The sequence below is a fragment of the Streptomyces sp. TN58 genome, from assembly GCF_001941845.1.
Classification (GTDB): domain Bacteria; phylum Actinomycetota; class Actinomycetes; order Streptomycetales; family Streptomycetaceae; genus Streptomyces.
Map to the genome: position 1 here is coordinate 5178726 of NZ_CP018870.1, position 55936 is coordinate 5234661.

A 55936-nucleotide genomic window follows, 5' to 3' on the forward strand; every position below is an offset into this window, starting at 1 on the left:
TTGATACGTTCGAGGGATGGGTGACTGGGACGCGCGGGCCGTCCGGGCGCGGTTGCGCGCGAAGACCTTCCGGTACGAGCTGAGGCCGCCGCTCCCGGAGGCGGACGTCCGGGGCTTCGAGGAGGAGCACGGCATCCGGCTGCCCGAGGAGTACCGGACGTTCGTCACGACGGTCGGCGACGGCCCGGCGGGCCCCCGGCACGGGCTGATGCCGCTGATCACCCCGCGCCCCGAGGCCGACGACGACTGGGCGGTGGACGACGAGTGGCGGGACGACCGCCGCCCGGGCCGGCTGGCCGCACCCTGCCCGATCCGCGCACCCCGTCCGTTCGACGAGAACCGCCGGTTCGACGAGGCCGACGGGCTGACCCTGGGCACGCTCATGCTGGTCGAGGGGGGTTGCGGCATATTCCTGAGACTGGTCCTCAACGGGCCCCTGACCGGCCAGGTCTGGCACGTGGACCAGGATTTCGGCTGCCACGCGCCGGAGAGCCCGGACTTCCGCACCTGGTACACCGACTGGCTGGAGCAGAGATGGACACGTTGACCGCGCACACCTCGCAACTGACCGCCGACGAGCTCCGCGCGATCCGGTCCCTCCTCGACGACGCCTTCGAAGGGGACTTCGCCGACGAGGACTTCGAGCACGCGCTCGGCGGGATGCACGTCGTGATCGGGGTGGACGGCCGGCTCGCCGCCCACGGCAGCGTGGTGCAGCGGCGGGTCGTGCACCGCGGCCGCGCCCTGCGCACCGGATACGTCGAGGCCGTGGCCGTACGGGCCGACCTGCGGCGCCGCGGCCTCGGACGGCAGGTGATGGCCCGGCTGGAGGAGGTCGTGGCGGGGGCCTACGAACTCGGCGCGCTCTCGGCGTCCGAGGAGGGGGCCGGGCTCTACCTCGCCCGAGGCTGGTCGGTGTGGCCCGGCCGGCTGGGGGTGCTCTCCCCGCAGGGACCGGTGCGCCTGCCCGAGGAGGAGGGCTCCACCTACGTGTGGGCGCCGCCCGGAGGCGTCCGGCTGGACCCCGCCGCGCCGCTCGACTTCGACTGGCGCGACGGGGACGTCCTCTGAGGGCCGTCCCGCCCGCCCGTCACCGGCGGTCACGGGATCAGTCGGCGATCCTGACCAGCATCTTGCCCACGTTGTCCCCGCGGAGCATGCCGCGGAAGGCGTCCACCGTGCGCTCGAACCCCTGCACGACGGTGGTGTCGGTGCCGATCCGGCCACTGCGCAGATGGGGGACGAGGAAGTCCTCCAACTCGTCCTGCAGACCGGTGTGGTGGCGGACCAGCACACCTTCCAGGCGCAGCGACTTGTGCACGACCTCGAAGAGGTTGCGGGGCGCGGCGGGGGAGCGGTCGCCGTTGTAGGTCGACACGGCGCCGACCCAGGCGATCCGTCCGAACTCGCGCAGTGCCCCGATCGCCCCCTCCAGGTGCTCCCCGCCCACGTTGTCCACGTACACGTCGATGCCCTCGGGGGCGGCCTTCGCGAGCTGCTCGCCCACGGGGCCGTCGTGATAGTCGAACGCCGCGTCGAAGCCGAGGACTTCGGTCAGGTGGCGGACCTTCGCCGCCGAGCCGGCGCTGCCGACGATCCGCCGGGCGCCCAGCAGCCGTGCGATGTGCCCGGTGGCGGTGCCCACCCCGCCCGCGGCGGCGGAGACGAACAGGTCCTCGCCCTCCCGCAGCGCCGCCGTCCGGGTCAGTGCGGCGTACGCCGTCAGGCCGGTGCCGCCCAGGATCGAGAGGTACGCCTCCAGCGGGACGCCCTCGTGGCCGCGCAGCCGGCGCGTACCGGCCTCGCCCAGGGTGACGAGGGCGTGCGTGCGCCAGCCCTCGCGGTGGAAGACCAGGTCGCCCTCGCGCAGCCCCGGGTCGCGGGAGGCGATCACCCGGCCCACCGAGCGGCCCTCCAGCGGGGTGTCCAGCTCGAAGCCGTCCTCGCCGCCGTCCATCAGGCCGCGGTGGTAGGGGTCCACGGAGAGCAGCAGGTTCTCCACCAGGGCGGTGCCGGGCCGCGGGTCGGGGACCGGGGAGGCGACGAAGGCGAAGTCGGAGGCGGCGGGGAAGCCGTCGGGGCGGGCGATCTGGTGGACGGCGTGAGCGGTGTGCGTGGTCATGGAGCTGACGCTAGGAAGGAATCCCCGAGCCGGGCAGGGGGTTGGGCTCATGGAAGCCACGCATCCATGAACAGCACTCATACAACGAGGTGGGGGCCCCGGTGTCCGATCTCCTCCCGCAGGAACTGCGGATCCTGGTCGCCGTCGCCGAAGCCGGCGGCTTCTCCGCCGCGGCCGCGGCGCTCGGCCTCACCCAGTCGGCCGTGTCGCACTCGGTGCGCGGCAGCGAGGCCAAGCTCGGCGCGGTGCTCTTCGAGCGCGGGCGCTCCGGGGCGTCGCCCACACCGGCGGGGGAGCGGGCGGTCGGCCACGCCCGCCGCATCCTGCGGCTGTACGAGGCCATGCGCCAGGAGACGCGCGGCGCGGGCGGGGACGGGGGCCGCGACACGCTTCAGGGCGTTCTGCGGATCGCGGCCTTCCGCAGCGCCGCCCTGCACCTGCTGCCCCCCGCCCTGGAACGGCTGACCGCCCGCCACCCCGGGATCCGCCCCGAGGTCCGCGTGGTGCGCGAGATCGGCGCGGGCACGGCCGGGGAAGTGGCGGCGGGCCGCGCGGACCTGGGCATCGCCACCCTCGGCGGTGCGCAGGACGCGGCGCCGCCCGGCCTGCTGACCGGGGTGCTCACGCAGGAGGCGTACCGCCTCGTCCACCCGGCCGGGCATCCGGACCCGAGGTCGCTGCCGCTCATGGACTGGGACGAGAACTGCGGCTCCTACACGCGCGCCTGGTGGCGGGCCCAGGACTGGATCCCGCGCGCCACGGTCAAGGCGGAGGACGACGCGATGGTGCTGACCATGGTCGGCCGCGGGCTCGGCATGGCGATCATGCCCGAACTGTCCCTGCGGGAGGCGACCGCGGCGGTGGAGATCACCGGTCTGGGGTCGCGGGGGCCGGTGAGGCAGGTGGGATACGTCACTACGGCGGAAGCCGCCGCAACCCGCGTCGTCAGGGCTCTGATCAGGGAACTCCGCTCCGACAAGGGCTGAAACGGAGCCCCGCGGCAAGCCTTTTCGAGGGGCTGCGCGTCTCAGATAGTAGGAAGTCCGAGTAATTGCCGAGACATACAGCGGGACCTGGCCTAGCGTTGTAGAAGCCGAACGTCTCGCCGATCAGGCGAATGGCGGTCGAGAGCGCGTGCCCCTGGCAGGCAACCCCTGCGGCGCGCCGCTCCCCGCCTCTTCCGGCGCCTTGAAGGAACCCCTCATCCGTGGCCTCGCCACGCCGTGATCTCAAGGAGTCGATCACCATGACCGCAACCGTCACCGCCCGCCGTGTCCGCCACGCCTCCGCCTCGGCCGACGAGCGCAAGAACGCAGCCGCTGCCCTGCAGCGCGCCCTCGACCGCCGCGACAACGGCGGCTCGACCGGCCACTGAGGCCCGGGAAAACGCAGCCAACGCCAGGCAACGCCGCCCAACGCAAGGCAACGCCGGGCCCCTCAGACATCTCTCGTCCATCATGTGGACGTGAAATGTCTGAGGGCTGGACACGGAGTACGGTTTCGCCATGTCGACCAGCATCAATCTCGCAGTGATCCCCGGTGATGGCATCGGCCAGGAAGTCGTGGCTCAGGGCCTCAAGGTCCTTACCGCGGTCCTGCCCCAGGACGTGAAGCTGGAGACCAGGCAATACGACCTCGGCGCCCAGCGCTGGCACCGCACCGGTGAGACCCTCCCGGACGCGGAGCTCGAAGCCCTCAAGCACCACGACGCGATCCTGCTGGGCGCCATCGGCGACCCCTCGGTCCCGTCCGGCGTGCTGGAGCGCGGGCTGCTGCTCAAGCTGCGCTTCGCCTTCGACCACTTCATCAACCTGCGCCCGTCGAAGCTGTTCCCCAACACCGCCACCCCGCTGGCCGGCCGCCCGGACATCGACTTCGTCGTCGTCCGCGAGGGCACCGAGGGCCCGTACACCGGCAACGGCGGCAGCCTGCGCACCGGCACCCCCGCCGAAGTGGCCACCGAGGTCAGCGTCAACACCGCGTACGGCGTCGAGCGGGTCGTCCGTGACGCGTACGAGCGGGCCAACTCCCGCCCCCGCAAGAAGCTGACGCTGGTCCACAAGAACAACGTCCTCGTGTACGCCGGCCACATGTGGAAGAACATCTTCGACAAGGTCGGCCAGGAGTACCCCGAGGTCACCACCGACTACCTGCACGTCGACGCGGCGACGATCTTCTTCGTCACCCAGCCGGAGCGCTTCGACGTCATCGTCACGGACAACCTCTTCGGTGACATCCTCACCGACCTGGCCGCGGCCGTGACCGGCGGAATCGGCCTGGCCGCCTCCGGGAACATCAACCCGACCGGCGCCTTCCCGTCCATGTTCGAGCCCGTCCACGGCTCGGCCCCGGACATCGCCGGCACCGGCAAGGCCGACCCGACCGCGACGATCCTCTCCGTCGCCCTCCTGCTGCGCCATCTGGGGTACGAGCCCGAGGCCGCCCGCATCGAGGACGCGGTCTCCGCCGACCTCGCGGAGCGCGACGGCACCTTCCGCTCCACCGACGCGATCGGCGACGCCCTCGCCGCGCGAGTAGCCGGCTGACCCGGCCGCTCCACCCCAGGAAGCCGCCGGGTCACAATGGGACCTGGCGGCTTTTCCTGTGCGGCCCCGGGTGCCACCATCTCCCCTGGGCCGCAATCCTCCGCTTCTCCGAAGCCTGCCCGCGCGCGATAATCGAACGCGAGGCCGCGGAATGCGGGGAAGCTCGGACGTCCTGGTACGCCGTGAGCGCGGTCCGCCATACACAACCGGTGAAGGACAAGCACTCATGACGATGCCCACGATCGAGCTCAAGCCCTCCTCGAACCCGCTGTCCGACGCGGAGCGCGAGGCGATCCTGGCCAGCCCCGGCTTCGGCCGCCACTTCACCGACCACATGGTGACGATCAAGTGGACCGAGGGCCGTGGCTGGCACGACGCCGAGCTGGTCCCGTACGCGCCGCTCTCGATCGACCCGGCGAACATGACCCTCCACTACGCGCAGACGATCTTCGAGGGCCTCAAGGCCTACCGCCAGCCCGACGGCACCATCGCCACCTTCCGCCCCGAGGCCAACGCCGAGCGCTTCCAGGCCTCGGCGCGCCGCATGGCGATGCCGGAACTGCCGGTCGAGCTCTTCATCGAGGCCTGCGACGCCCTGATCAAGCAGGATCGCGCCTGGGTCCCGGACTCCGGCGAGGCCTCCCTCTACCTGCGCCCCTTCATGTTCGCCTCCGAGGTCGGCCTCGGTGTCCGCCCCGCCAACGAGTTCCTCTTCATCGTCATCGCCTCGCCCGCGGGCGCGTACTTCCCCGGCGGCGTCAAGCCCGTCTCCGTCTGGCTCTCCGAGGACTACGTCCGCGCGGTCAAGGGCGGCACCGGCGCCGCCAAGACCGGCGGCAACTACGCGGCCTCGCTGGTCGCGCAGGCCCAGGCCGCCTCGCACGGCTGCGACCAGGTGGTCTGGCTCGACGCCGTCGAGCACCGCTGGATCGAGGAGATGGGCGGGATGAACCTGTACTTCGTGTACGGCGACCGCATCGTCACCCCCGAGCTCACCGGCTCGCTGCTCCCCGGCATCACCCGCGACTCCCTCCTCACCATCGCCCGCGACCTCGGCTACACCGCCGAGGAGGGCCGCCTGACCACCGAGGACTGGCAGCGCGACAACGCCAACGGCACCCTCACCGAGGTGTTCGCCTGCGGTACGGCCGCCGTCATCACCCCGGTCGGCTCGGTCAAGTCCGAGCGCGCCGACTGGACCCAGGGCGACGGCGAGCCGGGCCAGGTCACCATGCGCCTGCGCAAGGCCCTGCTGGAGCTCCAGACCGGCCACGCCGCCGACACCCACGGCTGGATGCACCCGCTGGGCTGAGCCCGCACACGCCGACGGGCCCGCACTCCGGATCTCCGGGGTGCGGGCCCGCTCGCGTACCGGGCGAGGCGGCTCAGGCGTTCGCGGGCTCCTCGGCCGTGGCCGCCGGCGCCGGAGCTGGGGCAGCGGCGCGGCGGACGGTGAGCGCCGCGTACACGAGCCCGCCGGTGAGGCCGGAGAGGACGAAGGAGCAGTCCACGCCGCCGGTGAGAGCGAGCAGCGGGCCCTCGTAGAAGGGAGTGGTCACGGCGAGCAGGCCGACGGCCGCGCCGACCGCCCAGGAGGCGGTGGCCGCGACGTTCCAGCCGGAGCGGTACCAGTAGACGCCGCCCACCGAGCGGCGGTTGAAGACCTGCAGCGCGTCGGCGTCGTAGACGCCCCGGCAGCGGACGTGGCCGATCAGGGTGATAACGGCCCACGGGGTGCCGATCGCGGTCAGCAGCAGCACGAAGGACGTCATCGCCGACTGCACGTCCCACTCGAAGGACCCGAAGAAGACGAAGGCGGTGGCGACGGCCGCCGCGATCACGGTGGCCGTGGTGCGGGTGGCGCGGGGGACGATCGCGTCGAGGTCCAGGCCCATGGAGTAGAGCATCAGCCCGGCGTTGCCGACCGAGCCGGCCGCGGCGGCCGCCAGCAGCGGGACCAGGTACCACAGCGGCGCCGCCTCGACGAGGGGACCGGCGTAGTCCAGGCCCGCCCGGGCGGCCAGGGCCGTGTAGGTGCCGAAGAGCTGCGGGACCAGCAGACCGATCAGCAGGCCGAAGGCGGTGGCCCACAGGACCTTGCGCGAGCCGTGGCGGCGCGGGGAGATGTAGCGCGTGTAGTCGCCCAGCAGGGTGATGAAGGCGACGGGCCCGCTGAGCCCGGCGGCGACGGCGGCCAGCAGCCACGTCGGCCAGAAGGAGCCGAGCAGGTACGGGGTCTCGGGCGGCGCGGCGGTGGTGAAGTCCGGGGCGTAGGCGGCGACGCCGGCCGCCAGCAGCACCACCATGGCGACGGACAGCACCTTGCTCATGCGCAGCAGCAGCCGGTAGCCGAAGACGGCCGCGACGACGGTGCACGCGGCGAGCAGGCCGTACATGACGGCCCGCGAGAGGCCGGTGTCCGGGAGCCCGGTGAGCCGCGCGAGGGTGCCGACCATGACATCGCCGCCGATCCACAGCGTGAGCGCCGTGTAGCCGAGCGACAGCAGCAGGCCCACCACCGACCCCACGAGCCGCCCGCGCACACCGAACTGTGCGCCGCTGGAGGTGGAGAGGTTGGTCGCGGTGCGCAGGGAGACGAGTGCCAGCGGCGCGGTGAAGGCGATGCCGACGAGGGTGCCGGTCACGATGGCCGTGACCGAGGGCCACAGGCCCAGTCCGAAGGACGGGGGCAGCCAGCCGAAGACGATCACACCGAGGCAGAGGTTGGAGCCGAGGAGGATCGAGATCAGGTCACGGGGCCCGCTCGTCCGCTCCTCCTCCGGAATGGTGTCGACTCCGCGCTGTTCGATGGGCATGGGGGACTCCCTTGGCAGGGCGGGGGGTGGTTGCGCTTGTTTTTGAGCGACACTCAATGTCGCTCAGGCCGTGCGTTCAGGTCAATGATTCCCGGCCACGAAATGAAGAGTTAGAGTGATGCTCTAACCAATCGACTCAAGAGGTGGTGGATCGGCGTGCGGCTGACCCCTACGGAGCGCGACCGGCTGCTGCTCCGCAGCGCTGCGGAACTGGCCAGGGCCCGGCGGGCCCGCGGACTCAAGCTCAACGTCCCGGAAGCCACCGCGCTGATCGCGGACACGGTCTGCGAGGCCGCGCGCGACGGCAAGCGGCTCGCCGAGGCCGTCGAGGAGGCTCGCGGCGTGCTGGGCCCCGACGACGTCCTGCCGGGCGTCGCCGACGTGGTCACCGAGGTGCACGTCGAAGCCGTCTTCGACGACGGATCCCGCCTGGCCGTGGTCTCCTCCCCCGTCCGGGGCGCGGTGCCGCTCGGCGACGACGCCCCGGGCGCCGTCGTCCCCGGCCCAGGCGTCCCCCAGCCGGAGCCGGTCCTGCACCTGCGCGTGCGCAACACCGCCGCCGTGCCGGTGAGCGTGACCTCGCACTTCCACTTCTTCGAGGCGAACCCGCGCCTGGACTTCGACCGCGCCGCCGCCTACGGGATGCGGCTGTGCGTGCCGGCGGGCTCCTCCGTACGGTTCGACCCGCACGGCGAGGGCGACGTCGGCCTCGTCCCCATCGGCGGCGACCGCATCGCGATCGGCTTCGCGGGCCTGGTGGACGGCCCGCTCGACGCCCCCGGAGCCCGGGAGGAGGCCCTGCGCCGCGCGGCGGCCTGCAGCTACCTCGGCGCCACCCCGGCCGGGGCCGGCCGGGCCGACACCACCGACCGCCCGGAAGGGACGACGGCATGAGCAGGCAGACGCCGCACACCGACCACAGCGCGCACTGCGCGCCGGGCAGCCGGCACATCGACCCCCACGAGTACGCGGCCGTGTTCGGCCCCCGGGTGGGCGACCGGGTGCGGCTGGGCGATTCCGGGCTGACCGTACGGGTTGAGTCGGACGCGCAGAAACCGGGGGACGAGTTCCTGGCGGGCTTCGGCAAGACCGCACGCGACGGCCTGCACCTGAAGGCAGCCGCGGTCCGCGAGACCTGCGACGTCGTGATCAGCAACGTCCTGGTCATCGACGCCGTCCTCGGCATCCGCAAGGTCTCCGTCGGCATCCGCGAGGGCCGCATCCACGCCATCGGCCGAGCCGGCAACCCCGACACCCTCGACGGCGTCGACGTCGTCGTCGGCACCGGAACCTCGATCGTCTCCGGCGAGGGCCTGATCGCCACCGCCGGCGCCGTGGACACCCACGTCCACCTGCTCTCCCCGCGCATCATGGAGGCCTCCCTCGCCGCAGGCGTCACCACCGTCATCGGCCAGGAGTTCGGACCCGTCTGGGGCGTCGGGGTCAACTCCCCGTGGGCCCTCAAGCACGCCTTCAACGCCTTCGACGCCTGGCCGGTGAACATCGGCTTCCTCGCCCGCGGCTCCTCCTCCGACGCCGCGCCCCTCGTCGAGGCCCTCGCCGAGGGCGGCGCAAGCGGCTTCAAGGTGCACGAGGACATGGGCGCCCACACCCGGGCCCTGGACACCGCGCTGCGGGTGGCCGAGGAGTACGACGTACAGGTCGCCCTGCACTCCGACGGCCTCAACGAATGCCTCTCCGTCGAGGACACCCTGCGGGTGCTGGAGGGCCGGACCATCCACGCCTTCCACATCGAGGGCTGCGGCGGCGGACACGTCCCGAACGTGCTGAAGATGGCGGGCGTGCCGAACGTCATCGGCTCCTCCACCAACCCGACGCTGCCCTTCGGCCGGGACGCGGTCGCCGAGCACTACGGCATGATCGTCTCCGTCCACGACCTCAAGCCCGACCTGCCGGGGGACGCCGCGATGGCCCGGGACCGTATCCGGGCCGGGACGATGGGCGCCGAGGACGTCCTGCACGACCTGGGCGCGATCGGTATCACCTCCTCCGACGCCCAGGGCATGGGCCGGGCCGGGGAGACGATCCGCCGGACCTTCGCGATGGCCGCGAAGATGAAGGGCGAACTCGGGCCGCTGGACGGCGACGGCGAGGGCGACGACAACGCCCGCGTGCTGCGCTACATGGCGAAGCTGACCATCAACCCGGCGATCGCGCACGGCCTCGCGCACGAGATCGGCTCGATCGAGGTCGGCAAGCTCGCCGACATCGTGCTCTGGCGGCCGCAGTTCTTCGGCGCCAAACCCCAGCTGGTCCTCAAGTCCGGCTTCCCCGCCTACGGCGTCACCGGCGACCCCAACGCCGCCACCGACACCTGCGAACCCCTCGTCCTCGGACCGCAGTTCGGATCGTACGGCGCCACCGCTGCCGACATCTCCGTCGCCTTCGTCTCGGCCGCCGCGGCGGCCCTCGGCGGCGACGCCATGCCGACCCGCCGCCGCCGGGTCGCCGTCCGCGGCACCCGCGGCATCGGACCCGGCGACCTGCTCCTCAACTCCCGGGTCGGCGCGGTCGACGTCGACGCCCGCACCGGACTGGTCTCCCTGGACGGCGAACCCCTGCGCTCCGAAGCCGCCGAATCGGTCTCCCTCAACCGCCTGTACTTCTTGTAAGCCAGCACAGCCTGTAGCCAGCACAGCCGTAAGGACCTGCCTGCCATGACCGCCAAGCCCGTGCACCACGGATTCCGGATGCCCGCCGAGTGGACGCCCCACGAGCGCACCTGGATGGCCTGGCCCAGCCCGAACCCGACCTTCACCACCGAGCAGGAGCTCACCGAGGCCCGCGAGGCGTGGGGCGCCGTCGCCCGCGCGGTCCGCGCGTACGAGCCCGTGACCCTCGTCGTCTCCCCGGGCGACGCCGGCACTGCCCGGGCGATCGCCGGCGCCGGCGCCGGCCACCCGCTCGACATCGTCGAGCGCGAGCTCGACGACGCCTGGATGCGCGACATCGGCCCCACCTTCGTCACCGACGACCGGGGCGGGCTCGCCGCGGTCGACTGGACCTTCAACGGGTGGGGCGCCCAGGAGTGGGCCCGCTGGGACCACGACTCGAAGATCGCCCAGGAGGTCTCGGACGTGCTCGGCACCCGCACGTTCAGCACCCCGCTGGTCAACGAGGGCGGCGCGATCCACGTCGACGGCGAGGGCACCGTACTGCTCACCGACACCGTCCAGCTGGGCAAGGGCCGCAACCCCGACTGGACCCGCGAACAGGTCGAGGCCGAGATCCACGCCCACCTCGGCACCACCAAGGCGATCTGGCTGCCGTACGGCCTGGCCGGCGACTACGGCACCTACGGCACCCAGGGCCACGTCGACATCGTCGCGGCCTTCGCCCGCCCGGGTGTGGTCATGGTGCACACCCAGCCCGACCCGTCCCACCCGGACCACGAGCGCTGCAAGACCATCGCGGCGATCCTCCGCGCGTCCACCGACGCCCGGGGCCGGCAGCTGGAGGTCGTGGAGATCCCGGCGCCGACCGTGCTGGAGGAGGACGGCGAGTGGGTGGACTACTCGTACATCAACCACTACCTGTGCAACGGCGGCGTCGTGCTGTGCTCCTTCGACGACCCGCGCGACGAGGAGGCCGCCGAGATCTTCCGCGGCCTGTTCCCCGATCGGACCGTGACACTCGTTGACGCACGTACGATTTTCGCCGGGGGTGGCGGCATCCACTGCATCACCCAGCAGCAGCCGAAGGCCTGACCTACGGCGAACCACGAAGGAGCGGCTCATGGCGGCGGCGGGCGGAGTACCGGTACGGGCGGCGCGCAAGAACGCGCCCCCGCGCGAGGACGTACTCGTCGCCGCCATGGCCACGATCGCCGAGCGCGGGCTGGACGGCCTGACCATGGCCGGCCTGGGCCGCGAGGTCGGCATGAGCAGCGGCCACCTCCTCTACTACTTCCGCAGCAAGGACGAGCTCCTGCTGCAGACCCTGGAGTGGAGCGAGGCCGAGCTGGGCAGCGCACGGCGGGCCCTGCTCGCCCGCCGCGGCCCGGTGGCCGAGCGCCTGCGGGCGTACGTCGACCTGTACGTGCCCACGCAACCCCGCGACCCGCACTGGACGCTGTGGCTGGAGGTGTGGAACCGCTCCCAGAACGCCGGCCCCTCGGAACGCGACCGGCAGGCGGCCATCGAGGGCGCCTGGCACCGCGACCTGGTGGCCCTGCTCGCCGAGGGCATCTCACGGGGGGAGTTCCGGCCGGTGGACGCCGACCGTGTGGCGACCCGCATCCGGGCCCTCCTCGACGGCTTCAGCATCCAGCTGGCGGTGGGCCTGCCGACCCTCGACCGGACCGCCATCCTGGCCCACGTGCGGGAGTTCCTCACCGACACCCTCGGCCCCGACGGCGCCCGCGGCACGGCCGCCACCGCGGACGGACCAGCCCTGCCCGCATCGTGAGATGGCTGTCCATCGGCAGTGAGCGGTGTGGCACACTGCCAGCGTGCCTGCTCAGCTCATGATTATCGCCAGCAGCGCGCCGGTCCCCAGTGGCCGCTGAGCCGTGGAAGAACTCCGCGGACGCGGCCACCGTGCCTCGGACCCGCGTGCAGACCTCTCGCTACCCGCGAGAGGTTTTTTCGTTTCCCGGCCCATCCCTGCCGGGGACGCACTGCGCGCGATGATGGGGGCAGTGACGGCGGCCTTCCCCATCGGCAGGTTTCCGGAACCACTCATCCGACAGGAGTCAGATCAGCATGACGACGACACCAGAGGCGACAGCAGCGGTCCTCGACGACAGCTTCCACGTCTTCGACACCACCCTGCGCGACGGCGCCCAGCGTGAGGGCATCAACCTCACGGTCGCCGACAAGCTGACGATCGCCCGTCATCTGGACGACTTCGGAGTGGGCTTCATCGAGGGCGGCTGGCCCGGCGCCAACCCCCGCGACACCGAGTTCTTCGCCCGCGCCCGCGCGGAGATCGACTTCAAGAACGCCCAGCTGGTCGCCTTCGGTGCCACCCGCCGGGCCGGCGGCTCAGCCGATCAGGACCCGCAGGTACGGGCCCTGCTGGAGTCCGGCGCCCCCGTGATCACCCTCGTCGCCAAGTCCCACGACCGCCACGTCGAACTGGCCCTGCGCACCACCCTCGACGAGAACCTGGAGATGGTCCGGGACACCGTCTCCCACCTCGTCGCCCAGGGCCGCCGGGTCTTCGTCGACTGCGAGCACTTCTTCGACGGCTACCGCGCCAACGCCGAGTACGCGAAGTCCGTCGTACGCACCGCCCACGAGGCCGGCGCCGACGTCGTCATCCTCTGCGACACCAACGGCGGCATGCTGCCCGCCCAGGTGTCCGCGACCGTCGCCACCGTCCTCGCCGACACCGGCGCCCGCCTCGGCATCCACGCCCAGGACGACACCGGCTGCGCCGTCGCCAACACCCTGGCCGCCGTCGACGCCGGCGCCACGCACGTCCAGTGCACCGCCAACGGCTACGGCGAGCGCGTCGGCAACGCCAACCTGTTCCCCGTCGTCGCCGCCCTGGAGATCAAGTACGGGCGCAAGGTGCTCCCCGACGGCGCGCTCGCCGAGATGACCCGGATCTCCCACGCCATCGCCGAGGTCGTCAACCTCACGCCCTCCACCCACCAGCCGTACGTCGGTGTCTCCGCCTTCGCGCACAAGGCCGGCCTGCACGCCTCGGCGATCAAGGTCGATCCGGACCTCTACCAGCACATCGACCCCGAGCGGGTCGGCAACACCATGCGCATGCTCGTCTCCGACATGGCCGGCCGCGCCTCCATCGAGCTCAAGGGCAAGGAGCTCGGCGTCGAGCTCGGCGGGGACCGCGCGCTGATCTCCCGGGTCGTGGAACGGGTCAAGGAGCGCGAACTGCAGGGCTACACCTACGAGGCGGCCGACGCCTCCTTCGAGCTGCTGCTGCGCGCCGAGGCCGAGGGGCGGGCCCGCAAGTACTTCCGCATCGAGTCCTGGCGGGCCATCGTCGAGGACCGCCCGGACGGCACCCACGCCAACGAGGCCACGGTCAAGCTGTGGGCGAAGGGCGAGCGGATCGTCGCCACGGCCGAGGGCAACGGCCCGGTCAACGCGCTGGACCGGGCGCTGCGGGTGGCGCTGGAGCGGTTCTACCCGCAGCTCGCCAAGTTCGAGCTGGTCGACTACAAGGTCCGCATCCTGGAGGGCACGCACGGCACGGAGTCCACGACCCGCGTGCTCGTCGCCACGACGGACGGCGTCCGGGAGTGGTCGACGGTGGGTGTGGCCCCGAACGTCATCGCCGCCTCCTGGCAGGCCCTGGAGGACGCGTTCACCTACGGCCTCCTCCACGCGGGCGTCGAACCGGCGGAGTAGGCAGGCCGCAGCCCCTCAGCCCGAGGCCTTATGTCCGTCTCACACGGGAAAGTGCCGGTTCGGGTAGCGTCGTGGATATGAGGACCAGGCTGATATCCACGCGTTGGGGATCGTTGCTGTCCGGTCTGCTGCTGGCCCTGTCCGCGACCGCCCTGGCGGCCGCTCCGCAGGCGGCGGCCGACACCGGAGTCGCCGCCGTGGGGGAGGCCCTCAAGGAAGGGCCCGTGTACGTCGACCCCCGGGCCGAGGCGCAGCTGCCGCAGGCCGAGGCCGACGCGCTCGCCGAGAAGATCAAGGACGCCGGGAAGCCGGTCTTCGTCGCCGTGCTCCCTGCCACGGACGAGTTCCCGCCGGAGAAGGTGCTCGCCGCCGTCCGGGCGCAGACCGGTATCACCGGGCTGTACGCGATCCGGCTCGGCGACGGCTTCAACGCCGGCGCCGACCGGGCGGTCATGCCGGCCAACGCCGTACGCAACCTCACCGAGGCGGTCAAGACCGGAGCCCCGGTCGACGCGGGCACCCAGCTCGACAACTTCGTGGAACAGGCCCTGACCCAGGCCAAGGGCAGCGCCCCCGCCTCCTGGGGAACCACCGGCGCCGACACCGGCGTCCCGGTCGGAGGCCTGATCACCCTCGGCGCGGTGGCCGCGATCGGCGGCGGCGGTGCGTACGCGCTGGTCCGCCGGAGCCGCAGGAAGAAGGAGGAGGCCAGGCGCGAGGCCGTCGAGCGGCTCGCAGTGGTCGTCGACGAGGACATCACGGCCTTCGGCGAGGAGCTGGAGCGTCTGGACTTCCACCCCGGCGAGCCCGGCGCCGACGACGCGATGCGCGCGGACTACGAGCGCGGGCTCGACTCGTACGAGAAGGCCAAGCAGATCATGGCTTCCGTGCGGTACCCGGAAGAGGTCACCGGGGTGACCCAGGCACTGGAGGACGGCCGGTACGCCCTGGCCTGTCTGGACGCGCGCCGGCAGGGCCGGCCGGTGCCGGAGCGCCGCGCGCCCTGCTTCTTCGACCCGCGCCACGGGCCGAGCACCGAGGACGCGACCTGGGCCCCGGCCGCCGGCGCGGCGCGTACCGTGCCCGTCTGCACGGCGGACGCGGTCCGGCTGCGCGACGGACTCGACCCGGCGGTCCGCACGGTCGACACCGAGCGCGGCCCGCGGCCGTACTACGACGCCGGCCCGGCGTACGGTCCCTGGGCCGGCGGCTACTTCGGGGGCGGCATCCTGCCCGGCCTGCTCATGGGCACGATGCTCGGTTCGATGATGTCCACACCCGCCTACGCCGCGGACTACGGCGGCGGATACGGCGCAGGCTTCGAGGGCGGGGACGTCTCCGGGGCCGACTTCAACCCGTCCGACTTCGGCGGCGGGGACTTCGGCGGCGGTGGCGGCTTCGACGGGGGCGGCTTCTAGGGTCTGTATCGAGTTGCCCCGTGGAGCAACTCGGTACAGACCCTAGAGCGGAGCTCTCGGTGCCTGCCGCCCCCGGGTCGCCGTGCGGCCGGTCAGGCCTGCTTGATGGCGGAGATGTCGAAGGTCAGCTTCACCTTGTCGCTGACCACGACGCCGCCGGTCTCCAGGGCCGCGTTCCAGGTCAGGCCCCAGTCCGAGCGCAGGATGTCGGCGCTGCCCTCGAAGCCGACGCGCTGGTTGCCGTACGGGTCGGTGGCGGAGCCGTTGAACTCCAGGTCGACGGAGAGCGGCCGCGTGACGTCCTTGATGGTGAGGTCGCCGGTGATCCGGTAGGTGTCGCCGCCGAGGAACGCCGCCTCGGTGGAGCGGAAGGTCATCAGCGGGAAGGCCTCGGCGTCGAAGAAGTCGGCGCTGCGCAGGTGGGCGTCGCGGTCGGCGATGCCGGTGTCCACGGAGGCGATCTTCACGTCGATGGACGCGGTGGAGCGGGCCGGGTCGGCGCCGTCCAGGTGCAGGGTGCCCTCGTGGTCCTCGAAGGCGCCGCGGACGTTGGTGACCATGGCGTGGCGGACGGTGAAGCCGATGCGGCTGTGGGCGGCGTCGATGACGTAGTCGCCCGTGAGGGCGGCGAGGGCCGGGTCCACGTCCAGGACGGCGACGGCGGCGGCGGTGTTCTCGGCGGTGCGGCGGTTGAAGAGGCCCATGACGTGCTCCTCGGTAGGGGGTCCGGTGTCGGGAAGCCGAAGCTGTTGAACGTTCAACGATTTCGACACCACCGACACTAGGACCATTCTGTTCAAATTTCAACCACCGTTCGCCGTGTCGGCGATTTCTGTCAGGGTCCTACAACCACCGATGACCCCATCTGGCGGAGTCCTTACTTCCACCGGTGGTTCTGTGCGGGCCGGACAGCGGAAGACTCCTGAGACTGTGCGGAATGAACGGAGGTTTTTCATCACGATCTTCGTAAGGTCGGTACATGACCGTTGTGGACCAGATCCCGAGCGAGCCGACGGACGCCCGTGGGCGCGTGGCCGAGCTGCACTCCCTGCGCGAGCAGGCGCGGCGTGGACCGAGTGACCGTGCGACCGAGGCCCAGCACGCGAAGGGCAAGCTGACCGCGCGCGAGCGCATCGCACTGCTCCTCGACGAGGGTTCCTTCAAGGAGGTCGAGCAGCTGCGCCGCCACCGCGCGACCGGCTTCGGCCTGGAGAGCAAGAAGCCGTACACCGACGGTGTCATCACCGGCTGGGGCACGGTCGAGGGCCGCACGGTCTTCGTCTACGCGCACGACTTCCGGATCTTCGGCGGCGCCCTGGGCGAGGCCCACGCCACGAAGATCCACAAGATCATGGACATGGCCATCGCGGCAGGTGCCCCGCTGGTCTCCCTCAACGACGGCGCCGGCGCCCGCATCCAGGAGGGCGTCTCCGCCCTCGCCGGTTACGGCGGCATCTTCCAGCGCAACACCAAGGCCTCGGGCGTCATCCCGCAGATCTCCGTGATGCTCGGCCCGTGCGCCGGCGGAGCCGCCTACTCCCCGGCCCTCACGGACTTCGTCTTCATGGTCCGCGACACCTCGCAGATGTTCATCACCGGGCCGGACGTGGTCCGCGCGGTGACGGGCGAGGAGATCACCCAGAACGGCCTCGGCGGCGCCGACGTGCACGCCGAGACCTCCGGCGTCGCGCACTTCGCGTACGACGACGAGGAGACCTGCATCTCCGAGGTGCGGTACCTCATCTCGATGCTGCCCTCCAACAACCGCGAGAACCCGCCCGTCCACGAGACGAGCGACCCGGCGGACCGCCGCAGCGAGGTCCTCCTGGACCTGGTCCCCGCGGACGGCAACCGCCCGTACGACATGCACAAGGTCATCGAGGAGCTCGTCGACGACGGCGACGTCCTGGAGATCCACGAGCGCTGGGCCCGCAACATCATCTGCGCCCTGGCGCGCATGGACGGACAGGTCGTCGGCATCGTCGCCAACCAGCCCGCCCACCTCGCCGGCGTCCTCGACATCGAGGCCTCCGAGAAGGCCGCGCGCTTCGTCCAGATGTGCGACGCCTTCAACATCCCGATCATCACGCTGCTGGACGTCCCCGGCTTCCTGCCGGGCGTCGACCAGGAGCACGGCGGCATCATCCGCCACGGTGCCAAGCTGCTGTACGCGTACTGCAACGCCACCGTCCCGCGGATCTCGCTGATCCTGCGCAAGGCCTACGGCGGCGCGTACATCGTCATGGACTCGCAGTCCATTGGCGCCGACCTCACCTACGCCTGGCCCACCAACGAGATCGCCGTGATGGGCGCCGAGGGCGCTGCCAACGTCATCTTCCGCAAGCAGATCGCGGACGCCGAGGACCCCGAGGCCATGCGCCTGCGCATGGTCAAGGAGTACAAGGCCGAGCTGATGCACCCGTACTACGCGGCCGAGCGCGGCCTCGTCGACGACGTCATCGACCCCGCCGAGACCCGCGAGGTGCTCGTCAGCGCCCTGGCGATGCTCCGCAACAAGCACGCCGATCTGCCGTCCCGCAAGCACGGCAACCCGCCGCAGTAACCGCGAAGGAGATCTGCCACCCCATGACCAACGCCTCTGACACCCTGCTCCGCGTCGAGAAGGGCACCGCAGCACCCGAGGAGCTGGCCGCGATCACCGCGATCCTGCTCGCCCGCGCCGCCGCCACCCCCGAGCAGCCGGCGGCCCGCCTGCCGCGCCAGGCCGGCTGGCGCCGCCTGGAGCGCACCCCGGGCTTCCGCGCCCCGCACAGCTGGCAGGGCTGAGCCCCGAGCTCACGTACGACCCGAAGGCCCCGCACCCGACCAGGGTGCGGGGCCTCGCGCGTACCGTCCCACGTACCGGCGCCGGCGGCGTCCGGCACCGCCCCGCACAAGGCGAAGGCCCCCGCGTCCTGGACACAGGGGCCTGTCTGTTGCGGCTGCGGCGCCGGTTCCTACCGCAGGCGCGCCATGAGGGCGTGCTCGACGAGCGTGATGAGCGCGCTCTTGGCGTCCGCGCGGTGGCGGGCGTCCGTGGTGATGATGGGAGCGTCCGGGCCGATCTGCAGGGCCTCGCGGACCTCCTCCGGCGTGTACGGCTGGTGCCCGTCGAAGCCGTTGAGGGCGATGACGAACGGCAGGCCGCTGTTCTCGAAGTAGTCGACGGCGGGGAAGCAGTCGGCGAGGCGGCGGGTGTCGACGAGCACGACGGCACCGATGGCGCCGCGGACGAGGTCGTCCCACATGAACCAGAAGCGGTCCTGGCCCGGCGTACCGAACAGGTACAGGATCAGGTCCTGGTCGAGGGTGATGCGGCCGAAGTCCATGGCGACCGTGGTGGTCGTCTTGTCACCGGTGTGGGTGAGGTCGTCGATGCCCGCGCTCGCGGACGTCATGACGGCTTCGGTGCGCAGCGGGTTGATCTCGGACACGGCTCCGACGAACGTGGTCTTGCCCACGCCGAAGCCGCCCGCCACCACGATCTTCGCGGAGGTGGTGGAGCGGGGAGCCGCTCCGCCGTTAGAGCTTGCGAAGTCCACTGAGCACCCTTTCGAGCAGTGTCACGTCTGGCTGGCCACCGGCAGACTCGTCGCCGCCGGGCTGGTGAATGGCGACAAGGCCCGCCTCCGCCAGGTCGGCGACGAGAATGCGGGCGACACCAAGAGGAATGGAGAGAAGTGCCGAGATCTCCGCGACGGATTTGATCTCCTGGCACAGGCGGCAGATGCGCTGGTGCTCGGGCAACTGCCCTTGCAGACGCGCGGGATCCGCCGTGGTACTGACCAGCGCCTCGATGGCGAGCTGGTAGCGCGGCCGAGTACGGCCGCCGGTCATCGCGTACGGGCGCACCAGCGGGTTGTGGGCCTTCGGGGCCGGCTGCCGCGCGGCGCGCGGAGGCGGCTGCGCGGGCATCTGGGGCTGCTGGGGCTGTCCGTACTGCTGGTAGTGGTTCTGCTCCGGCACAGGCCGGCTCGGCGCGGAGGGGAAGTTGAAGCGGTTCTGGTCGTGCCCACCCTGCGGCTGCTGCGCGCCGCCATAAGGATGTCCTCCGGGTGTTGTCACGTCTCCTCCTCCGACTCCAAGAACGCAGTACTCCCTGTGGAACCGCGCCACCGCACCCTACGGTGCGATGGCGCGAAACGCACTGCCTGTTTGCTAGTTGAGAAGGCTTCCCTGCAGTTCGGCGCGCAGGTCCGGGGTCAGGACACTGCCCGCACGATCCACCAGAAGAGCCATCTCGTAGCCCACGAGGCCGATGTCGCACTCCGGGTGCGCCAGCACCGCGAGGGACGAACCGTCCGAGACGGACATCAGGAACAGGAATCCCCGGTCCATCTCGACCACGGTCTGGTTGACGGCGCCGCCCTCGAAGATGCGGGAGGCACCGGCGGTCAGCGAGGTCAGACCGGAGGCCACGGCCGCCAGCTGATCGGCGCGGTCGCGCGGAAATCCGTCGGACATCGCCAGAAGAAGGCCGTCGGCGGAGACCACCACCGTGTGCGACACCCCGGGGGTGTTGTCCACGAAGTTGGTGATCAACCAGTTCAGGTTCTGTGCCGCCTGGCTCATCGGGCTCACACTAACGCTCCTGGTCATAGCTGTTACTTGACTGCTCAGTACCCGCGCTGCGTCCCTGCTGGACACCGCGCCGCAGGTTGCTCAACCTGCCGCGGACGTCCTCCGGAGCGCGGGAGACCTGGGGGCCGCCCTGCGGGGTCGTCTCCGCTGCGCCCTCGACCAGGTTGGCCTTGGGCACGCGCCGAGGGAGACCGGACGGGGTGACCCCGCCCGCCTTCGGCTCACGGAGTTTGGCGGCCTGCTGCCAGCGCTCGTCGTTGCCCGAGCGCCACGCCGTGCCACCGTCCTGGTCCTGCTCCGGCGCCGCGGCCTGCCGCTGACGCTGCGGCCGCTGCTCGAAGAGGGACCCGGGGGACTCCGCTTCCTGCTGTGCCGGCTGCCACTGCTGCTGGCTGCCGCGTCGCGGCAGGCCCGCTCCGGTCATTTCGTGACCGGTGTCGGCAGCGGCGCCCGGACGGTCGAAGCCTACGCGCTCCGCGGCCGGTTCGGGGACGGCCTGGGATTCCGATTCAGTCCCGTAATCCTGCTGGTAGGCAGCCGGATACGTGTTCTGCTCGGGCCACTCGGCCTGCCCCGACCGGGCTTCGTACCCGCTGTCGTAGCCCTGAGTGCTCGACTGCTGGTCCGGGTAGCCGTCTTCCGTATAGGCGTAGTCCTGCTGCGGGTACGCCTCGTACCCCTGCTCCGAGGGCTGTCCGTCGTACGCGGGTTCGTAACCCTGCTCGGACTGCTGCTCGTAGCCCTGGTACTGCTGGTAGCCGTGCTCAGGCTGAGGTTCCGGATAGTCCTGGCCGCCCTGGTCGGCGTAGCCCTGCTGCTCCTGCGGGAAGCCGACCTGGGCCTCCAGCGCCGCGCGGCGCTCGCCGCGGCCGAGGGAACGGCCGACCGGGTCCAGGCCGGGCCCGTCGCCGCCCTGCTCGTAGCGCGAGTCGTCGAAGCCGAGCTCCGCCGCCGTGCGCATCGGGGCGACCTGCTGGGCCTTCTGCTCCGGAATGATCTGGGAGACCGTGAAGTCGTCGTCCGGGATGCCCTCGCCACCGCCACCGTGCGTGATCGCGTCGGGCAGCATGATCAGCGACGTGGTACCGGCCGCCTCGCCCGACGGGCGGAGCTGGACGCGGATGTTGTGGCGGTCCGCAAGCCGGCCGACCACGAAGAGGCCCATGCGCTGCGAGATCGCGGCGTCCACGGTCGGCGGGTTGGCGAGCTTGTGGTTGATGTCCGCGAAGTCCTCGGCCGTCAGGCCGATGCCCTTGTCGTGGATCTCGACCATCACGCGGCCGTCGGGCAGACGCGTGGCGTTGACACGGACCTTGGTCTGCGGGGAGGAGAACGTGGTGGCGTTCTCCAGCAGCTCGGCGAGCAGGTGCACGAGGTCGGTCACGGCCTGGCCGTGGATCTCGGCCTCGGAGACGCCGGAGAGCTCGATGCGCTCGTACTGCTCCACCTCGGAGGAGGCGGCGCGGAGCACGTCCACGAGGGGCACGGGCTGGTCCCAGCGGCGGCCCGGCTCCTCACCCGCGAGGATGAGGAGGTTCTCGCCGTTGCGGCGCATACGGGTGGCCAGGTGGTCCAGGCGGAAGAGGTTCTCCAGCTGGTCCGGGTCGGCCTCGTTGTTCTCCAGGTCGGTGATGAGGGTCAGCTGGCCCTCGATCAGCGACTGGTTGCGCATGGAGAGGTTCGTGAAGATCGCGTTGACGTTCCCTCGCAGGAGCGCCTGCTCGGCGGCGAGCCGGACCGCTTCCCGGTGGACCTGGTCGAACGCGCGGGCGACCTCGCCGATCTCGTCCTGGGAGTCGATCGGGATCGGCTGGACACGGGTGTCGACCTTGCCCGGGTCCGTGCGCGAGAGCTGGTCGACGAGCGACGGCAGGCGCTGCTCGGCGATGTCGAAGGCGCCGGTCCGCAGGCGGCTCATCGCACGGCCCATCTGGCGGGCCATCATGCCGGCCAGGATGAAGGCGGCGAGCAGGGCCACGACCACGATGGCGCCGTTGGTGATGGCGTCGGTGCGGGCGTCGTCGGAGACCGCGACGGCGTCGTTGACGGCCTTCTCCAGGAGTTCCTTCTCGATCTCGTGGTAGCCGTCGAACTTCGAGGTGGCGGCGAACTGCCAGGCCGCCGGCGTCGTGCCGCCGTCGATGACCTTCTTCTTGGGATCGCCGCTGGCGATCGCCTCGGTCATACCGGTCAGGATCGACTTGTTGATCGGCGAGACCGGCGGGGACTTGAAGGGGGTGCCGGCCTGTTCGGCGGCGCCCTTGGCCTCGGCGAGCTTGGCGGCGCCCTCTTCGGCCTTCTTGCCCATGACCGTCTTCAGACGGGTCACGTCCTCCTCGGTGCCCGCCGCGACGTACTCGCCGATGGCGATTTCCTCCAGGTAGGCATAGGAGGAGAAGGCGACGAGCTGGGCCTTGCGGGTGTTCTCGTCGGCGCTCGGGCGCACCAGGAGGTGCGTGCCGACGGAGCGCTGGAGCGAGTTCGCCGCCTTGGCGAGCTGGATCGCGTAGACCATGCGGCCGTACGAGGTCACGTTGCCGGTGCCGAGACCGAGCTCGTTGGCGAACTGCATGAGGTAGTGCTGGACCGTTACGTAGCCCTCTTCGGTCGGGATGGGACCGAAGGAGGTCGGCGGGTTCTTCTTGGGGCTCTCGATCCCGGCCTGGTAAGCGGTCTGGCGGACGTCCGTCAGCTTGGGCTCCTCCGTGCGGAAGAGCTCCAGACGCCGTTCCATGCCCTGGTTCTCGGGCAGGTCCTGGACGACCTTGTCGAAGTTCTCCTTCGCCGCGGTGGTCGCGGCGTAGGCCGCGAGGACCTTCGCGTCCTTGGTCTGGCCGTTCAGGAGGGGCTCGGCCGTGAGGTCACGCTCGTTGAGCAGTGCCTGGCTGTATTCCGAGGCCGCCTGGACGACCCGGGCTATCTGCTCGGCGTCCTTGGCCTCGTTCCACGTGTCGACGGAGCCCTTGACCTGGAACCCGCCCATGACCAGGCCCACGAGGGCCGGCACGAGCAGGATGGCGTTCAGGCGGGTCGGCACGCGCCAGTTGCGCGGGGAGAACCGGCTGGTGCTCCCGCTCTTCACAGGCGGTTCCACGGGCACGTCGGCGGGCGACGTGGCCGCTCGCGGCGGCGGGGTGAAGTTGCCGCGCGCGGGTTCATCCGCGGGGCTTGCGTTGCTTCGCCTCACTCGACCAACAACCTCTCGGCGGTGCTACTAGCTAGTTCGTTGAATTCCAGCACGGTTGACGGCCCTGTTCCAAACAGTTGAAATCCGCCTGTCCTGGAGACTTATGCCTCACATAAATCGGACATAAAGAGCGTCCCCCTGCAAAAACCGGGGTGGTTGTGAGCACAGCGGTACCGACTGAACGCATCCCGTTGCCAACCGGCTTCAATTCTCTGTCGAAACGTTATGAACGACAGGGGCGGGCCGTGTCATACGACACAGCCCGCCCCTCCCGTGCGGCAGTTGAGCCACCGCGCTACTTGAGCCGCGCCATGAGGGCGTGCTCCACGAGCGTGATGAGCGCGCTCTTGGCGTCCGCGCGGTGGCGGGCGTCCGTGGTGATGATGGGAGCGCCCGGGCCGATCTGCAGGGCCTCGCGGACCTCCTCCGGCGTGTACGGCTGGTGCCCCTCGAAGCCGTTGAGCGCCACGACGAACGGCAGGCCGCTGTTCTCGAAGTAGTCGACGGCGGGGAAGCAGTCGGCGAGGCGGCGGGTGTCGACGAGCACGATCGCACCGATGGCGCCGCGGACGAGGTCGTCCCACATGAACCAGAAGCGGTCCTGGCCCGGCGTACCGAACAGGTACAGGATCAGGTCCTGGTCGAGGGTGATGCGGCCGAAGTCCATGGCGACCGTGGTGGTCGTCTTGTCACCGGTGTGGGTGAGGTCGTCGATGCCCGCGCTCGCGGACGTCATGACGGCTTCGGTGCGCAGCGGGTTGATCTCGGACACGGCTCCGACGAACGTGGTCTTGCCCACGCCGAAGCCGCCCGCCACCACGATCTTCGCGGAGGTGGTGGAGCGGGGAGCCGCTCCGCTAGATGTTCCGAAGGCCACTGAGCACCCTTTCGAGCAGCGTTACGTCCGGCGTGCCGCCGGCCTCTCCATTGCCCGGCTGGTGGATGGCCACCATGCCTGCCTCCGCCAGGTCGGCGACGAGGATGCGTGCCACGCCGAGCGGCATGGAGAGCAGCGCGGAGACCTCGGCGACCGACTTGACCTCGCGGCACAGGGTGCAGATGCGCTGGTGCTCCGGGAGCAGGCCGGACAGGTGCATCGGATCGGCGGTGGTGCTGACCAGGGCCTCTATGGCGAGCTGGTAGCGGGGCCGGGTCCGGCCGCCGGTCATCGCGTAAGGACGCACCAGCGGCTGATCGCCTTCCGAGTACGAGTCTCCGTACGCATCGGGATAGGCGGGGGGCGGGGTCATTGATCCTCCGGGCTGGACAGCAGTGGTCAGCGTGCCGTCTGACGGGGCGGCCGGTGGGGGGAACGGTATGACGGCCTGGCGGTGGTACTGGATTCCGGGGCGCGGGGGCCCCGGTCTCCCGGCCGGCAGTACCGTCCGGCCGGGAGCTGGGAAGTCAGCCGAGCAGGCTTCCCTGCAGTTCGGCGCGCAGGTCCGGGGTCAGGACACTGCCCGCGCGATCCACCAGAAGAGCCATCTCGTAGCCCACGAGGCCGATGTCGCACTCCGGGTGCGCCAGTACGGCCAGCGAGGATCCGTCCGAGACGGACATGAGGAAGAGGAACCCCCGGTCCATCTCGACCACGGTCTGGTTGACGGCGCCGCCCTCGAAGATGCGGGAGGCACCGGCGGTCAGCGAGGTCAGACCGGAGGCCACGGCCGCCAGCTGATCGGCGCGGTCGCGGGGGAACCCGTCGGACATCGCCAGAAGGAGGCCGTCGGCGGAGACCACCACCGTGTGCGACACCCCGGGGGTGTTGTCCACGAAGTTGGTGATCAACCAGTTCAGGTTCTGTGCCGCCTGGCTCATCGAACTCAACTATCGCTCCTGCTGGTAAGTGGGGTCGATGTGGTAACTGCCGGTCGTCTGGCTGTTGTTGCCAGCCTGACGGCCCTGCTGGATACCGCGTCGGAGGTTGGTCAGACGGCCGCGGACGTCGTCCGGCGCCCGCGAGACCTGCGGCCCCGTCTGCGCGTCGGCCTGCTGCTGCGCGGTGCCGGCCACGAGGTTCGCCCGCGGGACCCGGCGGGGCAGCCCCGACGTCGTGATGCCGCCGGCGGCGGGCTGGCGCACGCGTTCGGCCTGCCGCATCAGCTCGTCGTTCGGCGAGGACTTCCAGCTGACGGTCGGCATCGCGCCGGTCGTCGCCGCGGCGGGCTCGGCCGCCTGCTCCTGGCCGCGCTGCGGCAGCGGCTGCTGCTGCGGGGCGGACTGCTGCGGCTGCCGGGGTACGGCCGGGGTCTGCGCGGGGGGCTGCTGCCCCTCCTCGCGGAACCAGTTCGACTCCAGGGTGTCGAAGATCGGGCTGCGGGCGTCGCCCGAGCTCGGGGCCGGCGGCAGCGCCTCGGGCCGGTGGGCCTGCGGCAGCCGCGGGGCCTCGGGCCGTGCGGGCGGTACGGGTGCGTACTCGCCGCCCTGCTGCGGGGCCTGCGGCTGCATGTGCTGCGGCTGGGGCTGCTGCGGGGCCTGCGGCTGGCGGGCGAACCCGCCGACACCGGGGCCGCCGGGCCGCTGGGGCTGGTAGCCGGGGCGCTCGAACTGGCCGGTGGCGGACGGGTCGATGGGGCCCCGTACGTCCGGACGCTCGAACTGGCCGGTGGTGCTGCCCATGCCGTCGCCCTGGGGCATCGGCGCGTTGAAGTCGGGGCGCGCGAACTCGGCGGTCGAGCCGGGGCCCGAGAGCTCGTCGTGGCCGCGAGCCTGGTCCGAGCCCCAGCTGGGGGTCTGCGGGCCGGGCAGCTCGGGGCGGGCGCCGGCGCCGTCGCGCGGCGACGGCTGCGGCCGGGGACCGCCCTGGGCCGGGCCGGCGGGGCCGGGCTGCTGCTGGTGCTGAGCCTGCTGCGGCTGGGGCTGCTGCGGACGCTCGAAGCCGTTGCCCTGCGGGAACCCGGGCTGGCCGGACGCGGGACGGGACTGCTGGCCACCGCCGAAGCCGACGCTGGGGACCGGACCGCGGGTCGGCAGCGGGCCGCCGGCGCCGAAAGCGCCCTGACCCTGGCCCGCGGTGGTCGGACCGCCCTGCTGCGGACGGGCGCCGGGAGCCCCGGGGCCGGCCTGGGGCCGTCCGCCCTGCGGACGCTGCTGACCGGGCGCTCCGTCGCGTCCCGGCAGGGCGGCACGCTGGCCGCCTCCGGCGACCTGGCCGCGCTGCGGGCCCGCGCCCACGGAGGGACGTCCGCCCGGACCGGGCACCGAGGCCTGGGCACCGGGAGCGCCCTGGGCACCGCCCTGGCCACCCTGGCCGCCCTGGCCCGGTGTCGGACCCGGCTTCTTGCCGCCCTGGGCGACGTCCACCGGCAGCATGACGAGGGCCGTCGTACCACCCGAGTCGGAGGGGCGCAGCTGGATGCGGATGCCGTGTCGCAGGGACAGGCGGCCGACCACGAAGAGACCCATGCGGCGGGAGACGGAGACGTCCACGGTGGGCGGCGACGCGAGCCGCTCGTTGATCGCGGCGAGGTCCTCCGGGGAGAGGCCGATGCCGGTGTCGTGGATCTCGACGAGCACGCGGCCGTCGGGCAGCGCGTGACCGGTGACCTTGACCTTGGTCTGCGGGGAGGAGAACGAGGTGGCGTTCTCCAGCAGCTCGGCGAGGACGTGCACGAGGTCGTTGACGACGCGGCCGGCGACGTCGGTGCCGGGCACCGAGGCCAGCTCGACGCGCTCGTACTGCTCCACCTCGGACGCGGCGGCGCGGAGTACGTCGACCAGCGGGACGGGGCGGGTCCACCGGCGGCCCGGCTCCTCGCCCGCGAGGACGAGGAGGTTTTCGCCGTTGCGGCGCATGCGGGTCGCGAGGTGGTCGAGCTTGAAGAGGGAGGACAGCTGGTCCGGGTCGGCCTCGCGCGACTCCAGCTCGGAGATGAGCGAGAGCTGGCGCTGGATGAGGCCCTGCGAGCGGCGCGAGAGGTTGGTGAACATCGCGTTGACGTTGCCTCGCAGGAGGGCCTGCTCGGCGGCGAGGCGGACCGCCTCGCGGTGCACGTCGTCGAACGCCGCGGCCACCTGGCCGATCTCGTCGCGGGTGTGCACACCGACCGACTCCACGGACGTGTCGACGTCCTGCGGGTCGGACTCGGACAGCTGCTTGACGAGCTCGGGCAGGCGGTCCTGGGCGACGCGCGTCGCGGTGTCCTGCAGACGGCGCAGCGAGCGGATCATGGAGCGGGCCATGACGAAGGCGCCGACGAGGGAGACACCGAGGACGAGGAGGATCAGCGCACCGTTGATGATGGCGTCCTGCTGGGCCGCGCTCTTCAGCTCGCGGGCCTTCTGCTCCATCTCTTCGAGCAGGGTCAGCTCGATGACCTTCATGGCCTGGATCTTGGTGCCGTCCGCGTCGTACCAGTCCAGCCAGGACCGGTTCTTCTCGCGGAGGAAGGCGTCCTGGCTGGTCAGCACGCGGCGGGCGTAGTGGTCGGCGCTGGAGATCTCGGAGTTGCTGTCGCCCAGACCGGCGAGGAGTTCCTCGGTGCGGCCCTGGTAGACGAGCTCGAAGGTGGTCTTCGCCTGCTGCTCGCCCTTCTGCGCGGAGAGGGCGTAGAGCCGGTCGTTCTCCTTGAGCTGGCCCTGCTTCTCGTTGGTGTCGGGAAGCGAGGCGGCGATGATCGCGCGCTGGATGGAGGCGTACTCCTTGGCGGCGGAGAACGCGGCCAGGGCACGGGTACGCTTGATCATCTCCGGGTTGGACGTGGCCTGCGCCATGTCCTGGGAGAGCGAGAGCAGCGAGACGATCATCGCGTTGTACTCGCTGACCGTCTGCTGGGCGCCGGTGGAGTACGCCTTGCTGCGGATCGTGTCGAGGTTCGCGATCTGACGGCCGATCTGCAGCACGTTGTTGCGGATCGACTTGAGGGTGTCGTCCTTCTTGCCCGTGCTGTCGACCCGGTCGGTCGCGGCGGTGAAGGCCTTCTTGGCGACGTCGGTCTGCGCGCGGACGCTGTCGACCTGGCTGTTGCTCTTGCCCCCGGAGATCGTGAGCGGACCCGCGGAGAGGTCGCGCTCCTCCTGGAGCATGGCGGCCAGGTTGGTGGCCTGTCGCGTCATCGTCGTCAGCAGCTGCATGTGTTCAAGCTGCGCGATGTCGTTGAGCGAGTCGTTGATGCGGAAGCCACCGAGCGTGGTGGCGGCGACGACCGGCAGGGTCAGCAGCGACACCAGTCGCGTGCTGATGCGCCAGTTCTGCATGGCGAGGCGGGATCCGGGCCCACTGGGGGCCTTCGGTATCGCCGAGTCCTGCTCGGCGGGCCCGGCCTTGTCCTTGGACATGGCCTTCAGGCTCTTCGAGCGGCTCTTCGCCTTCACCGCGGCGGAGGCATCGGGGCCCGCGCCTTCGACAGCCGGCCCGCGGTTCTGGGCGTGCTGGGGCGAGGCGCCACGGTCGGTCCCGCCGCGCGGTTCCTGCTCCGCCGCAGCTTCCCCACGGCCCTGGCGGGCCTGGGGAGACCCCTTGCCATCCCTCTTGAATCGTCCCTGCACTAGCGTCGCAACCTCTGGACCAGGCGTCCCGCCGGGCGACCGGCGGAACGGTGTCGAGTCGTGGGGCGCTTTCGGCCCCATGGTGGTCGTCGGTGACCGGCGCGTCTCCCTTTCTTCCCGCCGCACGGCGCTGAGTCGCGCCACCTGCGCGCCGGACTGAGTCCCGCGGCGGTCCCGCGAATTCCAGCACAGTGGCGGATCTCCAACAAGGTGCGCGCGCCGTCCCGGAGAGTCGGTAACCGCTTGTCGCCGTCCAACTACGCGGTGTGTGACCGCATTCGGTTGAAATCGGACTTACGCCATCCAAACAACACGGCTGGCAAGGTGTCCCAGTCGCCATGATCAGGAGCGGAATGCCGCATTCAGTGGCGGAATGTCCGTTTCGGTAGGTCTGATCGACTGCCTGATTTGCGTGAAATGTCTGGTCACGGGTGAGCAAACTCACATACCCATGGCCATTACTTCCCGGTTCAGCGGGGGATTCGGATGTTTAGCCTTGCCCCTTGAAGGGTTGGGCGCCAGGGCTGGTGCGGGCGCCGGCCGACATCCGCAGACCGAACCGAGGGCCCCGAACTCCGATGAAGACGACGACGATGTTCCGCAACATAGCCAACCCCCGCCGCACCACCCTCGCGCACCTCAAGGACGCGGAGGAACTGCAGGCGGCCCCGGCCACCCCGGAGCACGCCGTCGAGCTGCCGACGCAGACCGCCAACCCCCGGCGCACGGTCCTGATGGACGCGCCGGTCGCCGCCGCCGCGCAGTAAGCCGCCCCGCACGGAACGTGAAGCGCCGCTGCCCGCCGCGTTAGCCTGGAGACCGCAGACTCCAGCCAGCGGAAATACAGAGGGGCAGACGCAACACGTGCGCATCGCCAGGTTCTCGATCGACGGCAATGTCGCGTTCGGCGCGGTCGAGGGCGACGCCGCCCCCGGCAACGAAGCGTCGCTCGTGCTCGACATCATCAAGGGCATCCCGTTCGCGGACTTCGAGCTCTCGGGTACGAAGGTCCCGCTCAGCAAGGTCCGGCTCCTGCCGCCCGTGCTCCCGAACAAGGTCGTGGCCATCGGCCGCAACTACGCGGAGCACGCGGCGGAGCTCGGCAACACCGTCTTCGACGACCAAGGCCGTCCGGAAGCCCCCATCACCTTCTTCAAGCCGTCCACCTCCGTGGTCGGCCCGGGCGACCCGATCACCTACCCCTCCTTCTCCCAGGACCTCCACCACGAGGCGGAACTCGCCGTGGTCATCGGCCGCATGTGCCGCGAGGTCCCCCGGGAGCGCGTCAAGGACGTCATCCTCGGCTACACCTGCGCCAACGACGTCACCGCGCGCGACGTCCAGCAGCGGGAGAAGCAGTGGGCCCGCGCCAAGGGCTTCGACAGCTCCTGCCCCCTCGGCCCCTGGATCGAGACCGACCTGGACCCGGGCGACCTGACCATCCAGTGCACGGTCAACGGCGTGCAGCGCCAGCTCGGCCGCACCAGTGACATGGTCCGCTCCATCGAGGACCTGGTCGTCCACATCACCGAGGCCATGACGCTGCTCCCCGGCGACGTCATCCTCACGGGGACCCCGGCCGGAGTCGGCCCCCTCAACGTCGGCGACGAGGTCGCCGTCACCATCGAAGGCATCGGCACTCTCACCAACAAGGTGATCAAGCGTGGTTAACGGACCTGTCCGCGTACGTTTCTGTCCCTCCCCGACCGGCAACCCCCACGTGGGCCTGGTCCGCACCGCCCTCTTCAACTGGGCGTTCGCGCGCCACCACGGCGGCACGTTCGTCTTCCGCATCGAGGACACCGACGCCGCCCGCGACTCCGAGGAGTCCTACGAGCAGCTGCTCGACTCGCTGCGCTGGCTCGGCTTCACCTGGGACGAGGGCCCCGAGGTCGGCGGTCCGCACGCCCCGTACCGCCAGTCCGAGCGCATGGACATCTACAAGGACGTCGCGCGGCGGCTGCTCGACGGCGGCTACGCCTACCACTGCTACTGCACCACCGAGGAGCTCGACGCGCGCCGTGCAGCCGCCCGCGCGGCCGGCAGGCCCTCCGGCTACGACGGCCACTGCCGCGAGCTCTCCACCGTGCAGATCGAGGCCTACCAGGGCGAGCACCGGCCCGCGATCGTCCGCTTCCGGATGCCCGACGAGCCCATCACCTTCACCGACCTGGTCCGCGGCGAGCTGACCTTCACCCCGGAGAACGTGCCGGACTTCGGCATCGTCCGGGCCAACGGCGCCCCGCTCTACACCCTGGTCAACCCGGTCGACGACGCGCTGATGGAGATCACCCACGTCCTGCGCGGCGAGGACCTGCTCTCCTCGACCCCCCGCCAGATCGCCCTCTACAAGGCGCTCGTCGAGCTGGGCGTCGCCAAGGGCACCCCCGCCTTCGGCCACCTGCCGTACGTGATGGGCGAGGGCAACAAGAAGCTCTCCAAGCGCGACCCCGAGGCCTCGCTCAACCTGTACCGCGAGCGCGGCTTCCTGCCCGAGGGCCTGCTGAACTACCTCTCGCTCCTCGGCTGGTCCTTCTCCAAGGACCAGGACGTCTTCTCGATCGAGGAGATGGTCCAGAAGTTCGACATCGACGGCGTGAACGCCAACCCGGCGCGCTTCGACCTGAAGAAAGCCGAGTCGATCAACGGCGACCACATCCGCCTGCTCGACCCCAAGGTCTTCGCGGACCGCTGCGCCCCGTGGCTCCAGGCCCCGCACGCCAACTGGGAGCCCGAGGACTTCGACCCCGAGGCCTGGGAGCGCATCGCGCCGTACGCCCAGACCCGCGTCGGCGTCCTGTCGGAGATCACCGCCAACGTCGACTTCCTGTTCCGCAAGGAGCCCGTCGAGGACCAGGCCTCCTGGGACAAGGCGATGAAGGGCGAGCCCGCGGCCCTGCTGACCACCGCCCGCGAGAAGCTCGCCGGTGCCGACTGGAGCGACCCCGAGTCCCTCAAGCAGGCCGTCCTGACCGCCGGCGAGGCCCACGGCCTCAAGCTCGGCAAGGCCCAGGCCCCGGTCCGCGTCGCCGTCACCGGCCGTACCGTCGGCCTGCCGCTCTTCGAGTCCCTGGAGATCCTGGGCAAGGAGCGCTCGCTGGCCCGCATCGACGCCGCCCTGGCCAAGCTGGCCGGCTGACCCGCGGCACCACCCGTACGTCCCGCAGGGGGCGGCGCCCGACCCGGGCCGCCGCCCCCTGCGGCGTTGCCGGCGGGGCCGGCCGGTACGGACTTCCCCGACGTGCCCACCCGGCGGCTGCCCGCGGCGTAGGCTCGGGCGTATGCCGATCCGCGCCGTGCTGTGGGACATCGACGACACCCTCTTCGACTACACGGGAGCCGACGCGGCGGGACTCGCGGCGCAACTGGAGGCCGTCCGGCTCGCGGAGCGGTACGGGACCCCCGTACAGGCCCTCGCGCGCTGGCGGGAGATCACCGACCGCCACTGGGCGCGCTTCGCCGCGGGTGTGGGCACCTTCCAGGGGCAGCGCCAGGATCGCGTACGGGAGTTCCTCGACGAGCCCCGCATGACCGCGGCCGAGGCCGACGCCTGGTTCGACAGCTACGTCGAGCACTACAAGGCCGCCTGGACCGTCTTCCCCGACGTGGTGCCGGCGCTCGACGCCCTCGCGGCCGACTACCGCCACGGGGTGCTCTCCAACTCCTCCACCGCCAACCAGGACCCCAAGCTGCGCCACCTCGGGCTGCGCGAGCGCTTCGAGGTGCTGGTCTGCGCCGTGGAGCTCGGCGTCAGCAAGCCCGAGGCGAAGGCGTTCCTCGCCGCGTGCGACGCGCTCGGACTGCCGCCAGGGGAGGTGGCGTACGTGGGGGACCAGCCCGAGATCGACGCCCGCGGCGCCCGCGACGCGGGGCTGCTGGCCGTCTGGATCGACCGGGACGGCCTCCGGGGGCCCGGCCCCGAGGGGGCGCACCGGATCGAAGGCCTTGACCGGCTGCCGGAGCTCCTGGCACTGGATACCCGTTTTGGAGCACGGTCAGGCATCCGGTAATGTTCTTTCTGCGCCGCCGGAGCGGGCCGAAAGGCCGGACGGAGGCGCCACTCGAAAGAAAGTCCCCCAGGGTCTTGACTTTCGGTGGGGTATAGTGTAATTGGCAACACGAGGGTTTCTGGTTCCCTTATTCTAGGTTCGAGTCCTGGTACCCCAGCGCAGTGCAGTAGTAACGCAGTGCTTTGCCCCCGTTGTGTAGCGGCCTAGCACGCCGCCCTCTCAAGGCGGTAGCGCCGGTTCGAATCCGGTCGGGGGTACAGATCCTTCCCGCAAGATCTCCATTGGGTAGCTCCCGGACGTCTTGATGCAGGATCGCTAGGGCCCCCGTTGTGTAGCGGCCTAGCACGCCGCCCTCTCAAGGCGGTAGCGCCGGTTCGAATCCGGTCGGGGGTACTGGTCTGGTATAGACCACATTGGGCTATGGTGTAATTGGCAACACGAAGGTTTCTGGTTCCTTTGTTCTAGGTTCGAGTCCTGGTAGCCCAGCGCAGTACAGAGCAAGCCCCCGTTGTGTAGCGGCCTAGCACGCCGCCCTCTCAAGGCGGTAGCGCCGGTTCGAATCCGGTCGGGGGTACGCATGGAGGAGGCCCCCCGCGTTCGTCGCGGGGGGCCTCTTCGCCGTGCGCCGACGGCCGCGCCGGCCCGGCCACAGCACTGGCGGCGTAAGTACGGGCCCGGCGGCGCGTGTTCGGACGTGTGCGGCGTCGAACGCGCCCCCGGGCCCGGGGGTGGGCGGATGGAGGTGGGGCGTCAGCCGGAACGGCGCAGCGCCTCCGTGAGCCGGGCGGCCGCGTCGATGACGGCCTGGGCGTGCATCCGGCCCGGGTGGCGGGTCAGCCGCTCGATCGGACCGGAGACCGAAACGGAGGCCACCACGCGGTTCGACGGTCCGCGTACCGGCGCCGAGACGGACGCCACGCCGGGCTCCCGCTCGCCGATCGACTGCGCCCAGCCGCGGCGCCGTACACCCGAGAGCGCCGTCGCCGTGAAGCGCGCGCCCTGGAGGCCGCGGTGGAGCCGCTCGGGCTCCTCCCAGGCCATGAGGATCTGCGCGGCCGAACCGGCCTTCATCGGCAGGGTCGAGCCCACCGGGACGGTGTCCCGCAGGCCCGACAGCCGCTCCGCGGCCGCCACGCAGATGCGCATGTCTCCCTGACGGCGGTAGAGCTGCGCGCTCTCGCCCGTCACGTCACGGAGGTGGGTGAGTACCGGTCCCGCCGTGGCCAGCAGGCGGTCCTCGCCGGCCGCGGCGGCGAGCTCCGCCAGCCGCGGACCGAGGATGAACCGGCCCTGCATGTCCCTCGCCACCATCCGGTGGTGTTCCAGTGCCACGGCAAGGCGATGTGCCGTGGGTCGTGCGAGCCCTGTCGCCGCGACCAGCCCGGCGAGGGTGGCCGGACCGGACTCCAGTGCGCTCAATACCAGAGCTGCCTTGTCGAGAACGCCGACGCCGCTAGAGTTGTCCATGAAACGATATTCGCGTCTCACACTGTGAAACGCAAGTTCAATTTTTCCAAGAACCAGCGAGTCTGTATGTGCGGGTCCACGAACCACTGGGTCCGAGCCGTCGTCCGGGACGTGGGGTACGGGCGACAGGCGCACGAATCTCTATGAAGCGCCGGCACAACCCGCCGGCCGGAGGGAAAGCGATGGGTAGGACACTCGCGGAGAAGGTCTGGGACGACCATGTCGTCCGGCGCGCCGAAGGCGAGCCCGACCTCCTCTTCATCGATCTGCACCTGCTGCACGAGGTGACCAGCCCGCAGGCCTTCGAAGGACTGCGCCAGGCCGGCCGCAAGGTCCGACGCCTCGACCTCACCATCGCGACCGAGGACCACAACACCCCCACCCTCGACATCGACAAGCCGATCGCCGACCCGGTCTCCCGTGCCCAGCTGGAGACGCTGCGGGCGAACTGCGCCGAGTTCGGCGTCCGCCTGCACTCGCTGGGCGACGTCGAGCAGGGCGTCGTCCACGTCGTGGGACCGCAGCTGGGCCTGACCCAGCCCGGCACCACCGTGGTCTGCGGCGACTCCCACACCTCCACCCACGGCGCCTTCGGCGCGCTGGCCTTCGGCATCGGCACGAGCCAGGTCGAGCACGTGCTGGCCACCCAGACGCTGCCGCTGGCCCGCCCGAAGACGATGGCGATCACCGTCACCGGGGAGCTGGCCGAGGGTGTCACCGCCAAGGACCTGATCCTGGCGATCATCGCCAAGATCGGCACAGGCGGCGGGCAGGGCTACATCCTGGAGTACCGCGGCGAGGCCGTCGAGCGGCTCTCCATGGAAGCCCGCATGACCATCTGCAACATGTCGATCGAGGCCGGCGCCCGGGCGGGCATGATCGCCCCCGACCAGACCACCTTCGACTACCTCAAGGGCCGCGACCACGCGCCCGTGGGCGAGGACTGGGACGCGGCCGTCGCGTACTGGAAGACCCTGCGCACCGACGAGGACGCGGTCTTCGACGCCGAGGTCGTCATCGACGGCTCCGCCCTGTCGCCGTTCGTCACCTGGGGCACCAACCCGGGCCAGGGCGCGCCGCTGTCCGCGGAGGTCCCCGACCCGGCTTCGTACGAGGACGCTTCGGAGCGCCTGGCGGCCGAAAAGGCCCTGGAGTACATGGGGTTGACCGCCGGGCAGCCGCTGCGCGACATCACGGTCGACACCGTCTTCGTAGGCTCCTGCACCAACGGCCGCATCGAGGACCTGCGCGCCGTCGCCGGGATCATCGAGGGCCGCAAAGTCGCCGACGGCGTACGGATGCTGGTCGTCCCGGGCTCCGTCCGCGTCGCCCTCCAGGCCGTGGAGGAGGGCCTGGACAAGGTCTTCAAGGAGGCCGGCGCCGAATGGCGGCACGCGGGCTGTTCGATGTGCCTGGGCATGAACCCCGACCAACTGGCGCCCGGTGAACGCTCCGCGTCCACCTCCAACCGCAACTTCGAGGGCCGGCAGGGCAAGGGCGGGCGCACCCACCTGGTCTCCCCGCAGGTGGCCGCCGCCACCGCGGTGCTGGGCCATCTGGCCTCGCCCGCCGACCTGTCCGCCGCCGACGCGACCGCCGGAGTCTGAACCATGGAAGCCTTCACCGTCCACACCGGCCGCGCCGTCCCGCTGCGCCGCAGCAACGTCGACACCGACCAGATCATCCCGGCCCACTGGCTCAAGAAGATCACCCGTGACGGGTTCGAGGACGGGCTCTTCGAGGCCTGGCGCAAGGACCCGGAGTTCGTCACCAACCGCCCCGAGCGCGCCGGCGCGACGGTGCTCGTCGCGGGACCCGACTTCGGCACCGGCTCCTCGCGCGAGCACGCCGTATGGGCCCTGCAGAACTTCGGCTTCAAGGCGGTCGTCTCCTCCCGCTTCGCCGACATCTTCCGCGGGAACTCGCTGAAGAACGGCCTGCTGACCGTGGTGCTCCCGCAGGAGACCGTCGAGCGGCTGTGGAAGCTCACCGAGGCCGACCCCACCGCCGAGATCACCGTCGACCTGGTCGACCGCCAGGTGCGCGCGGAAGGCGTCGTGGCCGAGTTCGAACTCGACGACAACGCCCGCTGGCGCCTGCTGGAAGGCCTGGACGACATCTCGCTCACCCTTCAGAACGAAGCGGACATCGCCACGTACGAAAGCGCCCGCCCGGCCTTCAAGCCGCGCACGATTCAGGCCTGATTCCTGCCTGATCAGCGCTTATTCACCCTCGGGTGATCACGTCGACAACACTGTGCCCCCCGCCGGAAGGCGGGGGGCACAGCCGTTTGTTGAGGCCCCGTGAGGCGACAACTCGCCCCAGATGGCACAATCTGTGCATGGAACGCGACAGTCAACTCGACCTCTACGAACTCGTCGCGGACCGGCTGAAAGAAGCACACACACGGGTGCGCTCACTGCAAGTCCCGGAGGGCGTAAGGATGGCGCTGTCCCGGAAGCTGTTGGTCGTCACGGCCGCGTCGAAGCATGATCTCGCCGATGCGGCAAGGCGCCTGGACAGGTTGATGAAGGACCTCGACGAGGGTCGATTCCCTGAAGGCGACTGATGCGAAGGAACTCCGTAACCGCCTCCGGCGTTGCGGCACTAGGGTGATTAGCCCGTTTCGTGTTTGATTTGCGGTATATATCCGCCTAACGTGCGAAATAAGCTTGAACACATTCGTTCTGGCGATGTCTCCGAAGGGGAAGACGTGAACAAGGCGCAGCTCGTAGAAGCGATTGCCGACAAGCTGGGCGGCCGCCAGCAGGCCGCGGACGCTGTCGACGCGGTACTGGACGCGATCGTCCGCGCTACCGTCGCGGGCGACCGGGTCTCGGTCACGGGCTTCGGCTCGTTCGAGAAGGTCGACCGCCCGGCCCGCTACGCCCGTAACCCGCAGACGGGTGAGCGCGTCCGGGTCAAGAAGACCTCCGTGCCCCGTTTCCGCGCCGGCCAGGGCTTCAAGGACCTGGTCAGCGGCACCAAGAAGCTCCCCAAGGGCGGCGAGGTGTCGGTGAAGAAGGCGCCGAAGGGCAGCCTCAGCGGCGGTGCCTCCGCGACGGTCAAGAAGGCCGCCGCGAAGAAGGCGACCACCGCCAAGAAGGCCGCGGCGAAGACCGCGGTCGCCAAGAAGACCACGGCGAAGAAGACCACCGCGACCGCCAAGAAGACGGCCGTGAAGAGCACGGCCACGGCGAAGAAGGCGACGTCCACCGCCAAGAAGGCCACCACCGCCAAGAAGGCCGCGCCCGCCGCGAAGAAGACCACCGCCGCCGCGAAGAAGACCGCCCCGGCGGCCAAGAAGGCCACCGCGGCGACGAAGGCCCCGGCCAAGAAGACGACGACCCGCAAGGCCACCGCGAAGAAGACCACCGCCCGCAAGAAGTAGGGGCACGAGTCACACACGCCGGGCCGGCTTCCCCCTTGGGGGAGGCCGGCCCGCGGTGCGTTCCGGGGCCGCCGGCCGCCTCGCGGGCGCCGCGGCCGCCCGGTTCAGAAGGTCTGCAGCGTGACCAGGGTGATCCGCAGGTCCGCGCCCTTGCCGGCGGTCTCGATCCGGACCCGCTGTCCGGGGCGCAGCAGCCGCAGGCCGCCCGCGTCGAACGCCGGGGCCTCGAAGGGCACCGGGGTGCCGTCGTCCAGCAGCACGCTGCCGCTGCGGGTCTGGGAGTCGTACGTGTACGCGGTCGCCTGCATACCCGCACTGTATCGGGCCGTGTGACGCCCCACACCGAGCGCGAGCGCCGTCCGCAGGTCGGCCGCGGTGTCCACGTCCCGGCGCACGCTGTCCACGTCCGCCAGTGCGATTTCCACCGCCCCCGACGCGGAATGCCTGGCCCGCGACGGCCCTCCGAAGGACGGGGCCAATTCCACGTGAGGCGCGGCGGAAAGCAAGGTCGTCCCGATTCCGGCCGCATCCGCCAGAAATGCCCGCGGAAATGCCGAGGCGTTTTCGAGCACGCGTAGCAATTCGTGGGGCCGCAGCGCCGGCAGGTCGGCGTTCATCGCCGCGACCGCCGCGGCGGGCCGCCCCTCGCGCGCCGCCCGCGCGCCGTGCGCCAGCGCCGCGTTGAGCCCGGCCGCCGGGGCGTCGGGCACGATCCGCGCACCCAGCCCGGCCAGTTCCGCACCGGCCCCCGCGTCGTCCGTGACGACCACCACATCCGCGACCGCGGCGCAGGCCAGCGCCCCCGCGACGGTGTCCTGGGCGAAGGCCAGGGCGAGCCCCGGACGGGAGGCCCCCACGGCCGGCGCGAGACGGCTCTTGGCCACCGACAGGGGCTTCAGCGGGACCACCAGGCTCCAGACGGCGTTCGTGACGGACCCCTCTCCTCCGGTTCCCACCGGCCCCTCCCCGGGCCAGGGCCGGGTCACGGCCCGGTCATGTGTGGCCCCATTGTCGCCCCCGCCCGGGCAGCCCGGGAGTCCGGCGGCCTGAGCGGGGCGTACGGTGTTCTCGACAGAGACCGGGCCCGGGGTGACACTTGTCCGGCCGACGACGAGGTGCCCCAGCCGCGCACCGGTCCTAGAGGAAGGTGTCCGAGTGTCCCGCCGCAGAATCGGCTTCTGGTACCGCCTGGCGGCGGTCATCGCAAAACCGCCGCTGGTAGTGCTGTTCAAGCGGGACTGGCGGGGAATGGAGCACATTCCGGCCGAGGGCGGATTCATCACCGCCGTCAATCACAACTCGTATCTGGACCCGCTCTCGTACGCGCACTTCCAGTACAACACCGGCCGCGTGCCCCGATTGCTCGCCAAGGCCGCCCTCTTCAAGGTCCCGTTCGTCGGCGCGATCCTCCGCGGCAGCGGGCAGATCCCCGTCTACCGGGAGAGCACCAACGCCCTGGACGCATTCCGGGCCGCCGTCGACGCCATCGAGCGCGGCGAATGCGTCGCCTTTTACCCGGAGGGCACCCTGACCCGGGATCCCGACATGTGGCCGATGGCCGGCAAGACCGGCGTCGCCCGCGTCGCGCTGATCACCAGGGCGCCCGTCATCCCGGTGGCCCAGTGGGGCGCCAACCTCGCGATGCCGCCGTACGCCAGGGAGAACAAGGTCCGGCTCTTCCCGCGCAAGACCCTCCAGGTGCTCGCCGGACCGCCCGTGGACCTCTCGGCCTACTACGACCGGGAACCCACCCCGGACGTCCTCAAGGAGGCCACCGAGGCGATCATGGCGGCCGTCACCGGCCTCCTGGAGGAGGTGCGGGGGGAGACCGCGCCCGAGCAGCCGTACGACCATCGCAACGCCAGGGCGGAACAGCGGCGCAAGGCCGCAGGGGAGGGCAAGAAGTGACACGTCCCGTGAAGGCGACCGTCTTCGGAACAGGCTCCTGGGGCACGGCCTTCGCCATCGTGCTCGCCGACGCCGGCTGCGAGGTGACCCTCTGGGGCCGCCGCAGCGAGGTCGTCGACGCCATCAACACGGGCCGGACCAACCCGGACTACTTCCCCGACGTCGAACTCCCCGCCACCATCCGCGCCACCGCCGACCCGGCCGAGGCCGCGGCGGGCGCCGACTTCACCGTCCTGGCCGTCCCCTCCCAGACCCTGCGCGACAACCTCGCCGCCTGGACCCCGCTGCTGGCCCCCGACACGGTGCTCGTCTCCCTCATGAAGGGCATCGAACTAGGCACCGCCAAGCGGATGAGCGAGGTCATCGAGGAGGTGGCCAAGGTCCCCGCCGAGCGCATCGCCGTCGTCACCGGCCCCAACCTGGCCGCCGAGATCGCCGCCCGCCAGCCCGCGGCCTCCGTCGTCGCCTGCGTGGACGAGGCCGTCGCCCAGCGCCTCCAGGCCGCCTGCCACACCGCGTACTTCCGCCCGTACACCAGCACCGACGTCATCGGGTGCGAGCTCGGCGGCGCCGTCAAGAACGTCATCGGCCTCGCCGTCGGCATCGCCGACGGCATGGGCCTCGGCGACAACACCAAGGGCTCGCTCATCACCCGCGGACTCGCCGAAGCGACCCGCCTGGGCGTGGCCATGGGCGCCGACCCCCTGACCTTCTCCGGCCTCGCGGGCCTCGGCGACCTCGTCGCCACCTGCTCCTCGCCGCTCTCCCGGAACCACACCTTCGGCACCAACCTCGGCCGCGGGATGACGCTGGAGGAGACCATCGCGGTCACCAGGCAGACCGCCGAGGGGGTCAAGTCCTGCCAGTCGGTGGCCGATCTCGCGGGCCGGCACGGGGTCGACATGCCGATCACCGAGACCGTCGTGGACATCGTCCACCACGGCAAGCCGACCCTCGTGGCCCTGAAGGAACTGATGGGCCGAAGCGCCAAACCGGAACGTCGCTGACTCCTTTCCGGACGCATGAGCGGGTACTCTCATGCCGATATGAGCAGCGAGAACCTCCCCCAGACCCCTGAGCAGCAGGGCCGCAAGCCCCGCGTGGCCGTCGTGTTCGGCGGCCGCAGCTCGGAACACGCCATCTCGGTCGTCACGGCGGGCGCCGTACTGCGCTCCATCGACCGGTCCAAGTACGAGGTGCTGCCCATCGGCATCACCACGGACGGCCGGTGGGCGCTGACCGCCGACGAGCCCGCGCGGATGGCCATCGCGGACCGCAGGCTCCCGAGCGTCGAGGAGCTCGCCGAGTCCGAGGACGGCGCCGTGGTGCTCTCGGTCGACCCGGCCAGCCGCCAGGTCGTCTACACCGAGCCGGGCGCCGTCCCGAAGGCCCTGGGCGAGGTCGACGTCGTCTTCCCCGTGCTGCACGGCCCCTACGGCGAGGACGGCACCCTCCAGGGCCTCCTGGAGCTCTCCGGCATCCCGTACGTCGGCTCGGGCGTCCTCGCCTCGGCCGTCGGGCAGGACAAGGACTACATGAAGCGGGTGTTCACGTCCTTCGGGCTGAGTGTCGGCCCGTACGTGACCATCCGCCCCCGCGAGTGGGAGGCCGACCGGGACGCCGCCACCGCCAGGATCCTGGACTTCGCCGCCGAGCACGGCTGGCCGCTCTTCGTGAAGCCCGCCCGGGCCGGCTCCTCGATCGGCATCACCAAGGTCGACGACGCCTCCGGCCTGGAGGCCGCCGTCAAGGAGGCCCGGCGCCACGACCCGAAGATCATCGTGGAGGCGCTGCTGCGCGGCCGCGAGATCGAGTGCGGCGTCCTGGAGTTCGAGGACGGGCCGCGGGCCAGCGTCCCCGCCGAGATCCCGCCGGTGTCCAGCCACGACTTCTACGACTTCGAGGCGAAGTACATCGACTCCGCCTCCGGGATCGTGCCGGCCCCCCTCACCCCGGAGCAGACCGCCGAGGTGCAGCGGCTCGCGGTCGAGGCCTTCGAGGCCGCGTCCTGCGAGGGCCTCGTGCGCGCCGACTTCTTCCTCACCGAGGACGGCGAGTTCGTCATCAACGAGATCAACACCATGCCCGGTTTCACGCCGATCTCGATGTACCCGCTCATGTGGGAGAAGACCGGCATCGCCTACCCGGAGCTGGTGGACCGGCTGATCCAGGCCGCCCTGCGCCGCTCCACCGGCCTGCGCTAGGCCGTGTCCGACACATCCCGCCTGGCGCGCGACGCCCGGCACGCACACTCGCTGCGTTGTCGGAGTCATCCGAGTACGTCCGGTACGAGGATGATCCTCCGCCTTGCGATTGCACGCACCGGACGCCGCGCGCCCCGCCCTGCGGGCGGGCGGCGCCATGTGTCGGACACGGCCTAGCACCACGTACGGCCGCCGCCCGCCGGCCGCCCTCCACGGGGGCGGCCGGCGGGCGGCGGTGTGCCGGAGCTCAGTAGGAGGAGATGCCCTCGGGCACGGTCGCGGCGACCGCCGCGGACAGGCCGACGAGCATCCCCGCGTCCGTGGCATGCTCCTTGTCGACCAGGACCTCCGTATAAGCCAGCCGCATACCGGTGGTGAAACGGAATCCGCCGTCGCCGGTCTTCTCCAGCAGCCAGGCCACGTCGTTCACGTGGACGCCCTCCTGCTTCTCGTCCAGCATCGCGGGGGGCTTGGGGATACCGCACCGCAGTACGATCGCCGAGCCGCCCCACGAGGCGGTCAGGTCGGACTCCGGTTCGGTCCGGGTCCGTGCCAGGCCGCCCACCGTCTCCGGGAGTTCCTTGTGCAGTGCCGCACAGAACCCCGCGACGTCGGCCGGCGGCGCGGGCGGCGGTTCCACCCGGGCCTCGGAACCGCCCGGGGAGCACGCCGCCAGGACGGCGGACGAGGCCAGGACGACGGGTACGGCCAGGACACGCAGGGGCCGGCGGTGGAGGGACATCACCGGCCAAGAGTAGACGGGGGCTACAGATGGACCACCGGGCAGGTCAGGGTGCGGGTGATCCCCTCCACCTGCTGGACCTTGGCGACGACCATGCGGCCGAGCTCGTCCACGGTGTCGGCCTGGGCGCGCACGATCACGTCGTACGGACCCGTCACGTCCTCGGCCTGGATCACCCCCGGGATCTGGCCGATGGACTCGGCGACGAACGACGCCTTGCCCACTTCGGTCTGGATGAGGATGTACGCCTGTACCACGGAACCTCCAGGGCGGCCACGAGGGTCATTTCCCCTAATCTTCGGGTGGACCCCACACGATGGATAGGGCCGGGGGAAGAAGGGACGCCACGGTACCGCGTCGCCGTGCGCCACGGGGAGACCTGCGGGCCCGGCGCCACGCACAGCGGGGCGTACGGAGAGCAGAAGTTGACGTATCTGTTGACGGTACCCAGAGCTGTGACGGCTCGCGACCGCAAGCGGACTGGGCAAGAAGGGGCACAGCGATGAAGGGCACTGTCGGCGAGCTGGGGGAGTTCGGGCTGATCAGGGAGCTCACCTCACGGCTCACCACCACCCCGGCGGTCCGGCTCGGACCCGGCGACGACGCCGCGGTGGTCTCGGCCCCCGACCGGCGGGTCGTGGCGAGCACCGACATCCTGCTGGAGGGGCGGCACTTCCGGCGCGACTGGTCCACGGCCTACGACGTAGGCCGCAAGGCCGCCGCGCAGAACCTCGCGGACATCGCCGCCATGGGAGCCGTGCCGACCGCGCTGCTCCTCGGCCTCGTCGTACCCGCCGAACTCCCGGTCACCTGGCCCACCGAGCTGATGGACGGCATCCGCGACGAGTGCCAGGTCGCCGGGGCCGCGGTGGTCGGCGGCGACGTGGTCCGCGGGGACACCATCACCGTGTCCATCACCGCCCTCGGCGACCTGCGCAACCACGAACCCGTCCTGCGCTCCGGAGCCCAGCCCGGCGACGTCGTCGCCGTCACCGGCTGGCTCGGCTGGTCCGCGGCCGGCTTCGCCGTGCTCTCACGCGGCTTCCGCTCCCCGCGGGCGTTCGTGGAGGCCCACCGGCGCCCCGAACCGCCGTACCACGCGGGTCCCGCGGCCGCCGGGCTGGGCGCCAGCGCCATGACCGACGTCAGCGACGGCCTGATCGCCGACCTCGGGCACATCGCCGAGGCCAGCAAGGTGCGGATCGACCTGCGCTCGGCGGCCGTGGACATCCCGACGCAGATGCACGACATCGGGCAGGCCGTCGGCGTGGACCCGCTCCAGTGGGTGCTCACCGGGGGAGAGGACCACGCGATCGTGGCGACCTTCCCGCCCGACGTGAAGCTGCCCGCCCGCTGGAAGGTCATCGGCGAGGTGCTCAACCGCTCCGCGCTGCCCCAGGTGACCGTGGACGGCGCGCCCTGGACCAGCACCAGCGGCTGGGACCACTTCGGAGCCGACCCGGCCGCCCAGGACGGCGCGCAGTGAACACCGCGCCGCCGCGCCCGGTGAACACCGCGCCGCCGCTGTGCCTGACCGTCGCCGGATCGGACTCCGGCGGCGGCGCGGGCATCCAGGCCGACCTCAAGACCATGCTGGCCCTCGGTGTGCACGGCATGAGCGTGGTGACCGCCGTGACCGCGCAGAACTCCCTCGGGGTACGGGGAGCCTGGGAACTGCCCCCCGAGGCCGTCACGGCCCAGTACCGGGCCGTCGTGGACGACATCGGCGTGCACGCGGTGAAGACCGGCATGCTGTCCTCCGCCGCACTGGTGGAGACCGTCGCCGCGCTGCTGGCCGACACCGCGGCCCCGGCCGTCGTCGACCCCGTCGGCGTCTCCAAGCACGGCGACGCGCTGCTCGCCGCCTCCGCACTGGACGCCGTACGCGGCGAACTCCTGCCGCGGGCCACCGTGGCCACGCCCAACCTGGACGAGGTCGCCCAGCTCACCGGCGTCGTCGTGGAGAACGAGGACGACATGCGCCGGGCCGCCGACGCGATCCTCGGCCACGGCCCCCGCTGGGCGCTGATCAAGGGCGGCCACCTGGCCGCGCACGGCGACGAGGCCGTGGACCTGCTCACCGACGGCACCGAGGAGCGGTGGCTGCGCGCCCCGCGCCACTCCAACCGGCACACCCACGGCACCGGCTGCACCCTCGCCAGCGCGATCGCGGCCGGACTGGCCAGGGGACTGGCCGTCCCGGAGGCCGTCACGGCCGCCAAGGAGTACGTGACGGGCGGCATCGCCGCCGGCTTCGCGCTCGGCGGGGGCATCGGCCCCGTGGACCACGCCTGGCGTCAGCGCTGACGCCGCCCCGGCCGCCGGGCGCCCCCGGACAAGGCAAAAGGCCGGCCCACCAGAGGTGGACCGGCCTTCTTGGCAACCGGAAGGGGCTGCGCTACGACGGGCGTCAGCGCGAGACCTTGCCGGCCTTGATGCACGAGGTGCAGGCGTTGAGGCGCTTCGGCGTCCCATTGACCACGGCACGGACGCGCTGGATGTTCGGGTTCCAGCGACGCGAGGTGCGGCGGTGCGAGTGGGAGATGTTGTTGCCGAAGCTCGGCCCCTTGGCGCAAACGTCGCAGTTGGCAGCCACAGGTCACTCCAAAGACTTCAGATGCAATTACAGTGAAACCGGCGCACCGGTTCAGAGGTCTGAAGTGGTTTGCCGGGGAAATGGCCCGACTTTCATCGGGCAACCGGAGCAGCATACAACGACTGCGCCCGTCCTAGAAAACTACCATGGCGGTCGGCGGCCCGGCCCCGCGGTCCCGGCCCCGGGGACGCGGTCCTTCGTTACCCTGCGGTGAACCCTGGCCCGCACAAGGAGGAACGCCCGGTGCCGCACGAGGCCCAGCCGCAGCCCGCCGACGAGCTCGACGCCGAAACCGTGCGCATCTGGAGCTCGCTCGCCCTCGCCGCGCTGGGCCGGGCCCGCGACGACATCGACGCGATCAACGTGTACCCCGTCGCCGACGCGGACACCGGCACCAACCTCTACCTCACCGCCGAGTCCGCCGACCGCGCACTCGCCGAAACCCTCGACGGCGCCGCCGCGGCACCGGCCTCCCTGCCCGAGGCGGTACGGGCCTGGGCGCACGGCGCGCTCCTCGGCGCCCGCGGGAACTCCGGGACGATCCTCGCGCAGCTGCTGCGCGGCGTGGCCGATGTGCTCGGCGCCGAGCCCGAAGGCCCGCAGGCCGGCCCCGGCGGGCTGCTGGCGCACGCCCTCACCCGGGCCGCGGAGGAGGCCTACGCGGCCGTCGCACACCCGGTGGAGGGCACCATGCTCACCGTCGCGGCCGCCGCCGCCCGTGCCGCGGCAGCGATCTCGGCGGACGCGGGCACCGCCGCCGACGTGGCCCGCGCCGCCCACGACGCCGCCCGCGCCGCACTCGCCGAGACCCCCGGGCAGCTGGCCGCGCTGGGCCGGGCCGGGGTGGTCGACGCCGGCGGCTGCGGGCTGGTCGCCGTACTCGGCGCCCTCCGGCAGACCCTGTCCGGCCAGGAGCCGCCCGCCGAACCGCCGGCAGGCGGGGCCGTGCCCCCCGCGCCACGGCCCGCCGACCCCTGTGAACAGCACGAGGAGGGCCCCGCGTACGAGGTGATCTACCTGCTGGAGGCCTCGGAGGCGGCGGTCGCGCAACTGCGCGGAACCCTCGACCCGATCGGCGACTCCCTGGTCGTGGTCGGCGGCGACGGGCTGTGGAACGTCCACGTCCACGTCGACGACCCCGGCGCCGCGGTGGAGGCGGGGGTCGTCGCCGGACGGCCCTACCGGATCCGGATCACGCACTTCGGCGACGAGCGCCGCCGGGGCCGCGGCGAACGCGCCCAGCGGGCCGTGGTCGCCGTGGTCCGCGGCGAGGGACTGGCCGGCCTGTGCGCCGAGGCCGGCGCGACCCCCGTGCTCGTACGCCCCGGCGAGGCCCCGGCCACCGCCGAACTCCTCGACGCCGTCCGCCGCGCCCACGCCCGCGAGGTGGTGCTCCTGCCGGGCGACACCGAGCTGCGCGCCGCCGCGGCCACCGCGGCCGAACAGGCCCGCGCCGAGGGCGTACGGGTGGCCGTGATCCCCACCCGGTCCGCGGTCCAGGGCCTGGCCGCCCTCGCAGTCCACGACCCGGACGGCAGCTTCGACGAGGACGTGGTGGCCATGACCGCCGCGGCCGGCGCCACCCGCTACGGGGAACTGGCCGTCGCCGAACGCCAGTCCTTCACCTCGGCCGGCATCTGCCAGGCCGGCGACGTGCTCGGCCTCATCGACGGCGACGTCGCCGTGATCGGCGCGGGCCTGCCCGAGACCGCCGAGGCCGTCCTGGACCGCATGCTGGGCTCCGGCGGCGAACTCGTCACCCTGGTCCTCGGACCGGACGTGCCGGACGCCGTCGCCGAACGGCTGGAGGCGTACGTCCAGTCCGGCCACCTGGCCGTGGACACCGTCACCTACCGGGGCGGCCGGTACTCGGCGCCGCTCCTCATCGGGGTGGAATAGCCGCCTTGTCAGCGCCATGGTGTGCAATGGAACACGTGCCCGCGCTCGACGAAGACCTCAAGAAGACGCTCGGACCCGCCACCGCCAAGGTGCTGGCCGAGCAGCTCGGCCTGCACACGGCCCTGGACCTGCTCCACCACTACCCCAGGCGGTACGCCGAGCGCGGCGAGCTGACCTCGCTGGCCGAGCTCGCCGACCAGATCGACGAGCACGTCACCGTCGTCGCACAGGTGGCCGACGCCCGCGTCCTGACCTTCAACGGAGGCCGGGGCAAGCGGCTGGAGGTGACCATCACCGACGGCAGCGGCCGCCTCCAGCTGGTCTTCTTCGGCGCCGGCGTCCACAAACCGCACAAGGAACTGCTCCCCGGCAGCCGCGCGATGTTCGCCGGCAAGGTCTCCCGGTTCAACCACAAGCTCCAGCTCGCCCACCCGGCGTACGAGCCGCTCGGCGCGGACGCCTCCGACCGGGACGCCGCCACCGCCTTCGCCAACCAGCTGATCCCGATCTACCCGGCCTGCGCGAAACTGGAGTCCTGGAAGATCGCCAAGTGCGTGGACGCCGTACTGCCCAGCGCCCAGGAGGCCGTGGACCCGCTGCCGCCCGCCCTGCGCGAGGGCCGCGGCCTGCTCCCGCTCACCGAGGCCCTGCTGAAGATCCACCGGCCGGCGACCAAGGCCGACATCGAGGACGCCCGCCAACGCCTGAAGTGGGACGAGGCCTTCGTCCTCCAGGTCGCCCTGGCCCGCCGCCGCCACGCCGACTCCCAGCTCCCGGCCGTCCCCCGCCGCCCCGCCCCCGGCGGCCTCCTCGACGCCTTCGACGCCAAGCTCCCCTTCACCCTCACCGACGGCCAGCAGAAGGTCTCGAAGGAGATCTTCGACGACCTCGCCACCAGCCACCCCATGCACCGCCTCCTCCAGGGCGAGGTCGGCAGCGGCAAGACGCTGGTGGCCCTGCGGGCCATGCTGGCCGTCGTCGACTCCGGCGGGCAGGCGGCGATGCTCGCCCCCACCGAAGTGCTCGCCCAGCAGCACCACCGCTCCGTCACCGAGATGATGGGCGAACTGGCCGAGGGCGGCATGCTCGGCGGATCCGACCAGGGCACCAAGGTCGTGCTGCTCACCGGCTCGATGGGGATGCCCGCACGCCGGCAGGCCCTGCTGGACCTGGTCACCGGGGAGGCCGGGATCGTCATCGGCACGCACGCCCTGATCGAGGACAAGGTGCAGTTCCACGACCTCGGCCTGGTCGTCGTCGACGAACAGCACCGCTTCGGCGTGGAGCAGCGCGACGCCCTGCGCTCCAAGGGCAGGCAGCCCCCGCACCTGCTGGTGATGACCGCCACCCCGATCCCGCGCACCGTCGCCATGACCGTCTTCGGCGACCTGGAGACCTCCGTCCTGGACCAGCTGCCCGCGGGCCGCTCGCCGATCGCCACCCACGTGGTGCCGGCCAAGGACAAGCCGCACTTCCTCGCCCGCGCCTGGGAGCGGGTCCGCGAGGAGGTGGAGAAGGGCCACCAGGCGTACGTGGTCTGCCCGCGCATCGGCGACGGGGAGGACGACCCCAAGAAGAAGCAGGCCGAGGAAGAGGCCGACAGACGGCCGCCGCTCGCCGTCCTGGAGATCGCCGAGCAGCTGGGCCGCGGACCGCTGGCCGGGCTGGGCGTCGAGGTGCTGCACGGCCGGATGGACCCGGCCGACAAGGACGACGTCATGCGCCGGTTCGCGGCCGGCGAGGTGAAGGTGTTGGTCGCCACCACCGTCATCGAGGTCGGGGTGAACGTCCCCAACTCCACCGTCATTGTGATCATGGACGCGGACCGGTTCGGCGTCTCCCAGCTCCACCAGCTGCGCGGCCGCGTCGGCCGCGGCTCCGCCCCCGGCCTGTGCCTGCTGGTCAGCGAGATGCACGAGGCGAGCCCCGCCCGCGCCCGGCTCGCGGCGGTCGCCGCCACCCTCGACGGCTTCGAGCTGTCCCGGATCGACCTGGAGCAGCGCCGCGAGGGCGACGTCCTGGGCCAGGCCCAGTCCGGCGTGCGCTCCTCGCTGCGCATGCTCGCCGTCATCGAGGACGAGGAGGTCATCGCCCAGGCGCGGGAGGAGGCCACCCGCGTCGTGGCCGAGGACCCGGCGCTGGAGCGGCTGCCGGGCCTGCGGACCGCGCTGGACGCCCTGCTCGACACCGAGCGAGAGCAGTACCTGGAGAAGGGCTGAAGGGCACGACCTATCGTTGGAGTGCCGCGGCGGACCGCCGCGCACGCCCCTACCGCCGTACCGAAGGACCCAGATGACCCGCGTGATCGCCGGCAGCGCCGGCGGGCGACGGCTGGCCGTGCCCCCGGGCACCGGCACCCGTCCGACCTCGGACCGGATGCGCGAAGGCCTCTTCTCCACCTGGGAGTCCCTGCACGGGATCGAAGGGGCCCGGGTGCTCGACCTGTACGGCGGCTCCGGCGCCGTCGGCCTGGAGGCCCTCTCCCGGGGCGCGGACCACGCCCTGCTGGTCGAGTCGGACCCGAAGGCCGCCAAGGCGATCCGGGACAACATCAGGACGCTGGGCCTTGCTGGCGCCGAGTTCCGCGCCGGCAAGGCCGAGCACATCGTGGCCGCCCGCGCGGCCGGGGAGCCGTACGACGTCGTCTTCCTGGACCCGCCGTACGCCGTGGAAGGCGCGGACCTGCGGGAGATCCTCCTCACACTCCGGTCCAACGGCTGGATCGCGGACGGCGCGCTCGTCACCGTGGAGCGCAGCACCAGGAGCGGCGCCTTTCCGTGGCCCGAGGGCTTCGAGCCGCTCCGGTCGCGCAAGTACGGCGAGGGCACGCTTTGGTACGGCCGCGCCGCCAGCACCGGCGAAGAGTCATGAACGAGGGAGTCCAGTTGCGCCGCGCGGTCTGTCCGGGGTCCTTCGACCCCATCCACAACGGACACCTCGACATCATCGGACGCGCCTCCAGGCTGTACGACGTGGTGCACGTCGCCGTGGGGATCAACGAGTCGAAGAAGGGCCTCTTCACCGTCGAGGAGCGGATCGAGCTGATCCGCGAGGCCACGGCCGACTACGGCAACGTCCACGTCGAGTCCTTCCGCGGACTGCTCGTCGACTTCTGCAAGCAGCGGGACATCCCGGCCATCGTCAAGGGCCTGCGCGCGGTCAGCGACTTCGACTACGAACTCCAGATGGCCCAGATGAACCTGGGCCTGTCGGGCGTCGAGACGCTGTTCGTGCCGACCATCCCGACCTACAGCTTCCTGTCCTCCTCGCTGGTCAAGGAGGTCGCCGCCTGGGGCGGCGACGTCGCCCACCTGCTGCCCGCGCACGTGCACGCGGCGCTGCTGGAGCGGCTGCGCGAGCGCTGACCCCCTGACGGACCGTCAGCCGGTGTCGGCGGCCCGCCCGCTGGCCTTACAGTCGTCCCGTCCGTCTCAGGACCCGCCTGAGGCCGAGAGAGTGCGAGCCCCCATGGACGTGCAGAAGAAGCTCGACGAGATCGTCGCGGCCGTCGGCGGCGCCCGGTCCATGCCCATGTCGGCCTCCTGCGTGATCAACCGCGCCGAGCTGCTCGCCCAGCTCGAAGAGGTCCGCCAGGCGCTCCCCGGCTCGCTCGCGCAGGCCCAGGAGCTCCTCGGCGACCGGGAGCAGATGGTCGAGGACGCCCGCCGGGAGGCCGAGCGGATCATCGGGGCCGCCCACGACCAGCGCGGTTCGCTGATCGCCGACACCGAGATCGCGCGGCGCTCCCAGGCCGAGGCGGACCGCATCCTGGAGGACGCCCGCCGGGAGGCCGAGGAGATCCGGGCCGAGGCCGACGACTACGTCGACAGCAAGCTCGCGAACTTCGAGGTCGTGCTGACCAAGACGATCGGCTCGGTGGACCGCGGCCGGGAGAAGCTGCTGGGCCGCGGCCCGGGCCTGGACGAGGACGGCTACCCGGACGCGGACGCCCCCGAGCGCAGCCACGACCCCGAGGTGCAGCGGCAGCAGGCGGACGCGTACGTGGACACCAAGCTCGCGACCTTCGAGGCGGTGCTCTCCAAGACCCTGGAGGCCGTGGGCCGCGGCCGCCAGAAGCTGCTCGGCCGGGTCCCGACGGACGACCTGGGCGTGCACATGGCGGCCCAGGACGCGGCCGCGGGCCAGGGCTCCCGCTCGGCGAGCGACTCGGACTTCCTGGCGGGCCTGGCGGAGCCGGAGCCCCCGCACGGGCCGGCGCCGGTCCCGGCCCAGCCGCAGCCGGAGCCGCAGTACGACGCGTACGCCTACCAGCAGCCCGCCGCCCGGCAGCCGGACGCGTACGCCTACCAGGACCCGTACGCCGGCTACCAGCAGCAGCCGGACCCCTACGGGGCCTACCAGCAGCCCGATCCGTACGCGGTCTACCAGCAGCCGCAGCAGACCCAGCACACGCAGCACGCACAGCAGGCCCAGCATCCGCAGCACGCGCAGCAGCCCTCGCTCGACGAGACCAGCTTCTTCGACACGAGCATGATCAACCTGGACCAGCTGCGCCAGTACGAACAAGGGCGCTGACGGATGCCCGGGCCCGGATTGGGCTCAGAGCGAAGCGCCGGGTATCCTGGCTGTTCGGTCGCGCGTATGCACCGCGATCCGTGCTGCCCGTAAGGGCGGCGTCGATGCACCATTCTTCGATCTTCAGCGATCTGTGAAAGCAGGAACGGCCCTGAACACCCGCCTCGACCACCGCAACCCCCTCGTGTTCGACACGCACGAGCTGGGTCGGCGTCCTGGTGCCATGCAGCGGCTGTCCCGCGAGATCGACGCACCGGCGGACCTCGGTCTCGCCGGCGTGATCGGGGTTCCGGAAGGCGCCCCGGTGAAGCTCAACCTCCGCCTGGAGTCGGTCATGGAAGGGGTGCTTGTCACAGGCACCGTCCGTGCATCGGCGACGGGGGAGTGCGTAAGGTGTCTGGAGGCCGTCGAGCGTGAGCTCAAGGCGGACTTCCAGGAGCTGTTCTCGTACCCTGACGCCGACGACCGGGGCCGCGCCAAGGCGGAGCCGGCCGACGACGCCGAGGACGACGAGGACACGCTTTTCCTTGAGGACGGCTTGTTCGACCTCGAACCCGTGCTGCGGGATGCGGTGGTGCTCGCACTGCCGATGCAGCCGGTGTGCCGGGAGGACTGTCTCGGACTGTGCCCCGATTGCGGAGTCAGTCTGAACGACGACCCGGACCACCACCACGACGCCGTCGACATCCGTTGGGCGGCATTGCAGGGACTCGTCACCGATCAGGGCGATGAGAAGGACAACATGAGCGGCACTGCGTCTGACGGAGTTCAGAGCGCCGCCGAGAAGCAGGAGAAGTAGCCGTGGCTGTTCCGAAGCGGAAGATGTCGCGCAGCAACACGCGCCACCGCCGGTCGCAGTGGAAGGCTGCGGTCCCCACCCTGGTTTCGTGTGAGCGTTGCCAGGAGCCGAAGCTCCAGCACATCGCGTGCCCGAGCTGCGGCACCTACAACAAGCGCCAGGTCCTCGAGGTCTGAGCGGCTGGTGAGAGGCGCAATGTCTGAGCTGTCCAACGCTGAGAAGCAGGCAGACAGTAAGAACGCGGCCTCGTCCCACACGCTTCTGGAAGGGCGGCTCGGGTATCGACTTGAGTCCGCCCTTCTGGTGCGTGCACTGACCCACCGCTCGTACGCGTACGAGAACGGCGGTCTGCCCACCAACGAACGCCTGGAGTTCCTCGGGGACTCCGTGCTGGGCCTGGTGGTCACGGACACGCTGTACACGACCCACCCGGACCTCCCCGAAGGCCAGCTGGCCAAGCTTCGGGCCGCGGTGGTCAACTCGCGCGCACTGGCGGAGGTCGGGCGCGGACTCGACCTGGGCTCCTTCATCCGGCTCGGCCGGGGTGAAGAGGGCACGGGCGGCCGGGACAAGGCCTCCATCCTCGCCGACACCCTTGAAGCGGTCATCGGCGCGGTCTACCTCGACCAGGGCCTCGACGCGGCCTCGGAGCTGGTCCACCGGCTCTTCGACCCGCTCATCGAGAAGTCCTCGAACCTCGGGGCCGGCCTGGACTGGAAGACCAGCCTCCAGGAGCTCACGGCCGCCGAAGGTCTTGGCGTACCGGAATACCTGGTCACCGAGACCGGTCCGGACCACGAGAAGACCTTCACCGCTGCCGCCCGCGTCGGTGGTGTCTCGTACGGCACCGGCACCGGCCGCAGCAAGAAGGAAGCGGAACAGCAGGCCGCGGAGTCCGCATGGCGCGGGATCCGCGCCGCGGCGGACGAGCGGATCGCGGCGGCGGCAGCAGCGGCCGCCGCTCCGGCAGAGGTCGCGGCTTCGGCCGAGGCCGTGGACGGCGGGGTGCCGACGCCCGCCGATCCGGCGCCGGACGCCTGACTTCCTTCGGTTGACTCCTCGCCCGCCCCTGCACCGCAGGGGCGGGCGATGTCGTTTCCGGGCGGCCGGTACGCTCGCGGCAGCGCCCAGTTCCGCACCCGACGGAGGTTTCCTGTGCCCGAGCTGCCCGAAGTCGAAGTCGTACGGCGGGGGCTGGAGCGCTGGGTCGCCGGACGGACCGTCGAGGCCGTGGAGGTCCTGCACCCGCGTGCGGTGCGCCGCCACCCGGGCGGCGGGGCCGATTTCGCCGCACGGCTGCGGGGGGAGACCCTCGGGGTGCCGCAACGGCGCGGGAAGTACCTGTGGCTGCCCCTGGCAGGGAGGGACCTCTCCGTGCTGGGGCACCTGGGCATGAGCGGACAGCTGCTCGTGCAGCCCGAAGGCGCCCCCGACGAGAAGCACCTGCGCATCCGGGTGCGCTTCGGCGACGACACCGGGACGGAGCTGCGCTTCGTGGACCAGCGGACCTTCGGCGGCCTCTCGCTGCACGAGACGGTCCCCGACAGCGCCGAAGCGCTGCCCGACGTCATCGCGCACATCGCGCGCGACCCCCTGGACCCGCTGTTCGACGAGGCGGCCTACCACCTCGCGCTGCGCGCCAAGCGCACCACCGTCAAGCGGGCACTGCTCGACCAGTCCCTGATCAGCGGGGTCGGGAACATCTACGCCGACGAGGCCCTGTGGCGGGCCAAGCTGCACTACGAGCGCCCCACCGGCAATCTCACGCGCCCCCGGAGCGCGGAACTCCTCGGCCATGTCCGGGACGTGATGAACGCGGCCCTCGCCGTGGGCGGCACGAGCTTCGACAGCCTGTACGTCAACGTGAACGGGGAGTCGGGCTACTTCGACCGCTCGCTCGACGCCTACGGGCGCGAGGACGAGCCCTGCCGGCGCTGCGGCACGCCGATGCGGCGCCGGCCGTGGATGAACAGGTCGAGCTACTTCTGCCCGCGCTGTCAGCGGCCGCCGCGCGTCCCGTCGTAGGCCTCCCGGGCGGTCAGGACCGCCGGCATGTTCCCCTCCAGGTACTGGATCAGCGCGAGGAGCCGGTCCGCGACCTCGACGCCGAGCGGGGTCAGCTCGTAGTCGACGCGCGGCGGGTTGGTCGGCTGCGCCTCACGGTGGACGATGCCGTCGCGCTCCAGCGCGTGCAGGGTCTGGGAGAGCATCTTCTCGCTGACGCCCTCCACCCGGCGGCGCAGCTCGTTGAACCGGCACGGGCCCTCGCGCAGGGCGCCCACGGTGAGGCTGCCCCAGCGGCCGGTGACGTGTTCCAGAGTCTCGCGGGACGGGCAGGCACGCGCGAAGACGTCGAAGGGCTGCTCGGACTCGCAGGCGTCGGTACAGGCGGGAGTCTCCATAGAACAAGCGTACTCCCAGGTAGCGCTAACTTGGAGCTTGCGCTTTCGAAAAGTTAGTGATTCTCTTTTCCTCGTCGCACCACGGCCCCGTGCTGCGACGGGAGCCTTCCGAGGGAGAGATCAGCCTTGTCCGGTATCACGCACACCCCCGTCGTCTCGATCGCCTACCACTCCGGCTACGGCCACACCGCCGTCGTCGCCGAGGCGGTCCGCAGCGGCGCCGTGGACGCCGGGGCGACCGTCCACCTGATCAAGGTCGACGAGATCGACGACGCCCAGTGGGAACTGCTCGACGCCTCCGACGCGATCGTCTTCGGCTCCCCGACGTACATGGGCACCGCCTCGGGCGCCTTCCACGTCTTCGCCGAGGCCTCCTCGAAGCGCTGGTTCGGCGACGCCTGGCAGGACAAGGTCGCGGCCGGCTTCACCAATTCCGCCTCCAAGAGCGGCGACAAGCTGCACACGCTGCAGTTCTTCCAGGTGCTGGCCGCGCAGCACGGCATGAACTGGGTCAACCTGGGCCTGAAGCCCGGCTGGAACTCCAGCACGGCCTCCGAGAACGACCTCAACCGCCTGGGCTTCTTCTCCGGCGCCGCCGCCCAGACCAACTCGGACGAGGGCGCGGACGCGGTCCACAAGGCCGACATCGCGACGGCCGAGCACCTGGGCCGCCGTGTCGCCGAGCACGCCCGCGTCGTCGTGGCGGGCCGCGCCGCCCTGGCGGCCGCGGCGGTCTGACCCGCGGGCCGCCGCGCGCGGCGGCGGCCCGCTCGAAGCGGCGGCGGCTCAGGACGGCGGCGTCAGAAGCCGAAGTCCTGCGTCCACCAGGGGCCGCCGGCCGCGAAGTGGGCGCCGACGCCCAGGGTGCGGAACTCGCAGTTGAGTATGTTCGCCTTGTGGCCGGGGCTGTTCATCCAGGCCTTCATCACGGAGGCGGCGTCGCCCTGGCCGCGGGCGATGTTCTCGCCGCCCAGGCCCGAGAGGCCGGCCTTGGCGGCGCGGTCCCAGGGGGTGTTGCCCTCGGGGTCGGCATGGCCGAAGAAGCCGCGGGTGGCCATGTCCTTGCTGAAGGCGCCGGCCAGCGCGGCCAGCGGCGGGTTGGCGCGGACCGGGCCGCAGCCCGCCTGGGCGCGCTCCTGGTTCACCAGGGTGACCACGGCCGCCTCCTGCGCGGAGTGGCCGTCCAGGCTCGGCCGGGTCGCGGACGCGGACGGGGCCGCAGTGGTGGGGGCCGGAGGGGTCGGAGCCGGAGTGGTGGGGGCCGGCTTGACCGGGGCCGGCTGGGCGGGAGTGGGCACGGTGGGAGCCGGAGTGCGGGTCTTCCGCGGGGCCTCGGGGGAGGGGGTGGGAGCGGCCGGCGTCCGCAGAGCGGCGTCCGGCGACGCCTTCGGCGCGGCGGGCGGCGTGGAGGGGGCCGGTGAAGCCGACGGGGACGGCGGGCTCGACGGGGTGGGCGAGGCGGACGGGGTGCGGGAGGCCGG

Annotated in this window: 54 protein-coding genes, 5 tRNA genes and 1 pseudogene (1 of these 60 running past the window's edge); 42 read left to right on the top strand and 18 right to left on the bottom strand. The window is 71.5% G+C overall.

Features of this window, described 5'->3' with window-relative positions; translation table 11 throughout:
• Window positions 1-16: 16 nt before the first annotated feature.
• Complete coding sequence (locus tag BSL84_RS23690; protein WP_075971074.1) at window positions 17-547, top strand: SMI1/KNR4 family protein; 531 nt, start codon at window positions 17-19, stop codon at window positions 545-547.
• Entirely contained in the window at window positions 535-1071 is a 537-nt protein-coding gene (locus tag BSL84_RS23695; RefSeq protein ID WP_030036878.1) for a GNAT family N-acetyltransferase, read from the top strand. The genes BSL84_RS23690 and BSL84_RS23695 overlap by 13 nt, the downstream gene beginning before the upstream one ends.
• 37 nt (window positions 1072-1108) lie before the next feature.
• Here BSL84_RS23695 and BSL84_RS23700 read toward each other — a convergent pair whose 3' ends face one another.
• Window positions 1109-2122, bottom strand: a complete 1014-nt coding sequence (locus BSL84_RS23700; RefSeq protein ID WP_075971075.1) for an NADP-dependent oxidoreductase — start codon at window positions 2120-2122, stop codon at window positions 1109-1111.
• Window positions 2123-2223: 101 nt separating this feature from the next.
• Here BSL84_RS23700 and BSL84_RS23705 point away from each other — a divergent pair, with 101 nt between their 5' ends.
• From BSL84_RS23705 to BSL84_RS23715, 4 genes are all read left to right on the top strand, one after another.
• On the top strand, window positions 2224-3108 hold the full coding sequence (locus tag BSL84_RS23705; RefSeq protein ID WP_075971076.1) for a LysR family transcriptional regulator: 885 nt from the start codon (window positions 2224-2226) through the stop codon (window positions 3106-3108).
• 260 nt (window positions 3109-3368) lie between these two features.
• Entirely contained in the window at window positions 3369-3497 is a 129-nt protein-coding gene (locus BSL84_RS37505; protein WP_267886677.1) for a hypothetical protein, read from the top strand.
• Window positions 3498-3627: 130 nt separating this feature from the next.
• Complete coding sequence (locus tag BSL84_RS23710; RefSeq protein ID WP_030036872.1) at window positions 3628-4668, top strand: 3-isopropylmalate dehydrogenase; 1041 nt, start codon at window positions 3628-3630, stop codon at window positions 4666-4668.
• 226 nt (window positions 4669-4894) lie between these two features.
• Window positions 4895-5980 (top strand): branched-chain amino acid aminotransferase, encoded by a 1086-nt coding sequence (locus BSL84_RS23715; protein WP_075971077.1) that lies wholly within the window; start codon window positions 4895-4897, stop codon window positions 5978-5980.
• A gap of 73 nt (window positions 5981-6053) precedes the next feature.
• Here the strand turns inward: BSL84_RS23715 and BSL84_RS23720 are convergent, their stop codons facing one another.
• Complete coding sequence (locus BSL84_RS23720; RefSeq protein ID WP_075971078.1) at window positions 6054-7484, bottom strand: cytosine permease; 1431 nt, start codon at window positions 7482-7484, stop codon at window positions 6054-6056.
• A gap of 156 nt (window positions 7485-7640) precedes the next feature.
• Between BSL84_RS23720 and ureA the strand changes: the two genes are divergently transcribed.
• From ureA to BSL84_RS23750, 6 genes are all read left to right on the top strand, one after another.
• On the top strand, window positions 7641-8378 hold the full coding sequence (ureA, locus tag BSL84_RS23725) for an urease subunit gamma (RefSeq protein WP_075971079.1): 738 nt from the start codon (window positions 7641-7643) through the stop codon (window positions 8376-8378).
• Complete coding sequence (locus BSL84_RS23730) at window positions 8375-10117, top strand: urease subunit alpha (RefSeq protein WP_045324029.1); 1743 nt, start codon at window positions 8375-8377, stop codon at window positions 10115-10117. The genes ureA and BSL84_RS23730 overlap by 4 nt, the downstream gene beginning before the upstream one ends.
• 45 nt (window positions 10118-10162) lie before the next feature.
• Entirely contained in the window at window positions 10163-11212 is a 1050-nt protein-coding gene (locus BSL84_RS23735) for an agmatine deiminase family protein (protein WP_037666324.1), read from the top strand.
• A gap of 28 nt (window positions 11213-11240) precedes the next feature.
• Window positions 11241-11912, top strand: coding sequence for a TetR/AcrR family transcriptional regulator (locus tag BSL84_RS23740; protein ID WP_045324031.1), 672 nt, complete (start codon window positions 11241-11243; stop codon window positions 11910-11912).
• A gap of 296 nt (window positions 11913-12208) precedes the next feature.
• Window positions 12209-13828 carry a citramalate synthase gene (cimA, locus tag BSL84_RS23745; protein ID WP_045324032.1) on the top strand — a complete coding sequence of 540 codons (1620 nt, stop codon included), beginning with the start codon at window positions 12209-12211 and terminating at the stop codon, window positions 13826-13828.
• A gap of 77 nt (window positions 13829-13905) precedes the next feature.
• On the top strand, window positions 13906-15246 hold the full coding sequence (locus tag BSL84_RS23750; RefSeq protein ID WP_075971080.1) for a hypothetical protein: 1341 nt from the start codon (window positions 13906-13908) through the stop codon (window positions 15244-15246).
• A 92-nt stretch (window positions 15247-15338) separates the two neighbouring features.
• Here BSL84_RS23750 and BSL84_RS23755 read toward each other — a convergent pair whose 3' ends face one another.
• Window positions 15339-15950: a YceI family protein gene (locus BSL84_RS23755; protein ID WP_045324034.1), complete on the bottom strand. Its 612-nt coding sequence runs from the start codon at window positions 15948-15950 to the stop codon at window positions 15339-15341.
• A gap of 275 nt (window positions 15951-16225) precedes the next feature.
• Between BSL84_RS23755 and BSL84_RS23760 the strand changes: the two genes are divergently transcribed.
• Together BSL84_RS23760 and BSL84_RS23765 are read left to right on the top strand one after the other, a co-directional pair.
• Window positions 16226-17809: an acyl-CoA carboxylase subunit beta gene (locus BSL84_RS23760; protein ID WP_030037117.1), complete on the top strand. Its 1584-nt coding sequence runs from the start codon at window positions 16226-16228 to the stop codon at window positions 17807-17809.
• A 23-nt stretch (window positions 17810-17832) separates the two neighbouring features.
• Window positions 17833-18033 carry an acyl-CoA carboxylase subunit epsilon gene (locus tag BSL84_RS23765; protein WP_045324035.1) on the top strand — a complete coding sequence of 67 codons (201 nt, stop codon included), beginning with the start codon at window positions 17833-17835 and terminating at the stop codon, window positions 18031-18033.
• A gap of 170 nt (window positions 18034-18203) precedes the next feature.
• Here BSL84_RS23765 and BSL84_RS23770 read toward each other — a convergent pair whose 3' ends face one another.
• From BSL84_RS23770 to BSL84_RS23805, 8 genes are all read right to left on the bottom strand, one after another.
• Window positions 18204-18788 (bottom strand): GTP-binding protein, encoded by a 585-nt coding sequence (locus BSL84_RS23770; RefSeq protein WP_007266770.1) that lies wholly within the window; start codon window positions 18786-18788, stop codon window positions 18204-18206.
• The gene (locus BSL84_RS23775) at window positions 18769-19311 is read right to left on the bottom strand and encodes a DUF742 domain-containing protein (RefSeq protein WP_030037348.1); all 543 of its coding nucleotides are present in this window, start codon (window positions 19309-19311) and stop codon (window positions 18769-18771) included. Before BSL84_RS23775 ends, BSL84_RS23770 begins: the two co-directional genes overlap by 20 nt.
• Before the next feature lie 93 nt (window positions 19312-19404).
• Window positions 19405-19818 (bottom strand): roadblock/LC7 domain-containing protein, encoded by a 414-nt coding sequence (locus BSL84_RS23780; RefSeq protein WP_030037347.1) that lies wholly within the window; start codon window positions 19816-19818, stop codon window positions 19405-19407.
• Between the two features lie 10 nt (window positions 19819-19828).
• Window positions 19829-23014: a nitrate- and nitrite sensing domain-containing protein gene (locus BSL84_RS23785; protein ID WP_030037346.1), complete on the bottom strand. Its 3186-nt coding sequence runs from the start codon at window positions 23012-23014 to the stop codon at window positions 19829-19831.
• Between the two features lie 295 nt (window positions 23015-23309).
• On the bottom strand, window positions 23310-23891 hold the full coding sequence (locus tag BSL84_RS23790; RefSeq protein ID WP_046776286.1) for a GTP-binding protein: 582 nt from the start codon (window positions 23889-23891) through the stop codon (window positions 23310-23312).
• Window positions 23872-24264, bottom strand: coding sequence for a DUF742 domain-containing protein (locus tag BSL84_RS23795; RefSeq protein ID WP_030037344.1), 393 nt, complete (start codon window positions 24262-24264; stop codon window positions 23872-23874). The genes BSL84_RS23790 and BSL84_RS23795 overlap by 20 nt, the downstream gene beginning before the upstream one ends.
• Before the next feature lie 154 nt (window positions 24265-24418).
• Window positions 24419-24832, bottom strand: coding sequence for a roadblock/LC7 domain-containing protein (locus tag BSL84_RS23800; protein WP_030846990.1), 414 nt, complete (start codon window positions 24830-24832; stop codon window positions 24419-24421).
• A gap of 9 nt (window positions 24833-24841) precedes the next feature.
• A complete protein-coding gene (locus BSL84_RS23805) occupies window positions 24842-28501 on the bottom strand; it encodes a nitrate- and nitrite sensing domain-containing protein (RefSeq protein ID WP_075971082.1) in 3660 nt (1219 codons plus the stop codon).
• A 578-nt stretch (window positions 28502-29079) separates the two neighbouring features.
• Between BSL84_RS23805 and BSL84_RS23810 the strand changes: the two genes are divergently transcribed.
• From BSL84_RS23810 to BSL84_RS23850, 9 genes are all read left to right on the top strand, one after another.
• Complete coding sequence (locus BSL84_RS23810) at window positions 29080-29268, top strand: hypothetical protein (RefSeq protein ID WP_030029864.1); 189 nt, start codon at window positions 29080-29082, stop codon at window positions 29266-29268.
• A gap of 97 nt (window positions 29269-29365) precedes the next feature.
• Window positions 29366-30172, top strand: coding sequence for a fumarylacetoacetate hydrolase family protein (locus tag BSL84_RS23815; RefSeq protein WP_030029863.1), 807 nt, complete (start codon window positions 29366-29368; stop codon window positions 30170-30172).
• On the top strand, window positions 30165-31640 hold the full coding sequence (gltX, locus tag BSL84_RS23820) for a glutamate--tRNA ligase (RefSeq protein ID WP_051873262.1): 1476 nt from the start codon (window positions 30165-30167) through the stop codon (window positions 31638-31640). Before BSL84_RS23815 ends, gltX begins: the two co-directional genes overlap by 8 nt.
• A gap of 142 nt (window positions 31641-31782) precedes the next feature.
• Window positions 31783-32511: an HAD family hydrolase gene (locus BSL84_RS23825; RefSeq protein ID WP_030029382.1), complete on the top strand. Its 729-nt coding sequence runs from the start codon at window positions 31783-31785 to the stop codon at window positions 32509-32511.
• 85 nt (window positions 32512-32596) lie between these two features.
• Window positions 32597-32668 (top strand) — tRNA-Gln (locus BSL84_RS23830).
• A 27-nt stretch (window positions 32669-32695) separates the two neighbouring features.
• Window positions 32696-32768 (top strand) — tRNA-Glu (locus BSL84_RS23835).
• Window positions 32769-32831: 63 nt separating this feature from the next.
• Window positions 32832-32904: transfer RNA gene (locus BSL84_RS23840), tRNA-Glu, on the top strand.
• A 21-nt stretch (window positions 32905-32925) separates the two neighbouring features.
• Window positions 32926-32997: transfer RNA gene (locus BSL84_RS23845), tRNA-Gln, on the top strand.
• Window positions 32998-33012: 15 nt separating this feature from the next.
• Window positions 33013-33085: transfer RNA gene (locus BSL84_RS23850), tRNA-Glu, on the top strand.
• A gap of 176 nt (window positions 33086-33261) precedes the next feature.
• On the opposite strand, the gene ndgR is transcribed toward BSL84_RS23850, so the two are convergent.
• A complete protein-coding gene (ndgR, locus tag BSL84_RS23855) occupies window positions 33262-33978 on the bottom strand; it encodes an IclR family transcriptional regulator NdgR (RefSeq protein ID WP_007266782.1) in 717 nt (238 codons plus the stop codon).
• 182 nt (window positions 33979-34160) lie between these two features.
• On the opposite strand from ndgR, the gene leuC reads away from it, so the two are divergent.
• The 4 genes from leuC (at window position 34161) to BSL84_RS23875 (ending at window position 37369) form a co-directional block, all read left to right on the top strand.
• Window positions 34161-35585 (top strand): 3-isopropylmalate dehydratase large subunit, encoded by a 1425-nt coding sequence (leuC, locus tag BSL84_RS23860; protein ID WP_075971083.1) that lies wholly within the window; start codon window positions 34161-34163, stop codon window positions 35583-35585.
• 3 nt (window positions 35586-35588) lie between these two features.
• Complete coding sequence (leuD, locus tag BSL84_RS23865; RefSeq protein WP_030029385.1) at window positions 35589-36182, top strand: 3-isopropylmalate dehydratase small subunit; 594 nt, start codon at window positions 35589-35591, stop codon at window positions 36180-36182.
• Between the two features lie 137 nt (window positions 36183-36319).
• Window positions 36320-36547 (top strand): hypothetical protein, encoded by a 228-nt coding sequence (locus tag BSL84_RS23870; RefSeq protein WP_030029387.1) that lies wholly within the window; start codon window positions 36320-36322, stop codon window positions 36545-36547.
• A 144-nt stretch (window positions 36548-36691) separates the two neighbouring features.
• The gene (locus BSL84_RS23875; RefSeq protein ID WP_030029388.1) at window positions 36692-37369 is read left to right on the top strand and encodes an HU family DNA-binding protein; all 678 of its coding nucleotides are present in this window, start codon (window positions 36692-36694) and stop codon (window positions 37367-37369) included.
• Between the two features lie 308 nt (window positions 37370-37677).
• Here the strand turns inward: BSL84_RS23875 and cofC are convergent.
• Window positions 37678-38325, bottom strand: a pseudogene (cofC, locus tag BSL84_RS23880) (2-phospho-L-lactate guanylyltransferase); the annotation flags it as partial.
• Between the two features lie 199 nt (window positions 38326-38524).
• Between cofC and BSL84_RS23885 the strand changes: the two are divergent.
• Genes BSL84_RS23885 through BSL84_RS23895 form a run of 3 tightly spaced genes read left to right on the top strand, consistent with a single transcriptional unit; the run spans window position 38525 to window position 41481 of the window.
• Window positions 38525-39277 (top strand): lysophospholipid acyltransferase family protein, encoded by a 753-nt coding sequence (locus tag BSL84_RS23885; protein WP_030028654.1) that lies wholly within the window; start codon window positions 38525-38527, stop codon window positions 39275-39277.
• The gene (locus BSL84_RS23890) at window positions 39274-40284 is read left to right on the top strand and encodes an NAD(P)H-dependent glycerol-3-phosphate dehydrogenase (RefSeq protein WP_030028653.1); all 1011 of its coding nucleotides are present in this window, start codon (window positions 39274-39276) and stop codon (window positions 40282-40284) included. Before BSL84_RS23885 ends, BSL84_RS23890 begins: the two co-directional genes overlap by 4 nt.
• 39 nt (window positions 40285-40323) lie before the next feature.
• Window positions 40324-41481 carry a D-alanine--D-alanine ligase family protein gene (locus tag BSL84_RS23895; protein WP_030028652.1) on the top strand — a complete coding sequence of 386 codons (1158 nt, stop codon included), beginning with the start codon at window positions 40324-40326 and terminating at the stop codon, window positions 41479-41481.
• 247 nt (window positions 41482-41728) lie between these two features.
• On the opposite strand, the gene BSL84_RS23900 is transcribed toward BSL84_RS23895, so the two are convergent.
• Window positions 41729-42223, bottom strand: coding sequence for a DUF3515 family protein (locus tag BSL84_RS23900; protein WP_030028651.1), 495 nt, complete (start codon window positions 42221-42223; stop codon window positions 41729-41731).
• A 23-nt stretch (window positions 42224-42246) separates the two neighbouring features.
• Window positions 42247-42480 (bottom strand): Lrp/AsnC family transcriptional regulator, encoded by a 234-nt coding sequence (locus tag BSL84_RS23905; protein ID WP_030028650.1) that lies wholly within the window; start codon window positions 42478-42480, stop codon window positions 42247-42249.
• Between the two features lie 245 nt (window positions 42481-42725).
• Here BSL84_RS23905 and BSL84_RS23910 point away from each other — a divergent pair, with 245 nt between their 5' ends.
• Both BSL84_RS23910 and thiD read left to right on the top strand, forming a co-directional pair.
• Complete coding sequence (locus BSL84_RS23910) at window positions 42726-43709, top strand: thiamine-phosphate kinase (RefSeq protein ID WP_030028648.1); 984 nt, start codon at window positions 42726-42728, stop codon at window positions 43707-43709.
• 20 nt (window positions 43710-43729) lie between these two features.
• Window positions 43730-44530 (top strand): bifunctional hydroxymethylpyrimidine kinase/phosphomethylpyrimidine kinase, encoded by an 801-nt coding sequence (gene thiD / locus BSL84_RS23915; RefSeq protein WP_030028647.1) that lies wholly within the window; start codon window positions 43730-43732, stop codon window positions 44528-44530.
• 103 nt (window positions 44531-44633) lie between these two features.
• Here thiD and rpmB read toward each other — a convergent pair whose 3' ends face one another.
• On the bottom strand, window positions 44634-44819 hold the full coding sequence (gene rpmB / locus BSL84_RS23920) for a 50S ribosomal protein L28 (RefSeq protein WP_007266795.1): 186 nt from the start codon (window positions 44817-44819) through the stop codon (window positions 44634-44636).
• 243 nt (window positions 44820-45062) lie between these two features.
• Between rpmB and BSL84_RS23925 the strand changes: the two genes are divergently transcribed.
• From BSL84_RS23925 to mutM, 9 genes are all read left to right on the top strand, one after another.
• Window positions 45063-46718 carry a DAK2 domain-containing protein gene (locus tag BSL84_RS23925; RefSeq protein WP_075971085.1) on the top strand — a complete coding sequence of 552 codons (1656 nt, stop codon included), beginning with the start codon at window positions 45063-45065 and terminating at the stop codon, window positions 46716-46718.
• Between the two features lie 26 nt (window positions 46719-46744).
• Complete coding sequence (recG, locus tag BSL84_RS23930; protein WP_199838742.1) at window positions 46745-48937, top strand: ATP-dependent DNA helicase RecG; 2193 nt, start codon at window positions 46745-46747, stop codon at window positions 48935-48937.
• Window positions 48938-49010: 73 nt separating this feature from the next.
• A complete protein-coding gene (gene rsmD, locus BSL84_RS23935) occupies window positions 49011-49589 on the top strand; it encodes a 16S rRNA (guanine(966)-N(2))-methyltransferase RsmD (RefSeq protein WP_045321730.1) in 579 nt (192 codons plus the stop codon).
• A 14-nt stretch (window positions 49590-49603) separates the two neighbouring features.
• Window positions 49604-50083, top strand: coding sequence for a pantetheine-phosphate adenylyltransferase (gene coaD / locus BSL84_RS23940; RefSeq protein ID WP_045321729.1), 480 nt, complete (start codon window positions 49604-49606; stop codon window positions 50081-50083).
• Between the two features lie 103 nt (window positions 50084-50186).
• A complete protein-coding gene (locus BSL84_RS23945; protein WP_030028085.1) occupies window positions 50187-51254 on the top strand; it encodes an ATP synthase F0 subunit B in 1068 nt (355 codons plus the stop codon).
• A 151-nt stretch (window positions 51255-51405) separates the two neighbouring features.
• Window positions 51406-52053, top strand: a complete 648-nt coding sequence (locus tag BSL84_RS23950; RefSeq protein ID WP_030028086.1) for a YceD family protein — start codon at window positions 51406-51408, stop codon at window positions 52051-52053.
• Window positions 52054-52055: 2 nt separating this feature from the next.
• The gene (gene rpmF, locus BSL84_RS23955) at window positions 52056-52229 is read left to right on the top strand and encodes a 50S ribosomal protein L32 (RefSeq protein WP_003965982.1); all 174 of its coding nucleotides are present in this window, start codon (window positions 52056-52058) and stop codon (window positions 52227-52229) included.
• A gap of 19 nt (window positions 52230-52248) precedes the next feature.
• Window positions 52249-53094: a ribonuclease III gene (rnc, locus tag BSL84_RS23960; RefSeq protein ID WP_030028087.1), complete on the top strand. Its 846-nt coding sequence runs from the start codon at window positions 52249-52251 to the stop codon at window positions 53092-53094.
• Window positions 53095-53208: 114 nt separating this feature from the next.
• Window positions 53209-54078 (top strand): bifunctional DNA-formamidopyrimidine glycosylase/DNA-(apurinic or apyrimidinic site) lyase, encoded by an 870-nt coding sequence (gene mutM, locus BSL84_RS23965; RefSeq protein WP_030028088.1) that lies wholly within the window; start codon window positions 53209-53211, stop codon window positions 54076-54078.
• Here the strand turns inward: mutM and BSL84_RS23970 are convergent.
• Window positions 54051-54455 (bottom strand): winged helix-turn-helix transcriptional regulator, encoded by a 405-nt coding sequence (locus tag BSL84_RS23970; protein WP_030028090.1) that lies wholly within the window; start codon window positions 54453-54455, stop codon window positions 54051-54053. The two genes, mutM and BSL84_RS23970, sit on opposite strands and share 28 nt — an antisense overlap.
• 126 nt (window positions 54456-54581) lie before the next feature.
• On the opposite strand from BSL84_RS23970, the gene BSL84_RS23975 reads away from it, so the two are divergent.
• Window positions 54582-55193 carry a flavodoxin family protein gene (locus BSL84_RS23975; protein WP_030028091.1) on the top strand — a complete coding sequence of 204 codons (612 nt, stop codon included), beginning with the start codon at window positions 54582-54584 and terminating at the stop codon, window positions 55191-55193.
• A gap of 62 nt (window positions 55194-55255) precedes the next feature.
• Here the strand turns inward: BSL84_RS23975 and BSL84_RS23980 are convergent, their stop codons facing one another.
• Window positions 55256-55936, bottom strand: partial view of a CAP domain-containing protein gene (locus BSL84_RS23980; protein ID WP_075971087.1) — the 3' portion only. It continues 330 nt past the right edge of the window; the window shows 681 of its 1011 coding nt (coding positions 331-1011); the start codon falls outside the window, past its right edge — the gene reads right to left on this strand; it ends in the stop codon at window positions 55256-55258.

What these genes read in the sequence shown, in the direction of transcription:
- BSL84_RS23690 (WP_075971074.1), top strand. Translation starts at nt 17, where the DNA reads ATGGGTGACTGGGACGCGCGGGCCGTCCGGGCGCGGTTGCGCGCGAAG.
- BSL84_RS23695 (WP_030036878.1), top strand. Translation starts at nt 535, where the DNA reads ATGGACACGTTGACCGCGCACACCTCGCAACTGACCGCCGACGAGCTC.
- BSL84_RS23700 (WP_075971075.1), bottom strand. Translation starts at nt 2,122, where the DNA reads ATGACCACGCACACCGCTCACGCCGTCCACCAGATCGCCCGCCCCGAC.
- BSL84_RS37505 (WP_267886677.1), top strand. Translation starts at nt 3,369, where the DNA reads ATGACCGCAACCGTCACCGCCCGCCGTGTCCGCCACGCCTCCGCCTCG.
- BSL84_RS23710 (WP_030036872.1), top strand. Translation starts at nt 3,628, where the DNA reads ATGTCGACCAGCATCAATCTCGCAGTGATCCCCGGTGATGGCATCGGC.
- BSL84_RS23715 (WP_075971077.1), top strand. Translation starts at nt 4,895, where the DNA reads ATGACGATGCCCACGATCGAGCTCAAGCCCTCCTCGAACCCGCTGTCC.
- BSL84_RS23720 (WP_075971078.1), bottom strand. Translation starts at nt 7,484, where the DNA reads ATGCCCATCGAACAGCGCGGAGTCGACACCATTCCGGAGGAGGAGCGG.
- BSL84_RS23730 (WP_045324029.1), top strand. Translation starts at nt 8,375, where the DNA reads ATGAGCAGGCAGACGCCGCACACCGACCACAGCGCGCACTGCGCGCCG.
- BSL84_RS23735 (WP_037666324.1), top strand. Translation starts at nt 10,163, where the DNA reads ATGACCGCCAAGCCCGTGCACCACGGATTCCGGATGCCCGCCGAGTGG.
- BSL84_RS23740 (WP_045324031.1), top strand. Translation starts at nt 11,241, where the DNA reads ATGGCGGCGGCGGGCGGAGTACCGGTACGGGCGGCGCGCAAGAACGCG.
- cimA (WP_045324032.1), top strand. Translation starts at nt 12,209, where the DNA reads ATGACGACGACACCAGAGGCGACAGCAGCGGTCCTCGACGACAGCTTC.
- BSL84_RS23750 (WP_075971080.1), top strand. Translation starts at nt 13,906, where the DNA reads ATGAGGACCAGGCTGATATCCACGCGTTGGGGATCGTTGCTGTCCGGT.
- BSL84_RS23755 (WP_045324034.1), bottom strand. Translation starts at nt 15,950, where the DNA reads ATGGGCCTCTTCAACCGCCGCACCGCCGAGAACACCGCCGCCGCCGTC.
- BSL84_RS23760 (WP_030037117.1), top strand. Translation starts at nt 16,226, where the DNA reads ATGACCGTTGTGGACCAGATCCCGAGCGAGCCGACGGACGCCCGTGGG.
- BSL84_RS23765 (WP_045324035.1), top strand. Translation starts at nt 17,833, where the DNA reads ATGACCAACGCCTCTGACACCCTGCTCCGCGTCGAGAAGGGCACCGCA.
- BSL84_RS23780 (WP_030037347.1), bottom strand. Translation starts at nt 19,818, where the DNA reads ATGAGCCAGGCGGCACAGAACCTGAACTGGTTGATCACCAACTTCGTG.
- BSL84_RS23795 (WP_030037344.1), bottom strand. Translation starts at nt 24,264, where the DNA reads ATGACCCCGCCCCCCGCCTATCCCGATGCGTACGGAGACTCGTACTCG.
- BSL84_RS23800 (WP_030846990.1), bottom strand. Translation starts at nt 24,832, where the DNA reads ATGAGCCAGGCGGCACAGAACCTGAACTGGTTGATCACCAACTTCGTG.
- BSL84_RS23810 (WP_030029864.1), top strand. Translation starts at nt 29,080, where the DNA reads ATGAAGACGACGACGATGTTCCGCAACATAGCCAACCCCCGCCGCACC.
- BSL84_RS23825 (WP_030029382.1), top strand. Translation starts at nt 31,783, where the DNA reads ATGCCGATCCGCGCCGTGCTGTGGGACATCGACGACACCCTCTTCGAC.
- ndgR (WP_007266782.1), bottom strand. Translation starts at nt 33,978, where the DNA reads ATGGACAACTCTAGCGGCGTCGGCGTTCTCGACAAGGCAGCTCTGGTA.
- leuC (WP_075971083.1), top strand. Translation starts at nt 34,161, where the DNA reads ATGGGTAGGACACTCGCGGAGAAGGTCTGGGACGACCATGTCGTCCGG.
- leuD (WP_030029385.1), top strand. Translation starts at nt 35,589, where the DNA reads ATGGAAGCCTTCACCGTCCACACCGGCCGCGCCGTCCCGCTGCGCCGC.
- BSL84_RS23870 (WP_030029387.1), top strand. Translation starts at nt 36,320, where the DNA reads ATGGAACGCGACAGTCAACTCGACCTCTACGAACTCGTCGCGGACCGG.
- BSL84_RS23895 (WP_030028652.1), top strand. Translation starts at nt 40,324, where the DNA reads ATGAGCAGCGAGAACCTCCCCCAGACCCCTGAGCAGCAGGGCCGCAAG.
- BSL84_RS23900 (WP_030028651.1), bottom strand. Translation starts at nt 42,223, where the DNA reads ATGTCCCTCCACCGCCGGCCCCTGCGTGTCCTGGCCGTACCCGTCGTC.
- BSL84_RS23910 (WP_030028648.1), top strand. Translation starts at nt 42,726, where the DNA reads ATGAAGGGCACTGTCGGCGAGCTGGGGGAGTTCGGGCTGATCAGGGAG.
- recG (WP_199838742.1), top strand. Translation starts at nt 46,745, where the DNA reads ATGGAACACGTGCCCGCGCTCGACGAAGACCTCAAGAAGACGCTCGGA.
- rsmD (WP_045321730.1), top strand. Translation starts at nt 49,011, where the DNA reads ATGACCCGCGTGATCGCCGGCAGCGCCGGCGGGCGACGGCTGGCCGTG.
- BSL84_RS23945 (WP_030028085.1), top strand. Translation starts at nt 50,187, where the DNA reads ATGGACGTGCAGAAGAAGCTCGACGAGATCGTCGCGGCCGTCGGCGGC.
- rnc (WP_030028087.1), top strand. Translation starts at nt 52,249, where the DNA reads ATGTCTGAGCTGTCCAACGCTGAGAAGCAGGCAGACAGTAAGAACGCG.
- BSL84_RS23970 (WP_030028090.1), bottom strand. Translation starts at nt 54,455, where the DNA reads ATGGAGACTCCCGCCTGTACCGACGCCTGCGAGTCCGAGCAGCCCTTC.